We start from the raw sequence: 57,671 nt of genomic DNA on the forward strand, positions 1-57,671 counted from the left end.
TGGCCGAGGCGCTGGGTGTTCCCATGAACGCCGTGCGGGTCGAGACCCGGCGGATGGGCGGCGGCTTTGGCGGCAAGGAAAGTCAGGGTAATGCGCTGGCCGTGGCCTGCGCCATCGCGGCGCGGGCGACCGGGCGGGCCTGCAAGATGCGCTATGACCGCGACGACGACATGATCATCACCGGCAAGCGGCATGCCTTCCGCATCAGCTACAAGGCCGGGTTCGACGCGGAGGGGCGCATTCAGGGTGTCTCGTTCAAGCATTACGCCATCTGCGGCTGGGCGCAGGACCTGTCGCTGCCAGTGGCCGACCGGGCGATGCTGCATGCCGACAACGCCTATCTGTTGCCCAACGCGCGGATCGAGAGCCATCGGCTGAAGACCAACACCCAATCGGCGACGGCGTTTCGCGGCTTTGGCGGGCCGCAGGGCATGGTGGGGATCGAGCGGGTGATGGATCACGCAGCGCATGTGCTGGGGCTGGACCCGGTCGAGCTGCGGCGGCGGAATTACTATGCGGCTCCGGCTGAGGGGGGCTCTGCCCCCCGGCCTGCGGCCTCCCCCCGGAGTATTTCCGAAAAGATGAAGGGGAATACCACGCCCTATGGGCAGGTGGTCGAGGATTTCGAGCTGCACGGGATGACCGAAGCCCTGCTGGCGTCGAGCGACTATGCCGCGCGCAAGGCGGCGGTCGCGGCGTGGAATGCCGAGAACCGCGTTGTCAAGAAGGGCATCGCCTTTTCGCCGGTGAAATTCGGGATTTCCTTTACGCTGACCCATCTGAACCAGGCCGGGGCGCTGGTGCATGTGTATCAGGATGGCTCGGTGCATCTGAACCATGGCGGCACCGAGATGGGCCAGGGGCTGTTTCAGAAAGTGGCGCAGGTGGCGGCCGCGCGGTTCGGCATTCCGCTGGAGATGGTCAAGATCACGGCGACCGATACCGCGAAGGTGCCGAATACTTCGGCCACGGCGGCCTCGTCCGGCAGCGATCTGAACGGGATGGCCGTCAGGGCCGCCTGCGACACGATCCGCGACCGGATGGCCGCCTATCTGGGCCAGCGGCATCAGGCCGACCCATCGGCGGTCGTCTTTGCTGACGGCCGGGTTACCGTGGGCGAGGAAAGCTACAGCTTTGCCGAGGCGGCGGCGCTGGCCTATCAAGGGCGCGTCAGCCTGTCGGCGACCGGGTTCTACAAGACGCCCAAGATCGAGTGGGACCGGATCAAGGGTCAGGGGCGTCCGTTCTATTACTTCGCCTATGGCGCGGCGGTGACCGAGGTGGCGGTGGATACCCTGACCGGGGAAAACCGGATTCTGCGGGCGGATATCCTGCATGATGCCGGCGCCTCGCTGAACCCTGCGCTGGATATCGGGCAGGTCGAGGGCGGCTATGTGCAGGGCGCGGGCTGGCTGACGACCGAGGAGCTGGTCTGGGACGACAAGGGCCGGCTGCGCACCCATGCGCCCTCGACCTACAAGATTCCCGCCTTTTCGGACCGCCCCGGCATCTTCAATGTCGCACTATGGGACGGCCGGAACCGCGAGGACACGATTTACCGCTCGAAGGCGGTGGGTGAGCCGCCCTTCATGCTGGGGATCTCGGCCTGGCTGGCGCTGTCGAATGCCGTTGCGGCCTGTGGCGATGGAGACCCGGGTCTGAACGCTCCGGCCACCGCCGAAGAAGTCTGGCGTGCCATTCGACGCCTGCGTGGAGGCACCTGATGGGATTTGACCGGGAGACATTGAGGGAGGCAGTCGAAAAACACGGCAAGGTGACCCGCGTGGTCATCGCGGCGATACGCGGGTCGTCCCCGCGCGAGGTCGGCGCCGCGATGCTGGTCTGGGACGGCGGGCAGTCGGGCACGATCGGCGGCGGCACGCTCGAGTTTCAGGCGGCCGAGGCGGCCCGGACCCAGCAAGACCGGTCCCGCCTGTCCCGACATGCGCTGGGGCCGGACCTTGGGCAATGCTGCGGCGGCGCCGTCAAGCTGCTGAGCGAGGTCTATGACGCGGAAGCTGTCGCGCAGCTGGACCGCGAGGTGATCGCCCGCCCCGTCACGGATGCTCCGATGCCGCTTTCGGTGAAACGGCTGCTGGCACAGGCCCGCAACCAGGGCCAGCGCCCCGAGCCCCAACTGATCGACGGCTGGATGATCGAACCGGTGCACAGCCCCCTCAGCCAGCTGTGGATCTGGGGGGCCGGACATGTCGGGCGGGCGCTGGTCGGTGTGATGGCCCCCCTGCCCGATCTGGCGATCACCTGGGTGGACACCGCGCCCGACCGTTTTCCCGAGATGGTTCCGCCGGGTGTTACCGCAGTGCCGGCAGCCAATCCGGCGGATCTGGTGCACCACGCTCCGCCAGATGCCGAGCACCTGGTGCTGACATATTCACACAATCTGGACTTTGAACTGTGCAACCGGCTGCTTTGGCATGATTTCCGCTTTGCGGGGCTGATCGGCTCGGCTACGAAATGGGCGCGATTCCGTTCGCGCCTTGCCGCGCTGGGGCATTCACCGGCGCAGATCAGCCGGATCACCTGCCCCATCGGGGACCCGGCCCTGGGCAAGCACCCGCAGATGATCGCAATCGGTGTGGCGGCACATATCCTGCGCCCCGCCCGGCAGAATGACTTGAAGAAGGACCAGAGCGCGTGACCACTCCACTTCTGAGCCTGCAGGGACTGACTAAGGCCTATCCCGGCGTCGTGGCCAATGACCATGTGTCCTTCGACATAGCGGAAGGCGAAGTCCATGCCCTGCTGGGCGAGAACGGCGCCGGCAAGTCCACTCTGGTCAAGATGATCTATGGGCTGGTCAAGCCCGACAGCGGCACGATGCTGATGCGCGGCCAGCCCTACGCCCCAAGCGAACCGCGCGCGGCGCGCGCCGACGGCGTCGCGATGGTGTTCCAGCATTTCTCACTGTTCGACGCGCTGAACGTGGCCGAGAACATCGCCTTGGGCATGGAAAACCCGCCTCCCATGGGCGACCTGGCTGCGCGTATTCGCGAAGTTTCGGAAAATTACGGCCTGCCGCTCGACCCGTACCGGACCGTGGGCGACCTGTCCGCGGGCGAACGCCAGCGGGTCGAGATCATCCGCTGCCTGTTGCAGGACCCCAAGCTGCTGATCATGGACGAACCCACCTCGGTTCTGACACCGCAAGAGGTGGAAATCCTGTTCGAGACGCTGAAAAAGCTGCGCTCGGAGGGTACCTCGATCCTGTACATCTCGCACAAGCTCGAAGAAATCCGCACGCTGTGCGACCACGCCACCATCCTGCGGCTGGGCAAGAATGTGGGCGAATGCGTACCGTCCGAGACCTCGGCCCGCGACATGGCCGAACTGATGGTTGGCTCGGCCTTGCAGACACCGGAACGCGCGGGGCGCGCGTTCGGCCCGGTGGCGCTGGATGTGACCGGCCTGTCGGTGCCGTCTCCGTCCGAGTTCGGCACGGCGCTAAAAAACGTGCACCTGACCGTGCGCAAGGGCGAGGTTCTGGGCATCGGCGGCGTCGCCGGCAACGGGCAGGACGAGTTGCTGGGTGCGCTGTCGGGCGAAATCCTGACCACGGCCGACGCCATCAAATTCAACGGCCAGCCCATCGGCCGGCTGGGGCCCACTGCACGGCGCGAGCTTGGCGTACTGACCGCGCCCGAGGAACGTCTGGGCCATGCGGCGGCACCGGACATGAGTCTGACCGAGAACGCCCTGTTGACCGGGTCGGTGCGGGAAAACCTTGAAACCCGGGGCTTTCTGAAATGGAGCGAAGCCCGGGATTTCGCCGAGCGGATCATCAAAACCTTCGACGTCCGCACGCCCGGCCCTGAGAACGCCGCGCGGTCGCTGTCGGGCGGCAACCTGCAGAAATTCGTGATCGGCCGCGAGGTGCTGCAAAACCCCGAGGTTCTGGTGGTGAACCAGCCGACCTGGGGGGTCGATGCCGCCGCAGCCGCCGCGATCCGTCAGGCTATTCTGGACCTTGCGGCCCAGGGCACGGCTGTGGTTTGCATCAGCCAGGACCTGGACGAGTTGATGGAGATCTCGGACAGTTTCGCCGCGCTGAACGAGGGGCGACTGAGCGCGCCGCGGCCCACGGCCAACCTGAGCGTCGAAGAGATCGGCCTGATGATGGGCGGCGCGCATGGCATGGAGGTGGCGCATGTATAGGCCTCGGCGCGGCTTTCGACCGGCGCACATCAACAAGAACGCAACAGGCAGGGGGATCACGGGATGATCGTGCTGGAGAAACGCCCACAGCCGTCCAAGGCGTGGTCCTACGCCACGCCGCTGGTGGCGGTGGTGGCCACGATGGTGTTCGGCGGGCTGCTGTTCGCCATCTTGGGCAAAAACCCCGTCGAGGCGATCGGCACGATCTTCTGGGAGCCCCTGTTCGGCGAGTTCTCATTCTATTACCGGCCGCAATTGTTGGTGAAAGGCGCGCCGCTGGTCCTGATCGCCATCGGGCTGTCGCTGGGCTTTCGCGCCGGGATCTGGAACATCGGCGCCGAGGGTCAGTACATCATGGGGGCGATTTTCGGCGCGGGCATCGGGCTGGCCTTCTATCCGCTTGATGCTTGGTATGTATTTCCGCTGATGGTCCTCGCCGGGGCCTTTGGCGGCTGGATCTGGGCAATGATCCCGGCCTTTCTGAAAGTGCGCTTCGGCACCAACGAGATTCTTGTCTCGCTGATGCTCGTCTATGTGGCCGAGCAATTCCTGGCCTCGGTCTCGCTGGGGCTGCTTAAAAACCCCGAGGGCTTTGGCTTTCCCGGCTCGCGCAACCTGCAATCCTATGACGCCGCGCACAACGCGGAACTGATCGCAGGATCGGGCATGCACTGGGGTGTGGTCGCGGCCTTCGTTGCGGTAATCTTTGCCTATGTCCTGCTGAACCGGCACATGCTGGGCTTTCACATCCGCCTGACGGGCGAGGCCCCCCGCGCAGCAAGATTCGCAGGCGTGAACCCGCCCCGGCTGATCCTGTTCTGCCTGGGGCTTTCGGGCGCCCTGGCGGGCTTGGCGGGCATGTTCGAAGTGTCCGGCCCGTCGGGCGTGGTGAGCATCGACTTCAACGTGGGCTACGGGTTTACCGCCATCATCGTGGCCTTCCTCGGCCGTCTGCACCCGGTGGGCATCCTTCTGGCCGGCGGCCTGATGGCGCTGACCTATATCGGCGGCGAGATCGCGCAGTCTCAGCTGGGGCTGCCCGCCGCCGCGATTCAGGTGTTTCAGGGGATGCTGCTGTTCTTCCTGCTGGCCTTTGACCTATTGACCAACTACCGCATCCGTGCGGCCCGCAGCGAGGTGGCGTGACCCATGAACCTTGGTGAAATCAACCCCATTCTGCTCATCGCCTCGCTGATGGTGGCGGCCACCCCGCTGTTGCTGGCCGCAATCGGAGAGCTGGTCGTCGAGAAAGCCGGCGTACTGAACCTTGGCGTCGAAGGCATGATGATCGTGGGCGCGATCAGCGGCTTTGCGATCTCGGTCGAGACCGGCTCGCCCTGGCTGGGTTTCGTGGCGGCGGCCATCGGCGGCGCGCTGCTGTCGCTGCTGTTCGTGCTGCTGACCCAGTTCGCACTGGCCAACCAGGTGGCCAGCGGCCTGGCCCTGACGCTGTTCGGCCTGGGCCTCAGCGCGTTGTTGGGGCAAAGCTATGTGGGCATCAAGCCGCCCAGCATGGGCGACATCCACATCCCCGTCCTGAGCGACCTGCCGGTGATCGGCCCCATCCTGTTCCAGCATGATCCGATCCTGTATGTGGGCATCGCGCTGACCGCAGGGGTGTGGGCGATGTTGAAATACACCCGAGCGGGTCTGATCCTGCGCGCGGTGGGGGAAAACCACGATGCCGCCCATGCGCTGGGCTACAAGGTGGTGCGGATCCGCATTCTGGCCATCCTCTTCGGCGGCGCCTGCGCCGGGCTGGGTGGGGCCTATATCAGCCTGATCCGGGTACCACAATGGACCGAAGGCATGACCGCCGGCGTCGGCTGGATCGCGCTGGCACTGGTGGTGTTCGCCAGCTGGAAACCGTGGCGCACCTTGCTGGGTGCCTATCTGTTCGGCGGCATCACCGTTCTGCAGCTGAATTTGCAGGCAGCGGGCGTTGCCATCCCTGTCGAGTATCTGGCAATGTCGCCCTACATCATAACGATCCTTGTGCTCGTGATCCTTTCGGCCGACAAGAGCAGGGCACCTGCCTCACTTGGCCGGACCTTCCACGCCTCGCACTAGGGGCCAACTGTACCAAATTGGGGAGTAACTAAATGAAATTCACTTCACTTCTGGCAAGCGCCGCCATGGCACTTGGCCTTGCCACGGGCGCCGTGGCCGAGGACAAGACAAAGGTCGGGTTCGTCTATGTCGGCCCGGTGGGCGATGGCGGCTGGACCTACGAGCACGACAAGGGCCGTCAGGCTGTCGAGAAGCACTTTGGCGACAAGGTCGAAACCGTGTACGTGGAATCGGTGCCCGAAGGCCCGGATGCCGAGCGCGTCATGACCCAGATGGCGCTGGAAGGGGCCGACCTGATCTTTACCACCTCGTTCGGCTACATGGACCCGACCATCAACGTGGCCAAGAAATTCCCGAACGTGAAATTTGAGCACGCCACCGGCTACAAGACCGCCGACAACGTGTCGGTCTACTCGGCGCGTTTCTATGAGGGTCGCGCTGTCCAAGGTCATATCGCCGGCAAGATGACCAAGTCGAACATCATCGGCTATATCGGCTCGTACCCGATCCCCGAAGTGATCCGCGGCATCAACTCGGCCTTCATTCACGCCAAGAAGGTGAACCCGGATGTCGAGTTCAAAATCGTCTGGGCCTACACCTGGTTCGATCCGGCGAAAGAGGCTGATGCCGCCAAGGTTCTGATCGAACAGGGCGCCGATGTGATCCTGCAGCACACGGACTCGACCGCACCGCAGGCTGCCGCACAAGAAGCCGGCAACGTGATCACTTTCGGCCAGGCCTCGGACATGAGCGAATATGCTCCGATGCCGCGCGTCAGCTCGATCATCGACAACTGGGCGCCTTACTACATCGCGCGCACCCAGGCTGTGATGGATGGCACCTGGGAGTCGGTGAACACCTGGGACGGTATCAAGGAAGGTATGGTCGAGATCGGCGAGATCTCCGATGCCGTTCCGGCCGACGTCAAGGCTGAAGCTCTGGCTCTGAAGGACGCGATCGCATCGGGTGAATACCATCCTTTCACCGGCCCGCTGAACAAGCAGGACGGCAGCGCCTGGCTGGCCGAAGGCGAAGTGGCCGATGACGGCACGCTGGCCGGCATGAACTTCTATGTCGAAGGCCTGGAAGGCGAAATTCCGCAGTAAGCCGGATCTGAAAAGCACCGGAAAGCCCGCCCCATCTGGCGGGCTTTTTTGTTACAGTTGATCCCGAAAACTGCGCCAGGCCAGAAGAACCCGCGACGACGCCGTCAGGAAACACAGCCCCCCGAACACCCAAGCCATGGGCGCGAATGCCTGCGGCAGCAGGCAAAGCAGAACCAGGAAAGCGATCGTCTCTGCCCCTTCCAGCAGGCCGCCGGTGAAATACAGCGCCTTCTTCCCCCGCGCCTCGGACCGCAGTCCGTGACGGTCGGCCAGCAGGGCAAAGCCCAGAAAGCTGGTGCCGTTAACGTAGAAGGACAGCAGCAGAAAGGCCCCGGCAAAGCCGTTGGCCGCAGGGTCGGCGACGACGAATGCGAACGGGACCGCGCCGTAGAACAGGAAATCGCAGGTGATATCAAGGTAACCGCCGAAATCGGTCCCACCGCGCGCGCGGGCCACCGCGCCATCCAGCCCATCCGCCAAGCGCGACAACAGCAGCGGCAGCAAGGCCCACGCCGTTTCCCCAACGGCGATCAGGCCGCAGGCCACCAGCCCCAGCCCCAACCCGATCAGCGTGATCTGGTTGGCGGTAAAGCCCAGCCGGGCAAGAACACGCCCCTGCGCGTTCAGCACCGGATCAATAATGGGTCGGATCTGTGCATCGAACATGCGCGGCTCCTAGCCTGCGATCCCGATTTTGGCCAGACACAATGGCGCGAGCGCGCAGTCGCTGCACGCGGCTAGTGCCCGCTGAGCACCAATGTGTTAACCGGCATCAGGATCAGCCGCAGGCGCAGGCCCGCCGCATGCAAGGCACCGATCGCGTCGACCACGTGGTAAAACGCCTTCTGCCAGAACCCTAGGCTTTCATCCTCGAGCTTGTGGTGATTGTCGGTATAGACATTGGCCAGGCAGTTGCTGCCCGGCGGGATCGTGTCGGCCATGCCGCCATACAGCGGCTCGAGATAGACGAGGATCGAACCCGGATTGGTATTGACCTGCACGTCACGCAACTCGTCCGTGGGCCGGATCTGCCCCGATGGGATCACGTCCTGCACCTGAACCACCACGACAGGGATCACCGTGAACGGCTTGGTCATGCAGCCCAGTTCTCCGATCTTGCCGGGCTCGATCACCTGTGCGCTCATCTGGTTGAACGCGGCCTGGAACCTGTCGCGCCCCGAGTTTGAGGGCACCAGAATGCCCGCCGACGCAGAAGCGGGCTTACATAGTCGCCGACCTGCATCCCGAACTGCTCGACCCGGCCGGTCACGCCGGCACTGACGACCGCCTTGTCCAACTCACCCAACGCCGCGTCCAACTGCGGATTGGCGCTGGACAGTTGGGCGGGGTTCAATTCCTCGATCTGCTGAACGACAGCGGCCTTCTTCGACTCGGCCGCACGCACTTGGGCCTGGCGCTCGGCCACCATGTTTTCTAGCCGGTCGATCTCGGCCAGCCGCACGGCGCTGGAGCCCTCGTCGCGCCGGGTCGTGTTGCGCTCGAGGTCCTCAAGGCCCTGATCCAGCGCGGCCTTGGCCGCCGCAATGCCAGCCTCGGCTTCGGCCAAGTCGCTCTCGGCCACTTTCAACGAGGCCTGGATCTGGGCGATCTGCGCATGGGCCGCCTCGACCTGGGCCTTCTGGCTGAAATCCTCGATCCGGAAGATCGGCTGCCCCGCGGTGACGATCTGGTTGTTGGTCACATAGACCTTGGACACCCGCCCGCCCAGCTTTGGCAGGATCGTCACCGTGCGGAAATACGACACCGCGGTCTTGCTGACCGGATGAAAGTCGAACAACATGGTGATCACGAGCGCGAGGATCGCGCAGGTGGTCAGGTCCCAGCGCAGCTCGTACCACATGGTGAACAGGGTGATTTCATGCCCGATCCGCTTGCCCTGCACGAACCTGCGGAACAGGAAATCCCGCAGCACGGTGTCCAGCGCGCACATCAGTGTTTCAAGCATCGGCCGCAGCTCCGTCAGTGCGCGTCCCCTGGGCGGTCACGGGTGCCGCGGGCGCCTCTGGGTCGGGTGGCTGGCCGCGGCCCGGTGCCAATGACCGGATGGCATCGGCAATCGAACGCAGCGGAGCAGCGAAGTTCGGAAACTGGAAACCCGCCATCAGGATCGCTGCAATCAAGAAGATGCCGTCGTGGATGAACAGTGCCAGCAGCGCCAGAATCCTGACCAATTTAAACTGAGGATGGTTGTTTTCATGCGCCATCTTTTCCGGCACCGAATGCAGGGTCAGGTACCCGACCCCGATCAGAACGACCACGCCGACGGTGAAAAACACAATGAAGGTGAACAGAAAGTCGCTTCCAACCGCCTCTGTCACATACGAGGGGATATGCCCCGTGGCCATCGGGTGAATATCTGCGCCGGTAAAATCCGCCTCCGGAAAATCCTGCAGAAAGGGACTTGATGGGTTGATGCGCAAATTCAACCCCGCTTAAACAAGGGGGACGGATTGTTCCGGCGTTTCGTCCAAACGATCACCAATCGGACGCAGACATGACCCAGTACCTTACCACCCTGAACGGCGCACCCTTGCGCGGATTTGCCTTCGGCACGATGCAATTCGGCGGCCGCGCCGATGCGGACCAGAGCCGAGCGATGTATGATGCCTGCCGGGCCGCAGGGATCGCGCATTTCGACACGGCATATGTCTACACCGATGGCGCCTCGGAAACCTTGCTGGGCCAGATGATCGCGCCCGAGCGCGACGATCTGCTGATTGCGACCAAGGTCGGGTACACCGGTGGCGCGGGGGCGGCGAATATCGAAAGCCAGTTTGACATTTCTCGCGCCCGACTGGGGCAGGACGTGATCGACCTGCTGTACCTGCACCGGTTCGACCCCGGAACCGATCTGGCCGAGACGATGGAGTGTTTCGCCCGCCTGAAACAGGCCGGCAAGATCCGCTATGTGGGCCTGTCCAACTTTGCCGCCTGGCAGGTGATGAAAGCCGCACAGATCGCCGCGCAGTTCGATCTGACGATCGACGCGCTGCAGCCGATGTACAACCTCGTCAAGCGTCAGGCCGAGGTCGAGATCCTGCCCATGTGTTCCGATCAGGGAATCGCTGTGTTTTCCTATTCTCCTCTGGGCGGCGGTCTGCTGACCGGCAAGTATGCGCGCGGCGGCGGCGGGCGGCTGGCCGAAGATGAACGCTATGCCAGCCGCTACGGGGCCGACTGGATGGCCGAAACCGCGACCCGGTTGGCCGATCTGGCGGCCGAAACCGGGGTCGATCCGGCGACGTTGGCGGTGGCCTGGGTCTCCGCCAGCCCCTATGCGCCGACCCCCATCATTTCGGCGCGCAGCCGCGAACAACTGGACCCGTCGCTGGCCGCGCTGACCTTCGAAATGTCCCCCGATCTTTATGCCCGCATCACCGCGCTCAGCGTATCGCCGCCACCCGCCACCGACAGGCTCGAGGAGGCCACATGATCGACTTTCTGGTCATCGGCGGCGGCGTCGCGGGGCTGAGTGCAGGCGCCCGCCTGTCGGAACACGGCTCGGTCACCGTTCTCGAGGCCGAAGACGCGTTAGGCTACCACGCCTCGGGGCGCTCGGCCGCGCTATTCGAGGAGGGGTATGGCCCCGCTTCGGTGGTTGCATTGAACAGGGCCAGTGCCGGGTTCTTTTCCGACAGCGGATACCTGACGCCGCGCAGTCTGATGCTGTTGGCCAAGCAGAATCAGGCCGAACAGTTCGCCCTGGACGTGGCCGAATTGAACATGACGGAAATCCCGATTTCAGAGGCACTGGCGCATGTCCCTATTCTGAACCCTGAAACGGTGACCCGCGCCGCGCTTAGCGAGGCCGCCCATGACATCGACACCGACCTCGTCCTGCAGGATTTCGCCCGCACGATCCGCGCCAATTGCGGGACGGTCCTGACCGGGCAGGCGGTGACAGGTATCCGCAAGGCCGGACACTGGATCGTGACGGCAGAGCAGGAATTCGAAGCCCGGACCATCGTCAACGCGGCAGGCGCATGGGTGGATGAGGTGGCAACGATGGCAGGGATCGACCCGATCGGGATCACGCCGCGGCGTCGCTCGATGGCGCGCCTGCCCGCGCCCGGCGGCCATGACCTGCGCCACTGGCCAATGATGCTGGGCACGGGCGAGACCTGGTATGCCAAGCCCGACGCCGGCAAGCTGCTGGTGTCCCCGGCCGACGCCGACCCCGTTGCCCCACAGGACGCCTGGGCCGATGACATGGTGCTGGCCGAAGGGTTGGCGCGTTACGAGGAAATGGTCATCTGCCCGGTTGTGCGGGTGGAAACCAATTGGGCCGGTCTGCGCAGCTTTGCGCCCGACGGCACGCTGGTTCTGGGTCCGGATCCGGCGGATGCCAGCTTTGTCTGGTCGGCCGCGCAGGGTGGCTATGGGTTTCAGACCGCACCTGCGGCAGCGCGGCTGGTCGCCGACCTGGCGCTGGGCCTGCCGCCCGAGCTGCCGCCCGAGATCGTCACGGCGCTGTCCCCAGCGCGACTGCGATCATGACCCGGCGCCCCCTTCCCCCGTGCGCAAGCGTCGCCACTCCGGGCGATGGCGCCCGGCTGGTCGCCCCGGCTGCCAGCAGGAACGTCGCACACCTGTGCGCTCTGCTATCCGAGGTCGCCCCCGACCGAGGCCGCGCGCTGGAGCTGGCCAGCGGCACCGGTCAGCATGTCGCTGCGTTTGCCGAGCGGCTGCCCGGGCTCGAATGGCAGCCGACCGAGATCGACGCCGCGCGGCGCGCCAGCATCGACGACTATGCAAGCGACCTGCCGAACGTGGCCCCGGCCATCGCGCTGGAGGCGACCGAGCGTGGCTGGGCGGACCGGCACGGTGGGCAGGATCTGATCGTGCTGATCAACCTGCTGCACCTCATCAGCCAGCCCGAGGCAGAGACCATCATCGCCGAGACCGCCTGCGCCCTTGCCCCGGGCGGGCGTTTCGTCCTCTATGGCCCGTTCATGCGGGCCGGGGAACTGACCAGCGAAGGCGATGCCAGATTCCACGCCACCCTGACCGCGCAGGATCCCGAAATCGGCTACAAGGACGATTTCGACACGATCGACCTGATGCAGGACGCAGGGCTGGAACTGGTGCAGGTCTTGGAGATGCCTGCAAACAATCTGGCCCTAGTCGCCGAAAAACCGGCGACCTGATCGAGATCAAGGAGACAGCTCCAAAACCCTATACACATGCCAACAACGATATGTTTCAAAAGGGTAGCTACACATGAGCTGGAAAGAAAAACTCTCTGCCACACGATCGGGGCTGAGAAACCTGAACGGCGCGGTCCCCGACACGGCCCGCGCCTTCGGCGCGTTGAGCAAGTCCGTCAAGGAAGGCGGAACGCTTGACTACAAGACCAAGGAATTCGTCGCCCTCGGCATCTCGGTCGCGGTGCGGTGCGAGCCCTGTATCTCTCTGCATGTCGAAGCCCTGATCAAGGCGGGCGCAACCCGCGAAGAGGTCGCGGATGTTTTGGCGATGAGCATCCAGATGGGCGGCGGGCCGTCAATGATGTATGCGGCCAAGGCGCTGGAATGTTTCGATGAACTGACCTCGGACTGAGCCAGGTGCCCCACCGGGAAAGCCTGCCAAGGCAGGCTTGCCTCCGGCGGAGGTATTTTTGAACAGAAGAAGGGTTTTGTTTACCATTCTCTGAAAGTCTGGAGATGCGGTACAGGCGGAGGCGCCGATGACCGCAACAGGAGAAGGCCCCCTGCCACAGGCGGGGGGCTGGATCATTTCTCGATCCGGCTGCTTCTTCTGTTTGAAAATACCTCCGCCGGAGGCATGGGCCGCCGCAGGCGGCGCATTCAGGGCGCGCCGCCTGACAGGGGGAGCAATCAGCCGTCCTTGCGGATGGTTTCGTTCTTCGGGTCGTAGGGGCTGTCGCAGGTCACGACCGCATCCCACAGCTTGTCGAACATCTTGACCTTCAGCTTGGTGCCCTCCACGGCCAGCTCGGGCTTGACGTAGCCCATGCCGATCGATTTCTCGAAGGCCACCGAATAACCACCCGAGGTCAGACGGCCCACACGCTCGCCTTCGGGCGTATAGAGCGCCTCGCGGCCCCACGGGTCGGCATCCTCGGGCCCGTCGATAAGCAGGGTGCAGCATTTCACCCGCACGCCGGTCTCGATCAGCTTGTCCTTGCCGTGGAATTCTTTGTTCAGATCGACGAAACGCGGCAGGTCGGCCTCGAGCGGGGTAGCGTCGCGGCCCAGTTCGGTGCCGAAGGCGCGATAGGATTTCTCCTGCCGCAGCCAGTTCTGGGCGCGGGCGCCGACCAGCTTCATGCCGTGCTTCTCTCCGGCTTTCTCCAGCAGGTTGAACAGGTAGTTCTGCATCTCGATCGGGTGGTGCAGTTCCCAGCCCAGCTCGCCGGTATAGGCCACGCGGATCGCGTTGACCGGGCACATGCCCAGTTCGATCCGGCGGGCCGACAGCCACGGGAAGCGCTTGTTCGACAGGGCGGTTTCGGGCTCGGCGTCCTTGATGACCTCTTTCAGCACGTCGCGCGACTTGGGCCCGGCGATGGCAAAGACGCCCCACTGGGTGGTCACGTCCTGGATCTCGATATAGCCGAACTCGGCCATCTTGTCCTCGGCCGCCTTGCGCAGGAAGTCGGCGTCATACTCGGTCCAGGCACCGGCCGAGACGAGGTAATACTCGTGCTCTTTCAGGCGCACGATGGTGTACTCTGTGCGGGTGGTGCCGTGATCGGTCAGGGCATAGGTCAGGTTGATGCGCCCGACCTTGGGCAGCTTGTTACAGGTGAACCAGTCGAGGAACTGCGTGGCGCCCGGTCCTTTGACGATGTGCTTGGTAAAGGCGGTGGCGTCGATCAGGCCGACGCCGTTGCGGATCGCCTTGGCCTCTTCCACGGCATATTGCCACCAGCCGCCGCGGCGGAAGCTGCGGGCGTCGTGGTCGAAATTCTCGGGCGCATCCAGCGGGCCAAAGTAGTTCGGACGCTCCCAGCCGTTGACCCAGCCGAACTGCGCGCCGCGCGCCTTCTGGCGGTCATAGGCCGGGGCGGTGCGCAGCGGGCGGCAGGCCTCGCGCTCTTCGTCCGGGTGGTGCAGGATGTAGACGTGCTCGTAGCATTCCTCGTTCTTGCGCGCGGCGAACTCGGTGGTCATCCAGTTGCTGGAGTAGCGTTTCGGGTCCAGCGAGGCCATGTCGATCTCGGCCTCGCCCTCGACCATCAACTGCGCCAGGTAATAACCGGTGCCGCCGGCGGCAGTGATACCGAACGAGAAGCCCTCGGCCAGCCACATGTTGCGCAGACCCGGCGCGGGGCCGACCAGCGGGTTGCCATCGGGGGTATAGCAGATCGGGCCGTTGAAATCGTCCTTGAGGCCAACCGTTTCCGTGGACGGAATCCGGTGGATCATGCTCATGTATTCCTCTTCGATCCGCTCGAGATCCAGCGGGAAGAGGTCGGCGCGGAAGCTGTCGGGCACGCCATATTCGAAACGGGCCGGCGCGTTGCGCTCGTAGGGGCCCAGGATCCAGCCGCCGCGTTCCTCGCGCACATACCACTTGGCGTCGGCGTCGCGCAGAACCGGATGCTCGGGGTTGCCGGCCTCGCGGAACTTGACCAGCTCGGCGTCGGGTTCGGTGACGATGAACTGATGCTCGACCGGGATCGCGGGGATCTTGATCCCCAGCATCCGCGCCGTGCGCTGCGCGTGGTTGCCCGAGGCGGTCACCACATGCTCGGCCGAGACGACGATCTGCTCGTCTGACGGCACCAGGTTGCCGCCCTTCTCGACCATCTTGGTCAGGGTCACGTCCCAGTGGTCGCCTTTCCATTCAAAGGCATCGGCCTGCCACTTGCGCTCGATCATAACGCCGCGCTGACGGGCGCCCTTGGCCATCGCCATGGTCACGTCGGCCGGGTTGATGTAGCCGTCGGTCGGATGATAGATCGCGCCGACCAGATCATCGGTCCGCACCAGCGGCCACCGCTCCTTGATCTGGGCCGGGCTCAGCCATTCGTAGGGCACACCGCAGGTTTCGGCGGTCGAGGCATACAGCATGTATTCGTCCATACGCTCCTGCGTCTGGGCCATGCGCAGGTTGCCCACCACCGAGAAGCCCGCATTCAGGCCCGTTTCCGCCTCGAGCGTCTTATAGAAATCCACCGAGTATTTGTGGATGTGGGTCGTCGCGTAGGACATGTTGAAGAGCGGCAGCAGACCCGCCGCGTGCCAGGTGGACCCCGCAGTCAGTTCGTCCCGTTCGATCAGCATGACATCGTCCCAGCCCGCCTTGGCCAGGTGATAGGCAATCGATGTGCCGATGGCGCCGCCGCCAACGATCAATGCTTTGACTTGGGTTTTCATGTGCCCGCTCTCCGGATTGAGTCTGTTTGGCAAGGTTTATGCCCAAGCGCATGGCAAACCGCCAAGTCCATCCGACGCAAAACGGTACAAAACCGACCTGCGCGCCCTCAGCGCCGGAGAATGCTCGGCAAAACGGGTGGTTCGGGGACCCAACGGCGGATGAAGCGCCGCGCCTCTTTCACCTGTTCCCGACTGCCTTTGCCAAGACCCACCATCCGGTTCAGATCAGACGATCTTGCCCGGGTTCATGATGTTGTGCGGATCCAGCGCGGCCTTGATCGCCCGCATGTAATCGACGGCCGGCCCGAGTTCCCGCGTCAGGTAAGGCTTCTTGCCCTGCCCGATCCCGTGTTCGCCCGTGCAGGTTCCCTCCATCGAGATGGCCAGATCGTTCAGCCAGCCGACGAAGTCCTCGGCCTTGGCGACCTCGTCCGGGTTGTCCATGTCGATCAGCAGCAGCGTATGGAAATTGCCGTCGCCGACGTGACCGACGACAGGCGCCAACAGGCCAAGCTCTGCCGCCTTGTCCTGAGCCGCGGTCACGCATTCCGCCAGGCGCGAAATCGGCACGCAGACATCGGTCGAGATCCCGCGCGCGCCCGGCCGCAGCTGCAACGAGGCCCAGTACATGTCGTGCCGCGCCTGCCATAGCTTGTTGCGCTCTTCCACGGTCGCGGTTGCCGCGAACCCGGTCCCACCGAATTCGTCGGCGATGTCGCCGAAAGTCTCGGCCTGTTCGGCGGCGCCCGCGTCTGAGCCGTGGAACTCGAGCAGCAGCAGCGGCGTCTCGGGCAGATCGAGGCCGGAATAGGCATTGGCGGCCCTGACGGACAGTTGGTCCAGAAGTTCGATCCGCGCCACCGGCACACCGTATTGGATGGTGGCCATCACCGCCTGGCAGGCCGCATCGACGGACGGAAAGGAACACCGTGCCGAGCTGATCGCCTCGGGGATGCCATGCAGGCGCAAGGTCAACTGGGTGATCACCCCCAGCGTGCCTTCGGCGCCGATCAGCAGCCGGGTCAGATCATACCCGGCCGAGGTTTTTTTTGCGCGGTGGCCGGTGCGGATGATCCGGCCGTCGGGCATGACGGCTTCCAGGCTCAGGACATTGTCCTTCATCGTCCCGTAGCGCACCGCGTTGGTGCCGGATGCCCGCGTTGCGGCCATGCCACCCAGCGAGGCATTCGCGCCGGGGTCGATTGGAAAGAACAGCCCCTTGTCACGCAGGTGGGTGTTCAACTGCTCGCGCGTGACACCGGGCTGGACGATGCAGTCCAGATCGCCCTCGTTCACGGCCAGAATCCGGTTCATCTGGCCCAGATCAATGCAGACTCCGCCCGCCGGCGCGTTCACATGCCCTTCCAGCGACGTGCCTGTTCCGAACGGAATGACCGGCACCTTGTGCGCGGCGCAAGTTGCAACGATTTCGGCCACTTCTTCGGTGGAGGCGGCAAAGATCACCGCATCCGGGCTCTGGTTCTCGATCCAGGTCGTGGTGTGCCCGTGCTGTTCGCGCACCGAGGCGCCGGTTTGCAAACGGTCGCCGAAACGCTGCTTGAGAATGCCGATTGCGGTCTCGATCCCCGCCGCGTTTCTCTCCAATGTGGCTGCACGGCCCATGGCATCCCCCTTTTCTGATCCACTCTGCGCAAAGCGTTTCAATGACTAGATTGCCCGCGCGCGGCAGGCAATCCCCGGCCCCTGCGACGTGATCACTCGCCCAGCGCGATGCCCTCGCGCCGGGGGTCCGCGCCACCGCGCAACCCATCGCGGATCTCGATTGCGTGCAGACCCGATGTCAGATCGCGCGCGTTCACCTCGAACCCCAGCCCGGCCAGCGCATCGGCAAGCCCCTCGGCCTCGGTCCCGGCCTCCACGTCATAGGTGCCGAAGCGGTTGACCAGATGCGGCAGGGCGACCGCCTGCTGCGCGTCCATGCCCCAGTCGGCCCAGGCAATGATGGACTTGGCGACATAGCCGATGATTCGGCTGCCGCCGGGCGATCCGATCGCCAGAACCGGCGCACCGTCCTGCAGGACGATGGTCGGGCTCATCGACGACCGGGGGCGCTTGCCCGGCTCCAGCCGGTTGGCGATTGGTACGCCGTCCTTGTGGGTGCGGAACGAAAAATCGGTCAGTTCGTTGTTCAGCAGGAACCCGTTGGTCATCAGGCGCGAGCCGAACCCGTTCTCGATGGTCGTCGTCATCGACAGGACGTTGCCAGCCGCATCGACGATGGAAATATGCGAGGTCGAGGGCAGTTCGATCGAAACATCGTCGGCCCAGTTCAGGGCGTGATCGAATTCGGGCATTCCCGGAGCCACCTCGGTCAGGGCCGCGGGGCCGTTCAGCAATGCGGCGCGCCCCGACAGATAGTCCGGATCGACCAACCCCTGCGTGGGCATGGGAACAAAGTCGCTGTCGGCCATGTACCGGCCTCGATCCGCGAAGGCCAGGCGCGAGGCGTCGCCGATCAGCCGCCAGGCCTCGGCGCTGTCAGGACCCAGCGCCGCCAGATCGAACCCGTTCAAAAGGCCCAGGATCTGCCCCACCGTCAGCGCACCCGAGGACGGCGGCCCCATCCCGCAGACCTCATAGGCGCGATATTCGGCGCAGACCGGTTCGCGTTCGAGCACCTGATACAGCGCCAGATCCACCCCCGACAGGACGCCCGGGTTGCCCGGTGCGTTTCGGACGGTGCTGACGATATCCGCCGCGATCTCGCCGCCATAGAAACCGGCGGACCCCTCGCGTGCCAGAATGCGCAGGGTCCGGGCATAGTCGGGGTTGGTCAGCCGCTGGCCTTGCTGAATGGGCGTTCCGCCCGGCAGGAAATACTCGGCCGTGGCCGGGAACCGCGACAGACGCTCGGCATCGGCGGCCACCAGACTGGCCAGCCGGGGCGAGACCACGAAGCCTTCCTCGGCCAGGCGGATGCCATCCTCGAACAGGCCGGGCCACGGCGTGCGCCCCCAGCGCCGGTGCGCGTCCTCCAGAACGGCCGGTGTGCCGGGCGTTCCAACCGACAACCCGCCTACAACCGCATCGAAGAACTTCAGCGGTTCGCCGTTTTCGTCCTGAAACAGGGTCGGCGTGGCAGCACGCGGCGCGGTTTCCCGCCCGTCGAGCGTGGTCAAAGACTGCGTGGCCGCATCATACCAGACCAGGAATGCGCCGCCGCCCAGCCCCGAGGATTGCGGCTCGACCAACCCCAAGACCACCTGTACTGCAACCATGGCATCGGCCGCCGATCCTCCGTTGCGCAGCACCCTGGCGCCCGCCTCGACCGCCAGCGGATTGGCTGCGGCCACCATCCAGTTCTGCGCCGAAACCGGCCGACCGGCCGCCTTGGCCTCGAGCGCGGCCAGGGCTTGTTCGGTCAGCGCCAGAACCTGACCTTCCGAGGCGGCCTCGGGGGCCACGGCATCGGCGGCTTCCTGTGAGATCGAAGGGCCGGCCAAAGCCAGCGCCGCAAGCGTCAATCCAGAAAACAAAACACGCATCCTGAAGTCCTCCCGAAAAAAATTTTGCTGTGGGCCGCGCCTAGCGGGCCCCAAAAAAATCCCGGCCGCGCGATGACTGGCCGGGAGCAAACTCACAACATCGCAGGCACGACCTGATCGGGCGGGCGATGCCCATCTTCGAAGGTCTTGATGTTGATGATGACCTTTTCACCCATTTCGATCCGCCCTTCCAGCGTGGCCGACCCCATATGCGGCAGCAACACGACGTTCGGCAGCTGACGCAGGCGGGGGTTCACGTCGGTTCCGTGTTCATAGACATCCAGACCGGCGCCCGCGATCTCGCCCGCGCGGATCATCCGGGTCAGCGCATTTTCATCCAGCACCTCGCCACGCGACGTGTTCACGATCACCGCGCTGGGTTTCATCAGCTTCAACCGCCGCGCATTCATCAGGTGAAAGGTGGACGGGGTCGAAGGGCAGTTGATCGAGATCACGTCCATCCGCGCCACCATCTGGTCCAGGCTTTCCCAATAGGTGGCCTGCAACTCCTGTTCGATCTCTGGGCGGAGGCGACGACGGTTGTGGTAATGGATCTGCATGCCGAATGCCGCGGCACGGCGCGCGACGGCCTGCCCGATACGGCCCATGCCCAGGATCCCCAGACGCCGCCCACCGATGCGGCCGCCCAGCAAGGCGGTCGGCGCCCAGCCGGCCCAGTCGCCTTTCTGCATGATCGAAAGCCCCTCGGGGATGCGGCGTGTCACCGCCAGAATCAGCGCCATGGTCATGTCGGCCGTATCATCGGTCAGCACCCCGGGGGTGTTGGACACCAAAATGCCGCGCTGCCTGGCGGTGGCGACGTCGATGTGGTCGACCCCGGCGCCGTAATTCGCAATCAGGCGCAGCCGCTCGCCGGCCTGGCCCAAAAGCCCCGCATCGATCGAGTCGGTGATCGTTGGAACCAGCACGTCGGCCTCTTTCACGGCGGCCGCTAGTTCGTCGCGCGTCATGGGCGTGTCATCGTCCCGCAGCCTGACATCGAACAGCTCGCTCAGCCGTGTTTCCACCACTTTGGGCAACCGTCGCGTTACAACAACACTCAGACGTTCTCTCGGCACCTCAGCCCTCCTACTGCTTTGCAATCCGACGCGCGCCATGGCATCGTGGCGCAGGATCAGTTGGGGCACAAGAACCCCTGGGGCATCATCCCCACCTTTTTGAATCACGATCGACAGGCGTAAGAGCAGGCAGTGAGCGCTTTTTTCCGGCTGAAACGCCCGCTTCTGGGCATTGTGACGGCGCTGTTCAGTGGTCTCGGCGTTTCTTCCGCCCATGCGGAGCAGGTCCGCGGCCAGGTCACCAACCTACCGATTCCACGCTATGTCTCGATGAAGGCCGCCGAGGCCAACGTGCGCCGCGGCCCGTCGCTGACCCACCGGATCGACTGGGTGTTCAAACGGCGCGGCATGCCGCTGCAGGTGGTGGCCGAATACGGCAACTGGCGTAAAGTTCAAGACCGCGACGGCGCCGGAGGCTGGGTGCATTATGCCCTGCTGTCAGGCGTTCGCACCGTCCTGGTCGAAGCCGACATGCTGCCGGTGCGCGCCAGCCCCGATCCGGGCGCACTGATCAATGCGCAATTCGAATCCGGCGTGGTGGCCCGCCTAGGCAGTTGCAACATTGACTGGTGTCGCATTTCGGCCGGCGGCTATGGCGGCTGGGCGCCCAAAAGCAACCTATGGGGCGTGGACCCGAACGAAATCCGCGAATAACCGGGATCAGGACGTGCGCCGGACAAAACCCAATAAGGTTTTAACAAGCGCTTCGGGTACATCCTCCTGCAGAGGATGCCCGGCTTTGGGCTGACGTAGATGCGGCTGTCCTGCGGCACTCGGACAGAGTTCCTGAAACACGCGGTCCGCGCCGGCCATATCCGGTCTTCGGCGCCAAAGTCCGTCAGGACCGGCGTCAGTAAGTTTCGGATGACGGCCATGGCCTTGCGATTCGACTCGGATTCCCGGTCGTCCGGCCGGTCTGGCACCGGCACGGGAAACTTATGCGCTCCCGCCTTGTGGCCATCATCCGGGAACGGCGCGTCATAGTCGGAGACCTCGACCTCGGACAGCGTGGACACCGCTCCGCCATGGACATTTCGCCCGGCGCGAAACTCAGGCGTTTCCTGGCTGAACCGGCGCTACGCGGCGAACGCCGCGCTACAGAGGCTGGTCGCCTGTGAGCAGCGCCGCGTTCGCGACCATGATCCGCGCGAACCGATCCGGTATTTCGGCCCACAGTCGCTGCCCGATCAGCCCGCCCCAGTCCTGACGAAACGGGGTGGTGTCACGCAGATCGAGGCGACGCAACACCTGCCTCAACCGAAACACGTGGCGCGCATAGGTAAAATCGGTCCGCTCGACAGGTTTGTCCGATTTTCCAAAGCCTGCACGATCGGGCGCGATGACCCGGAGTCCGGCTGCGGCGACGGGCCGGATCATGTGACGATACAGGTACGACCAGGATGGTTCTCCGTGCATCATTGGTACCGGATACGCAGCCTTCGGCCCTTCGTCCAGATAGTGGACCCGCAATTCGCTGCCTTCGGTGTCATCCACCATGAGGTAGTTGGGTACAAAGCCGCAATCCGGCAGATCACTGAACCTGTGGTCCGGCGTGCTCAGCACCTTCATTTGGATCCTTCCCTTTGCCGTTCCCAGGCTGGCATGCCGACGGCAGGGCGACAGCATGAATGTCACGAAACGCAGTCCGTCTTTGGCGCAAATCTTCAACACCCCCGCCGCGATTTCACCGCCATTGATCCAACCCTGCGCGTACTTGAAACCCACATGAAACACTGTCCCATTCGGACATTGATGGCGTTCAGGATCGAGCCCGAGCTTTCCAAACCGCCAAGCCGAAAACAGGGTTAGTGCAGCACTGCTGCACACCTGATGAGACGGGTGCAAAAAAATTTTTGTTCGCCCGAATTTTTTCTTCGAAAGCCCTTGAACCCCGCCAACAACAATCGTAAGTAGCCGCTCACCGTTGGGGTGTAGCCAAGTGGTAAGGCAGCGGTTTTTGGTACCGTGTATCGTAGGTTCGAATCCTACCACCCCAGCCAGCTCATCAGAACATGGAAAGACAGCAGGCGCTTGGGTCACCGATACCCGAGAAATGCCCCCATTTATGCCCCAGTGGTTACGTGTGTTGAGGGTGGGCCCTCAGAGGTCGTTGAAGGCCCACGCCACAGGTTATAGCAGGTCGTAATCGACCCCGTTCGCCCAGAAGCCCCAATCGTCGCGTTTGTTGTCCGCCGCAGACCCCTCAATCAGGTGCTGAGGACGGACGCAGCGCGCGTTATGGCAGCGGCGGCGAACCACCGTTGCCTTATCGATCACTGCCCGGTTACAAAAGAAAACCCACGACGAGAACGCCGAGGGCAGACAGGTATTTCATGGGTCAAACTCCTGCAGTTGCTTCTTTATTTAGATGCAGGGGTTCTCTCAGTTTCGACGGGAGCGGAATTCAGGTTTTCCGCGCAAATGGCGTGCAGCTTGGTGTTCATGCCGCCCTTGGTCCGGCCAATCAGGCGTCCACACCCCCCCTTTTTGACGCCCATGCTGGTCGCTGCGCGGTGTGCCTTCAAGTGGGTCGGGTCTATCATCACAGTCTTCTGTTCGCCGTGGTCTTCGGCGCGGCGGAAATCAATGCATTCTGACCCTAAGGGTTGGAGTTCGCGCTTTTCAGACCGATTTGTTCCAATACTTAACGCAACTTATACAGTGATGCGATGATTGTTTCATAAACTTATTTTCCTATGGGGGGGGGGGGGAGATGCGACATTTCTTTCTGGCAATAGTTATCTTGTGGGCGCTGCCTGTTAACGCGGCAACCTTCACATACCACTATCAAGGTGCATTGTTGGACCAAATAGTGGACAACAATGATGGCACTGCAACTATCCAAAATGGCTTTAGTGCGACACTTATTCTTGACGAGTATTTGCTCGGTCAGTCTCTGTTCGACGCCAATATTTCTTTTTTTCTTCCGGGTTCGTCAGGCTTTACCCCACAGGGACCGGTACAAGGCGTGCTGGGTTTTTTTACTAATTATGCGGATCTCACGAACACCGTCGCGGGAACTGAATTCAGAATGCAAACGAATGCATTTGGCAACCTGACGGGTACAGCGTTTTGGTTGGACGGTCCCCCAGATGGATTTTTTGGCTCCACTACTCCATCATATGGAAATGCTTATGATTGGTATCACGATTCCGTAAATACCATCGGAAGCTCTCGGCCCGGCACATGGTCATTGGTTTCGATTCAAGGGGACTTGTTCGTTGCACCAGTTCCACTGCCTACTTCATCTTGGCTGCTGATCACTGCACTTCTTGGGCTAGTATTAATTTCACGCGACAGGTCAAAGAAGTTAGGCTAGATAGATAGCTTCCGCCGTATTCTTGGCTTCAGTTTGCTGTTATAGCGCTTTCTAACGGTTAGTGCAGGGGCATTCCTGTTTTGGCTCAGATCAGCCATTCGATGCATCAGCCCCCCACCCGCCAGCACCAGAGACCAGTCTTCAGCCCCCGGAACGCCTCGTCAGCTGTCCAGTCCTTCGGACGCCGTCAGCGCCAGTGGACGGTCGATCTAGCGGTAAAATGCCCCCACGACCGCACCAGTTCCCGCGTCTAGTTGGAAAAGCTCTTAGGTTTCATCGGTCGGCAAGGAGTCCTATCACCCCAGCCAAACACTTCTCTAAAAATGGCCGTCTGCAACCTGCACTCAATTAAGTGCCTGAGCTTCAGCCTGTTAGTTTGGCCAATTTCAAAACGAGACCCCAAGCAGAGCACACATCCGGTCGATTTATCGCCGCAGTCTCTGTTCGCCATTCCGGCGGTACGAGTTTGGTAGTTTTTGCGAGGTTTTGACTTACAGCTTCGCGAAGGTTTCGCGCTGTTCCGACCATATCGCGGGAACGCCGGACTTGATCAGGTAATCAGAGGTCAGACCATCTGGCTGCTCACACGCAGCAATCGCCTCCAAGACAACTGGTGCGAGCAGTGCCAGATCAACCACGTCTTGGATCCGCCGCTTTGAAGTCCCTTCCGCATCCGCAATCTCTGCAAAGGATTTGCCGTCGAGGATCATCGCCATCCATCGCTGTGCATTTCCGATGTTCGCACGAGCATTCTATCAATCTCAGTCGGCGCATCTCCAAGATGCAGTTTCAGCTCAACGCCCCTTCTGCGCATCCGGAATGGGCCTTGGATGATGAGCTGATCCGGGTCGATCTTTTCCGGATCGTACTAAACCAGCTTCGAGATGTCTTCGACGTGCATACGAACGACGATATCGCCTGGCGCGATATCTGCCGGCTCGACTAACGCCAGACAGTCTTGTGTCTTTTGCACCGCATGTAGTTTGGCAGATGTGGCGCCAACCTCTGATGCAGATAGATCCCGGATAAGACGCGTCGCAACATCGTGTCTCTCCAATCTCGCTCTGATAAGATCGGCGATCAGCCTTTCAACCTCTTCCGCGGGGAGGTGCCTGTGCGGCAGATTCAATGGCGTCAATGGTATCGTCGAATTGACGCAACTGCTGCTGAGCGAGCGAAAGACTTCGTGCCCAAGCGGAGACAGACGGTTTTTCCTCTCGCTTTCAAAAAGCGGCTGGCCAAGGTGTTCTTCCAAGTGCTTCAGGGTCTTCGAAAAGGCGGATTGCTTTCGCCCCAGTCGAATGGCCGCGTCGGCAAGGTTACCGGCCTGAGCCACCGCTCCAATGCAACGGAGCATTTCGATCTTGATCACAGCTTCAAACTTCCTGAAGATTAAGTTTGACTGATATGGCGTGCAAGGTCCATGTTTGCCCATCAATCATCTGGGCCGGGGCATGTCATACGCAAAGAAAAATTTCATTGCAGGGAAGTGGGTTGCGGGTGAGAGCGAAGTCGAAAACCGCAACCCATCCGATCTAAGCGATCTGGTCGGCTTATTCGCGCAAGCGAGTCCCGATCAGATGGACGCTGCTCTCGATCAGGCCCGGAACGCACAAAGGGAGTGGGCCGCTGTCGGGATTGAGCGCAGACAAGCTGTTCTGATGGACATTGGCAACGAACTCATGGCCCGGTCTGATGAACTCGGCACGCTTTTAAGTCGTGAAGAAGGCAAGCCACTGGCGGAGGGCAAAGGCGAGGTGTACCGCGCCGGTCAGTTCTTCACTTACTATGCCGCCGAGTGCCTGCGCCAGATCGGCGAGAACGCAGATAGCGTTCGAGCGGGAGTTGAAATCGACGTGCGTCGAGAACCGGTCGGCGTTGTCGCCGTTATCTCACCCTGGAACTTCCCGACCGCGACCGCTTCCTGGAAGATCGCGCCGGCGCTTTGCTATGGAAACGCGGTTATCTGGAAACCCGCCAATGCCACGCCGGCTTCAGCGGTCGCTCTAAGCGAAATCATCGCAAAACAGGACATACCTAAAGGTCTTTTTTCACTGTTGATGGGATCGGGACGTGCAGTAGGGCAACGACTCGTCGAAAGCCCGATAGTGAATGCGATTTCGTTTACCGGGTCCGTTCCGGTCGGCAGGGGGATTGCCGCAGCGGCTATTCAAAACCTCACCAAGGTCCAGATGGAGATGGGCTCGAAAAACGCGCTCGCCGTCATGGACGACGGAGACCTTGATCTCGCTGTATCGGTCGCGTTGGGCGGCGCGTTCGGCGGGACGGGTCAGAAGTGCACGGCATCCTCCCGGCTGATTGTGCATTCTTCTGTTCACGACGCTTTCGTCGAAAAGCTCGTGGCCGGCGCAAAGGCCATGAAGGTTGGCCACGCACTCGAGGACGGCACCCGGATGGGCCCAGTCGTTAGCGCCCAGCAACTAGGGGAGAACCTTGCTTATGTCGAGCTCGGGAAATCCGAGGGGGCTGAACTCGCCTGCGGAGGAGAACGGCTCGATATGCCCCACGACGGTTACTATATGTCACCTGGTGTTTTTCTGAATACAAACAATGCTATGCGCATCAATCGGGAAGAGATGTTTGCGCCGCTGACCGCGGTGATCCGGGTCGACAGCTATGAAGAGGCATTGGCGACAGTTAACGACACGAATTTTGGGCTGACATCCGGGATTGTCACTCGCGATCTCGCCCGTGCTACCCATTTCCGGCGAAATGCCCGGACCGGCGTCGTTACGGTCAATCTTCCGACGGCGGGAACTGACTATCATGTGCCATTCGGGGGACGCGGCGACAGTTCCTATGGTCCAAGGGAACAGGGACGGGCTGCGGCAGAGTTCTACACGACGGTCAAAACCGCGTACATCAGCGCAGGTAGTCCGAGGTGATGCGGATCGACGGTCTTCAATACGCCAACTGGTCCGAGAAGATCTTCCGGCAGATGCGGGAAGGCGGCGTCGATGCGGTGCACGTCACCATCGCCTATCACGAGACCTTCCGCGAAACCGTTCTGAACTTCGAGACCTGGAACCGTTGGTTCGAAACCCATCCCGACCTGATCATGAAGGGGCGGTGGGCCGGCGACATAGACACCGCGCGCGAGACCGGGCGGACGGCGATCTTCTTCGGGTTTCAAAACCCCAGCCCGATCGAGGACGACATCGGGCTGGTCGAGATCGTTCACACGCTGGGCGCGCGCTTCATGCAGCTGACCTACAACAACCAGTCCTTGCTGGCGACCGGATGCTACGAGGCCGAGGATACCGGCATCACCCGCATGGGACGGCAGGTGATCCGCGAGATGAACCGCGTCGGCCTGGTCGTGGACATGAGCCATTCGGCCGACCGCTCCACGATCGAGGCCGCCGAGATATCGGACCGCCCGATCGCCATCACCCACGCCAACCCCCATGCGTGGTCGCCCGCACTCAGAAACAAAAAAGACGATGTCATCAGTGCGGTGACGCAGAACGGGGGCATGCTGGGCTTTTCGCTCTATCCCCATCACCTGCGCGACAAATCCGGCTGCACGCTGCGAAGTTTCTGCGAGATGATCGCGCGCACGGCTGACAGGTTCGGCACCGATCACCTCGGGATCGGTTCCGACCTTTGCCAGGATCAGCCCGACAGCGTGGTCGAGTGGATGCGGACGGGGCGCTGGACGAAGCAGATCGACTACGGCGAAGGGTCCGCGTCCAATCCGGGTTTCCCGGAAATGCCCGACTGGTTTCGGGACAACCGCGATTTCGGGACTATCGAGGCCGGGCTGCGCGAGGTCGGCATGAGCGACGCCGAGGTCGCAGGGATCATGGGGTGGAACTGGTACCGCTTCTTCGCCGAGAGTTTCGGCCCCGGCCCGGCGTCGTGACCCGTACGGCGCCCCATATCGCGCGGCGGGACCCGGCCCGGGTCATGACGCTCAGGCGGCTGGGGTCTCTTCATCAATGCCGTCTGAGCTTCATGCGCATCCTCACCCGCCGGCTGGACGGCGAGGGCTGGACGTTCACCCGCCCCGTTTTCGATATCGACCCAAAAGGCGTCGGGCGGGCGGTGTATACCGCGACGGGCCCGACGCGCAGCTATTCGCTGGTGTCCTTCGCCCATGACCTTCCGGACGAGTTGCGGTCCGACCGGGTCATTGCCGAGGCCTGGGACGCCACCTTCGCCTTGTTCGACGGCGTTCCCACACCGCAGGATATCGACCGGCTCGCGCGGAATGTTCCCCTGCAAGAGGCCGGCCGCGTGTCCGAGAGGGAGCTGTCGCTGTCGCGCGCCAACCGCTCCGTCCGGCTCTGGCGGCATGTCGTCGACGCCCTGGCGGCCGGACGGCAGCCCGACGCGGGGATGATCGACGATGTCGGCTACCTGATGCGGACGACGGCCGTGTACGGATCTGGCAAATTCGGCGCGGCCGACCGCGAGGCGATCGCCGACCGCCCCGAGATGCAGGTGCCGTTCCAGGCCGAGATGTTGTCGGTCTATCTGACCAGAATCTTCGTGCGGGACCTCGTCCAGCATATGGCACGGGCAAAAGGCGGGGACCGGGCAGCCGATCTTGATCCAGCAATCGCCCGGCGGCTCGGAATCGGGAATTCAACTGGACTGGGAATGGCGCCCTTCATCGTCAATCACCCAATCCTGTTCAACAACTGGATCATGGCCCGCGAAGAGGCGATCTCGCGCGTACGGTCAATTTACACAGCTACATCCGAAGAAATTGCCGTCTTTCTGGACAGGCTAGCGCGAACAGAGATCTCTGTAGCGCAGTGGAGGTCTGAGCATCCGTTTCAGATTGCGAAACTTTCTGATCTGCGGAGCGACCTCGGCCGCCTGCGCGATTTCGTGGACGGCAGCAACCTCGACGGTCCCGAGCCGTGGAACCGTCTTGTCCTCTGGTCCGAGAGCGCGTTGAGCGAGGAGGGGCAGGAGCTTGTCGCCTCTCTCATTCTGGAACCGTACGGCCAGTTGGTTGATGGCCTGGCGCATTGCATGGCGGACAGCAACGCGGCCGCGTTCCGCATCGATGGCGCAATGCCGATTGGCGAGGTCCGGCGGCTTTTGGAGACTTCATTCGGCTGGGCGCTGAAACTGGATTGGCAGAACTCGCAGAATTGCGCCCGAGCCTGGTATGTGTCCGAGGAAAAACTGGAACCGCGCCTGGGCGAGCGCTTTGAAGAACCAGTATCGGATTACGAACAGCCCCTGGCCCCGGCCCGAGATGCCGCCAAGGCCTTCGCCGCGCTGCAAGACTGGTGTGATGATGCGCCGATTGCCGAGTTCCTGCTGAACCACCCCGAGCATCGCCACACCGTCCGCCGCGCCCAGATCAGCCGCATCGCGCCCTATGGCGAGATCCACGACAACACGATCGCAGCAGATGTCATGCCGATCGACATGCTGCGGGCGAAGCTTTCGTTTTTCGGAGCAACGCATTTCGACCCGCGTTCGGACCGCTGGGTGCGCATTTGCATGTACGCGGGCGCGCCGTATCCCGAGGAGCTGACGCCGACCAATGCTGATGACTGGGTCTTTCCGGAGTTCTCGGTATGAACCTGTCATTGAATGAGATCGAGGCTACCGCAAAGAGGGCGGCACGCGGCGCGGGCTATCCCTGGGGGCTGGCGGAGGAAGCCGGGAAGGCAACTCGCTGGCTTTGCTCGCGCGATCTTGACGGTTGCAGAGCACTCACTGAACTACTTGAGCGGATCGACGGGCAAAACATCGCTGGGTGGTTGCCTCAAACCGGCAGCGAGCCCTGGACCGCGAGGGGCGGCATTTTGTGCCCTCTGGCGACAGGTGCGGCAATTTCAGATCGCGCCCACGAACTTGGCGGCAAAGACATCCGGCTTGGGGCTGTGGCTGTACCGGTGTTTTTGGCACCCTTTGCCGCTCTTCTGGCCCGTGAGTTCGAAAAGCCCGTAGAGGTTGTCCTTGGCGATTTGGTCTTGTGTACAGACGGCGAGCTTTTGTCGTCGAGCGGTGCGCCTCCGAGTTCGTCTGTTGGGGCCAGTATCTGTATCGGAGGAACGATTGATCAGCCATACAGCTACCGTCTGCGCGCAGATCCCGACGCGAATGATTGGGCGGCACTGTTGGCCTTTGCCCATCGTACTTATGCGCCGGCCACCGAGGAGTCGCGCCTCAAGGGCGCGGGTGCCGGACTGTCCGACAATGATTAAGCCGAGGTTTCACTAATGCCGACAACTACACTCAGCCTCGCTGAAATCGAGAACCTCAGCTTTCGCGCGCTTGTGGCGGCTGGTACATCGGAGGCTAATGCACGGCCACTTGCCGTTGCCACAAGCGCGACCGAGGCCGACGGGATCGCGAGTCACGGCCTGGCCTACATCCCGATTTACTGCGAGCACGTAGGTTGCGGTAAAGTCGACGGTCAGGCGCAGCCAAAGCTCGAGGTATCCAGTCCATCAGTGGTCCGCGTCGATGCAATGACTGGGTTCGCCCATTCTGCGATCGATCTTGGCTTCGAGCGCCTGGTGCCACTGGCGCGCGAACAAGGTATCGCGGCGCTGGCCATTCGAAACAGTTACAATTGTGGCGTTCTGGGCTATCACACGGCGCAATTGGCGCGATCCGGGCTAGTCGGACTCGGATTCACCAATGCGCCAGCATCGATAGCTCCATCCGGTGGGTCCAAACCCGTGGTCGGCACGAATCCCCTTTCGATCGCCGTTCCGGGCCTCGACCGCGAACCGGCAATCCTGATCGATCAGAGTGCCAGCACAATCGCCAAGAGCGAAGTTATGAAGCACGCCCGCGAAGGTAAGCCGATCCCGGTAGGTTGGGCGCTGGACCCCGATGGCAACCCGACAACTGATCCAGAGGTCGGGCTGAAGGGATCGATGGCCCCATCAGGAGGTTACAAAGGGATCGGCGCGGCTCTACTCGTCGAGACGATGGCGGTTTTGATGACAGGCGCTACGCTCGGGATAGACGCCTCGCCGTTTTCCGGAACCGTCGGCGGTCCGCCAAAGACTGGTCAATTCTTCATTGCTATTGATCCCGAGAAAACGGCCGGCGACAGATATGCAGCGCTTCTTTCTCGCTTAACCGACGCATTTGAGGCGCAGGACGGTGCACGACTGCCTGGAGAAGGACGCCGTAAGCATCGAGTGAAGGCGCGTTTGCAAGGGGTCGAAGTGGATAACGCGACCATCGAAAGGATCAGGAATATTATCGGCGACTAGACGGAAAATTGGTCGCTTATGCATTAATAGCCAAACTGGACCACTCAGGTGGGGCTGATCAACGCGACAATGTTCAGCAAGGTCGATTTTCCGCTGCCTGAAGCGCCAAGTAGCACAACGATTTCTCGTTCCGGAATGTCCAGATTTACTCCGCGCAATGCGTGCACGGCCGCAGGCCCTTCGCCGTAGACTCTCTTTAGGTTTCTTATTGTAAATGCACTCTTTTCCACGTCTGTAATGTAGCAAATTGCAGGTTTAAGGTACATTTGAAAGCGTTTCCGTTTGACACGGAAGGGAGTGCCTTTTCGATTTTCCAAAAATGGAGACTCTGCTGTGTAATGGATACCATTCTTGGTATTCCACGACACCGTAGCGGTTCGTGGCTGCATAGCTATGGCCCGCAGCGCCAATGTGCTGACTTTCAGAAAAAATGTAGCGAAGCGCAGGAAATTAAACCCCAACAGCCCTCGGCGGATAGTGTTTGGCGTTACTCAGGATGCCATCTACACGCGCCGGTAGCCTTGAATTAAGTCAATCATAACTTCTTCCGTTGAAGGCTACGCCTAAGCCGTTGATTGCTGAATACAAGCGACCGGCAGTTTTGTCCGCAACTCGGACCTCAGGGCAAAAAACACGCTGCAGTCGGTTCGAACGGCAGCTTTTCTTTCTGCAGCGCAGCTGGCGACTCAGCCGGAGTGGTTTCTGCGTCTGCCAGCGTGCGAGCAGAGGCACTTCCGGATACCGCTCTTAGGAGACATCTGACGGTTTCGGTCAGGTTCGGACCGAGGCCCAGTTGGCCGAATGACTGCGTGGCGGACTTATCAGTCATGAAACTCAGTCATGAAACAGCGCCCCTTCAGACGCGTTCACGCAAAATCTAGTTGTCTCGATACGTAGCCGAAACTATTTCAGAATCATGGCAAAGGTCGCGTACAGATTTGCAACGAAGCGTCTAACGGCGCTGATCATGTGCATGTCGCTCATGATCACAGGACTGGCTGCGGCCGTTGCGATGGACCACGCGGGGCATGACATTCATGGACACGTCGCCTGGATATCGTCAGACATCGGATCGATAGACCACGCATCGCACCATATGACATCCGGGAACCCCAACGCAGAATGCTGTGAACCCGAGAGCAAGGCCGCGTCAAACTGCCATGTATCGGCTTGCTGCCTTTCTGAATTTCAACATTCCGACATTCTACTGGCCACTGATCACAGCCGAAGCGCCTGCGCTCAGCGGATGACAAATCTGGTCGGACCTTCGATCGACACCCCTCTGCCTGAACGCCCTCCCCGACTTTCCTGACAGGTTCTTGCGGACCCGAGCCTTTTAGCGGTTCGGGTTCATCTTGATTTCTTGGCCGATCCACAGCGGATCGGCTGTCAGGAGGTTGCAATGCGTGGACGCTACACGGCTCTCGCGATTATTGCCTTGGCGGGCGGCACCGCAGGTGGCATCACACTAGAGAGGTTCTACCTTAATCCGGAGAATACCGGGGGATCGGACGGTCCGGAGATCCTCTATTGGGTCGCTCCGATGGACCCGAATTTCCGGCAACCCGGCCCGGGCAAGTCGCCCATGGGAATGGATCTGATCCCGGTTTATGCCGGGCAGGAACCTTCCGACGACCCTTCGGAGGTCTCGCTCAGCGCGGCCGAGATCAACGCCATCGGGGTACGGACCGCGCTAGCTCGGATGACGGATGTGGCGCCAAGGATCGAAACCGTCGGATTTGTCAGCTACGACGAGCATCTGACCAGCCATGTCCACACGCGCGTCGATGGATGGATCGAGGTTCTGAACGTCAGGGCGGTTGGCGACGTCGTACGAAAAGGCGACGTGCTGTTCGAGCTCTTTTCTCCGGAATTCGGCGTCGCGAGCTTCGATTTCCTGCGCTCGCTTGAGCGAGGCACCGGCCTGTCCCTTGAGGCTGCGCGTAACAAATTGCGCAGCCATGGGGCTACCGACAGACAGATTGCAGAGATCGAGGCATCCGGCGAAATTGCGCGCCGCATCACCGTAGAAGCTCCAAGAGATGGCATCGTGGTGGCCCTTGAGGCTGCGGATGGCATGTTCCTGCAACCCGGCACCCAGGCGGTCTCGATCACCGATCTGAGCCAAGTCTGGCTGATCGTGGATGTGTTCGAGCGTGACATCTCGCGCCTGTCCGAAGACATGACTGCTGTCGCCCGCTTCGAGCATCTTCCCGGCAGGATCTTCGAGGGCCGGATCGACTACATCTATCCCGAGCTCGACCCGCGCACGCGCACTCTTCCCGTCCGCCTGCGGTTCGACAATGCGGAAGGCCTGCTTCGGCCCGGCATGTTCGGCAACGTGAGCCTCCTTCCCAATACAAGCCGTCAGGCACTTACAGTTCCGTCCGAGGCTGTGATCCGCACCGGATCGGCGGAGCGGGTCATCCTGAAGACGGGCGAGGGAACATTCCGGCCGCGGCTCGTCACGACGGGCCTTCGCGACAGTTTCGGAGAAGGTGGCCGCACGGAAATCCTACAAGGCTTGCCTCCGGGTGAGGAGGTCGTCGCCTCGGCGCAATTTCTGATCGACAGCGAAAGCGCCCTGAGTGCGGGCTTCATGCGGATGGCGCCGACCGATGAAGAGCCGGCTCGTGGGACAGGCACGCTTGTCGCGCTGGACCGTGACCGGCGGGTCGCGACGCTTCGCCATGGTGCCCTGGAAAGCCTCGACTGGCCGGCAATGACGTCCGAGTTCCCGGTGCGCGCGGACGTGTCGCTGGACCGGCTGCGGGAGGGAGAGGAGGTGTCGTTCCGCGCCGCACGCGGCGCCGACGGTCTGCTTGGCCTGATCGAACTGGGTCCCGATGATGGTGTCGCTGCGACGGGAACAGGTATGGCGCTGGCCGTGACGCCCGAAGGCAAGCTAACGCTCGATCATGGCCCTATTCCAGACCTGGGCTGGCCTGCCATGCAGATGGATCTTGATCTGGCCGGCATCGATCCCGCGAGCGTGCCACTCGATACGCCAATCGAGTTCGATCTCGCCAAGGATGAGAACGGCATGTTCTCCATTATCGCGGTGCGCGCCGAGGGCGAAGATGCACCGGCGGTGGAGGAAATTGACGAGACGCCGACCGCGGCGGCTCCTCCAATCGTCGTTTCAGGAACGATTGACGCCATCAACCCGGCAACGGGACAGGCAACGATCACCCACGAACCGATCACTGAAATCGGCATGCCAGGCATGACGATGGCATTCGCAGTGGCCCCGGAACTGGACCTCTCTGGAACCGAAACAGATCAGGAGATGACCCTCACCTTCGCAAGGCCGGATGGAATGACCATGGTGCTGGCGGCCGCCGAGCCTGTCGTCCCGAGTGCGCCGCCAATCACCGTCACCGGTACCATCGACGCCGTCGATGCCGAGGCCGGGCGGGCGACCATAACCCACGGGCCGATCATGGAGATCGGGATGCCAGGGATGACAATGGAGTTTTCCGTCGATACCGATCTCGACCCGACCTCTTTGCCGACCGGGATGGAAGTGTCGCTTACCTTTGCGCGCCCAGACGGCATGACGATGGTTTTGGCGGGGGCTGAGCCCGTGCAACCGCCGATGGAGGTCTCGGGCACCATCAACGCAGTCGACCCGGACGCTCGGATGGCCAACATCACCCATGGACCCATGGTCGAGATCGGCATGCCGGGCATGACCATGGATTTCGCCATCGCTGATGACATTGATCCGACTGCCTTGCCCACAGGTGAAGAACTCATCCTGCTTTTGCATCGCAACCCCGACTTCTCGATGACCCTCGTGGGCACTGCCGCCGCTCGGAGTGTCTCTCAATGATTCCGGCTATCATCCGCGCCTCGATTGCGAACCGCTTCATCATCGTGGCGCTCGCGCTCATGATGGCGGCGGCCGGAGTCTGGGCCATCCGCGAGACACCGGTGGACGCGATCCCCGACCTGTCCGACGTGCAGGTGATCGTGCGCACGCCTTATCCGGGTCAGGCGCCGCAGGTGGTCGAGAACCAGATCACTTATCCACTGGCCACGGCGATGCTGGCTGTGCCAGGCGCGCAGGACGTGCGCGGCTTTTCGTTCTTTGGGGACAGCTTCGTCTATGTTGTCTTCGAGGACGGCACTGATCTTTACTGGGCGCGCTCGCGGGTGCTGGAATATCTCGGCCAAATTACCGGAAGTCTTCCCGAGGGCGTCTCCCCGCAGCTCGGCCCGGATGCGACGGGCGTAGGGTGGATATACCAATATGCCCTGATCGACCGCACCGGGAACCATGACCTGTCGCAGCTCCGCACGCTTCAGGACTGGTTCCTGAAATACGAGCTGCAGGCAGTCGAAGGCGTCTCTGAAGTCGCCACCATCGGCGGGATGGTCAAGCAGTACCAGGTTGTCGTCGATCCAAACAAGCTCAGAGCCTATGACATCACGCTCGCGCAGCTGCGCGGAGCGATCCAGGCCGCAAACAGGGAGACCGGGGGCAGCGTGATCGAGATGGGCGAAGCGGAGTTCATGATCCGCTCGTCGGGCTACATTGACGAGCTTTCGGACCTCGCCAGCGCGCCCTTGATGGTCAATAAGCGAGGTGCCGCGCTGACGCTCGGCGACGTGGCCGAGATCCGGCTCGGGCCGGAGATGCGACGCGGCGTCGGCGAGTTCGATGGCGAAGGCGACGCTGTGGGCGGCGTTGTGATCCTGCGCTGGGGCGGCAACGCACTGGCCACGATCAAGGCGGTGGAGGCTCGGATAGAAGAACTGCGCCCAAACCTGCCCGAGGGCGTCGAGATCGTCACGACTTACGACCGCTCCGGGGTGATCGAACGGGCCATCGAGAACCTGCAGAAGAAGCTGACCGAGGAATTCATCGTGGTGGTGCTGGTCTGCGCCGCGTTCCTTCTGCACCTGCGCTCGTCGCTGGTGATCCTACTGTCGCTTCCTCTGGGCATTTTCGCGGCCTTCATCCTGATGAAGGCCCAGGGCGTGAACGCCAACATCATGTCGCTGGGTGGCATCGCCATCGCCATCGGCGCAATGGTCGACGCCGCCATCGTGATGATCGAGGCGATGCACCGTCGGCTCGAAAAGGAGAAGCTGACGGCTGAGAACCGTTGGCGGATCGTGCAGGAATGCGCATCCGAAGTTGGACCTGCGCTTTTCTATTCGCTTGCCATCATTACGGTGAGCTTCCTTCCGGTCTTCGTTCTAGAAAATCAGGAAGGACGGCTGTTCAAGCCGCTGGCCTATACCAAGACCTATGCAATGGCGGCAGCGGCGATTTTGTCGATCACGCTGGTGCCGGTGCTGATGGGATACTTCATTCGCGGTCGGATCCTGCCCGAACGCAAGAACCCCCTCAATCGCCTCGTTGTCTGGACATATCGCCCGTTCCTGGACGCGGCCATCGCCTGGCCCTGGGCCACGACGCTGCTGGCCGCCGCGGTCGTCGCCTCGATGTGGTATCCGCTCCAGCGCCTCGGTTCGGAGTTCATGCCGGAACTGAACGAGGGTGACTTTCTCTACATGCCGTCGCTCTACCCCGGTGTCTCGATCGGCAAGGCGCGCGAGGTCCTGCAGCAAACTGATCGGCTGATCGCAACCATCCCCGAGGTGGAGACGGTGCACGGCAAACTCGGACGCGCGGACACGGCAACCGATCCGGCGCCGCTGACGATGATCGAAACCACGATCCAGCTGAAGCCCGAGGAGGAATGGCGCCCCGGAATGACGATGGAGAGGATCCGCGACGAACTTGACCGTGTGGTTCAGGTGCCGGGCGTCACGAATGTGTGGATCCAGCCGATCAAGAACCGGATCGACATGCTGGCGACGGGGATCAAGACGCCGGTCGGCGTGAAAATCTCAGGCGCCGATCTAGACGTCATCGAGCAAATCGGTGTCGCCGTTGAAGAAGCGGTAAAAGGGATAGATGGCACCGCCTCGGCCTATGCCGAACGACCCATCGGTGGGCGCTTCATCGAGATTGACGTGAGACGAGAGGCGGCCGCCCGTTACATGATGAGCGTCCGGGACGTGCAGGAGGTTGTTCAGACGGCAATCGGTGGCATGCAGGTGTCGGAGTCCGTCGAAGGGCTAGAACGGTTCCCGATCAATCTGCGCTACCCACAGTCCTGGCGGGACAGCCCCGAGCGGCTCGAAACCTTGCCGGTGGTCACACCCTCGGGTGCCCATGTGCCGCTCGCGGCACTTGCCGACATCCGCATCGTGGACGGTCCGGGGATGATCCGGTCCGAGAACGCCCGGCGCACCGGCTTCGTCTTCATCGACATCGCAGGGCGCGATCTCGGCAGCTATGTTGCTGAGGCCCGTGCGCGAGTAGCCGAAGAGGTCACCTTGCCCCCGGGCTATTCGCTCACCTGGTCTGGCCAGTACGAATACATCGAACGGATGCAAGAGCGGCTCACTATCGTGGCCCCTGCGACGCTTCTGATCATCACGCTGATGCTCTTCATGGCCTTCAACCGGATCATCGAGGTGAGCATCATCCTCGCGGCCCTGCCGTTGGCGTTGGCCGGGGGCGTCTGGTTCCTGTGGTATCTCGCTTTCGACATCTCTGTGGCAGTGCTCGTCGGCTTCATTGCGCTCGCGGGGGTCGCGGTCGAGACCGCCATCGTGATGCTTCTCTACCTCAATCTTTCTTGGGAGAAGCGCCGCAAGCTCGCACAGGCGGAGAACCGAAAGCTGACTCGGGACGACATCGAGGAGGCCGTCTTCGAAGGTGCGGTTCTGCGGGTCCGGCCCAAGGTTATGACGGTGGCCACGATTTTCGCGGCGCTCATCCCGATCATGTACGGCACCGGCACCGGCTCCGAGATCATGCAGCGGATTGCGGCCCCGATGATCGGCGGCATGGTCACCGCGACCCTGCTGACCCTTTTCGTCATCCCTTCGATCTTCGTGATTTGGAAGATGCTGGCACTGCCCCGTGTCAACCGCGAGATCGGCCCCCTCGTTCTGCGGCCTGAACATTCAGCGCCTGCCGAATAATCGAAACTGCAACCTGAACTCCTGGAGTTTACAATGAAGAAACTGACTGCAACGCTCGGCCTCCTGGCCTTCACGACCCTGCCGGCCCTCGCTCAGATGAACCACGGCAATATGGACCATTCCAACATGCCAATGTCGTCCGAACAGATGGAAGGCGCCGTACACGCAAAGGCCGTCGTTAACTCGATCGGCGACGGCATGGCCAATGTCAGCCACGGCCCAATCCCGGAGATCGGCTGGCCAGCGATGACGATGGATTTGCCGCTTCTCGATAACGCCCAAATGATGGGTGAGATTGCCGCGGGCGACGAGGTTACGCTTATGCTCGTGAAGGGATCGGACGGCATGTACGCAATTGGCGCGATGATGCCGAACTGAACCTCGGAACACAGCGACCGGCCACTCCGCGCCGGTCGCCCACAATTCTATGACGGGGCTGGGATATGAACCGAAACCTCTACCGCTTACTGGGCGCGATCTCGATTTGCCTATCAGCAACTTCTCTTATGGCGCATTCCGAAAAGTAAGGCACAACGCCTATGGACGGTACACGGCTGACCGAAACGCCCGAGATGATCCACATGGTGTTCGACAACCAGAACACGATCGCACGGCAGCGTCAGGCTTGACCGCAGGCAACTTCGTTGCATCATGCCTTGCTTATTGCACGCAACCTGCCGAGGAAGAGGCCCAAGCATGAAGACTGCTCTAATACTTGTGGATATCCAGAATGATTATTTCGAAGGTGGAAAATGGCCCGTTGCCAATATGGCAGAGGCTGCTGTCAATGCAGCACGGCTCCTGAAGGCAGCCCGGACGAAAAAGGAGATGATTGTCCATGTGCACCATGAAATGCCGCAAGGTGGGCCGTTCTTCGTCGCAGGTACGGATGGCGCAAGGATCAATGATACAGTCTCACCGCAAGGTGATGAAACGACAGTTCTGAAACACAGACCCAACAGCTTTCACGATACCGGGTTGGAAGCTCTGCTTCGCGATGCGGGGGTAACCAGCGTCACGATTTGCGGAGCGATGTCACAGATGTGTATCGACGCGACGGCACGCGCAGCACGCGACCTCGGGTTCGATGTGACCGTCATAGAAGATGCTTGCGGCGCGAAGGAAACCTCTTTTGGGAACGTTACAGTGCCGGCCGAATTTGTTCACGCCACTATTATGGGGGCGCTGAACGGCAGCTACGCGACTGTAACCAATACAGATTCCTACCTTGCCTGAGCCCCGAACGGGTGGCATGCGACATCCCACATAGCGAAGCGCTGACCTAGCACCATGCGTTATCACCCCGGGCAACACGGCTAGCGACTTCAGTATCTTGCTCCGTGCTTTTGCATAACCAAAACGGTTCATCGGCAAGGTAAGATATGCAGCCCCTCCGAAAGCTCCTTTTTGTGAACCAGAAAGCGCTCACCAACGAGAAGTTCACGACTTCAAGGCTTATAGAAATCCGATGTCCTTTGACGGCTGGCGAGCCACCAGCCCGATTGTACGGGCCATTCCGTAAAGTCGGTGTCGTGGCCCAGATCTCTGGCGGCATGAAGCGCCCATTGCGGATCGACCAGCGCCTCGCGCGCGATGGCGATAAGATCCGCAGCCCCGTCAGCAAGGATGTTTTCGGCCTGCAAAGGGTGCGTTATCAGGCCCACGGCCATCGTTGCCATGCCGACTTCGTTCCGGACGCGATCAGCATAGGGAACCTGGAAACCCGGTTGCCGCTTTTGCGAGCCGCTTGCCGTTGCGGCCCCGGCGATGCCGCTTGAGGAACAATCCATCACGTCGACGCCAATGTCCTTGAGCGCACGCGCCAGCACAACAGTGTCCTCGAGGCTCCACCCATTGGGCGACCCGTCGACCGCCGAGGTGCGAAAGAACAAGGGCAGGTCTTCCGGCCAGGCGCCGCGCACCGCTTCGGCGATTTCGAGGGCAAGCCGCATGCGCCCGGTCAAATCCCCGCCATAGGCGTCCTTGCGCCTGTTCGAGAGCGGCGACAGAAAGCTGTGCAGCAAGTAACCGTGGGCGCCGTGAATTTCAACTATCCTGTAGCCGGCCTCTCGCGCGCGGTGCGTCGCGGACACGTAATCGTCGATCAGGGCCTTGATCTCGGACACCGGCAGCTCATGCGGAACGGGCCAGCCATCGGCAACAGGTAGCGCGCTTGGCCCGACCGGCGTCCAGGGCATGTCGCCGCGGGCGATATCCGCGTCGTTCAGAGGGCCATTGCCGAACCACGGCCGCTGCATCCCTGCCTTGCGCCCCGCATGCCCAAGCTGGAGCGCCGGAATGGCACCGTTCCGCAGCGCGAATTGTGCAATCCTTGCGTGACCCGGAATCTGGCTGTCGGCCCAAAGCCCGGGGCACCCGTGCGTGATGCGCCCGGCCTTTTGCACGGCGGTCGCCTCGGTAAAGACGATGCCGGCGCCGCCAATCGCGAAGCGGCCGAGTTGCACAAGATGCCAGTCATCCATGTGCCCTTCATGCGCCGAGTACTGGCACATCGGCGAGATGACGACACGGTTGCGGGTTTCGACGCCCCGAATCCTCAGGGGCTGGAACAGTCTTGGGGTCTCGGTCATCGGCATGCTTCCTTGCAAGATCATTCCATCTTGCATGCATGTTCACGCAGTTCAATCAGACGGCAGCGCGTGGAACGGTCGACCGGCGCTTTCCCCGGCCAGCGCTTGTCGCCGGAATAGGGAACATCGGGGCGCACGATCAGCGCCCTGGGTTGCCGCCCACCGGCCCCGGAAACCGTCGTCCCGATGGACCAGAGGCCGACTATGCACTAACAGTCAAACTGGACCACTCAGGTGGGGCTGATCAACGCGACATAGGTCAGCTCAGCGGACTTAGCTGGCATTCACCTCGAAGCAAAAAGTTAGACGAACGCCTTATCATTGGAAAACTGCGGGAGCTGGAAATAAGAAAGCGCTAGATTTTCGATTTGGTCTCGGTATTTTTTGTAAGCGTCAGTCGCGAACGTAACACACTTACCATTGCATCCCATTGCATCATAAGAAAATGAATTTTGCCGCAAGATAACGAAACGCAAGCGAGTACTAACAAGATTGCAAGACGTCTTGCAGCCATACTGGCTGCCGACGTGGCCGGATATAGTCGTCTTACCAGCGTCGATGAAGAAGGCACTGCTAAAATGCTCTTAGAGCATAGATCAGTGACTGATGCGCTTATTGAGAACTTTGGTGGTCGGATTGCCAACACCGCTGGCGATAGCATTATTGCTGAATTTGCGAGCTCTGTCGAAGCGGTGCGATGTGCCGTTGAAATTCAGGAAGCAATTCGGACACGCAACCTCTCCGTTCCGTCGTCTTCACAAGTTCAGTTTCGCATCGGGATAAATGTCGGAGACGTGATCCTTCAAGATGGTGACCTTTTAGGTGACAGCGTAAATGTGGCCGCTCGACTAGAAAGCCTCGCTGAACCCGGTGGGATCTGCTTGTCTGGCGAGGTACACGACCAGATACAAGGCAAGCTGTCCCTTGGGTTCCGTGCTATGGGAACCAAGCGACTAAGAAACATTGATCGTCCGGTGCGCGCTTACAACGTTGAGGGCATCCAAGATGTCAGTGCGCGCAAAGAAAACAAGCTGCGCATTCTGGCCGCGGGAGGTGCCTTTTTCGCTGCCGCCTGCTTGGGTCTTGTGTATGTTCTTACTGCTCGTGACAGCACTACAACGCTTTCTGGTGGATCGCCGCCGTGGACGTCTGAAAGCAACCTGGATGCACCTCCACTGCCTCAGATGTCTGACGTTGTTGCATCAGGAGAATGGAATGAACATTCCTATTATGCAATTTTGACATGGGGCAGTTCCTGGCAGTCAGCTGTTGCAGATGCTAAAAAAAGGGGTGGCTATTTAGCCTCCATTACATCCGAAGCGGAGAACAGTTTTGTTTTCGAACTCATTAAGAACGATGAGCGCTTGTGGGATATGCATCAGGATGGGCAAGCTTTCGGACCTTGGATCGGCACATATCAGGAAGAAGGGGCCATTGAGCCAGACGGTGGGTGGGCGCTGATCAGCGGCGAACCGGTTACGTTTTCGAACTGGTCAGAAGGCCAGCCAAACAATCATGGTGGGAACTCGGACGTCGTTCGGTTCCACAATTACGTTCACCAGCCTTCACCGTATTGGGACGATGCAAATGGCGCCGGCTCAGCACGAGGGTATATTTTGGAAATTGAGCGCGTGGATAGTACTAAATGAAAAAAAGCGGGCCTTTGACGTTGTAAGTATCAATATATTCCAATTCTTTGAATACGGGGAACCTGAAGAAGCATAATGCAATTTTTCTTTAGACATTGGATCTTATCCGTTTTTGTCGCGTCGTCGATTATTTCGACGTCGGCAAGCGCGCAAAACGTGACGTTCCCAACGGACTTCTTCGCTGAACGCCTGCAAGGCTCTGCATGCTCGAAGTTTTTTTCTTCATCTCGCCTGAACAGTGACCTTAAGATGATTTCAGCACTAAGTTCGGCGAGCATGACGAGCACCAATTCTCTGAACGTCAACCACGATGCCTTCTCCAAAAGGTGGACAAAGCTCTTAGAAGTTTCATATGGCGCGGCGGCAAAAGGTGACGCCACGGCCGGCAAAAAAATCTTGGGCACTCTGGTCAATCTTGCGCAAGCGAACGCCCTGCTTAATGCCCCATCATATAATAGCGCAAAAAAAGTGGAGTGCTGGAAAGGTGGCCGAAGCGACCGACCATGTCCACTGCATGTTGTGCAACACACCGGGTATACTGGCGTTGCAATGTTGTATTCGGCCATTGTGCTTGAGGAGTACGCAACACCAGACCAGAAACGAATTCTGGATACGTACTTTGACAAGATCTACAAGAAATTCATTTCCCCACTGGCGTCAAACGGCGCGCAAAGTGACGGATTGTATGAATTTGGAGACTATGGTTTGGGCGTGCTTGCCTACGCTAGGTGGAAACGTGATGCACGGCTCGCCAAAAGCGAAATACGCAAGCGCCGCTCCTCTTTCATCAAAAAGATAGATGCCCAAGGCATGCTGAAAGAAAACTCATTTCGCGGCTACCGCGGCTATTGGTATCACACTCTGGGAGCAGAAAGCGCCTATGGTTACGCGCTAGTTGCTAGAAGTTTCGGCACCGACTTTTTCAAGGACGCCAAACTTGGTCCAAGGTTTCAGAACCTTGCCAATCAAACGGTGAATGGTGGGCGGAGTTACTCTGATTTTCGGGAGCGCGCCCTGCAAAAATCCCCGAAAAATGCAATCAAGGACCCAAACGCAGAAATCCTCCACATGCATCAATTCGCTGTTGGCTTACCGATCATCTTAAAGCGGGAATATGGCTACGATGTAACAACAGCGTCAGCTTACAGATCAAAGGGCCGTCTCGAAACAATCAGCAAAATAACAGGTTTCAACGCTGATTGTTACTACTCCAGTTTTCGCTGAGTTCGGCAGCTTATCTGTTGCTGCGTGGCAAACTGATAAATTCTAACGTTCTGCTTTGGGCTCGGTGCGGACGCTCGCAGTATTCTCGTGAGCGTCTGCTGCGCGGACAAAGCGCTCACTGGCTCACTCTAGGTTTCACGGCGGGACGTCCAAAGATGAAGTGGCGATCCAGCGGCGATATCTCCAACCGAAACAAGCCCGGCGTTCTCCGCCATAGTCGCCAGTTCTTTGTCGCTCCAGGCTCGACCTCCTGAAATTGTCGTCCGCAGGTCATTGAGAGCAGCCAACTTGCGATCCTCTGGCACGCGATATGCGGCCGCAAACAGCCATCCCCCCGGCTTGAGTGCCTGTTGAAGGTTCTTGAAGGTCTGGTCAATGATGGCCTCGGGAAGGAAAATGACCGGTACGAAGATAACGTCAAATGCAGCATTTTCCTTCAGGTTGGCGACGTTCTCGTTTCTGAAGGTGACGCGATCGGTTAGCCCTGTTTGTTCCAGGTTATTAGCGGCAAGGTCCAGAGCAGGCCCGAGGATGTCTATGCCGATTGCGGTAAGCGATGGCCATTGCTGGGCCATGGAAAGAGAAATCCATCCGACGCCGCTCCCAACATCAAGAAACCGTGGAGCGTTTGACAGGGTGGCCTCGAATTCCGGCTCTTTTGCTGCGTACTCGGTCAGCAATTTCGTCACGAGCCGGGATGAACGTCCCTGAGTTTCGAGAATGCCGGGGTCGTCGAACGACCAACCAAAGCTGCCGTCGTCGGGTAGTTCTAGTAGATGCAGCATTTGGCGCATGGCTGCCCTGACAAACCCATACAGCGCGTCCAGTTCTTCGTCCGTCAAGCCGTCCAGCAAGTTGGGCTCGAACGCGTCGACGACAGCGTCAAGTTTCGAGGTAAGAGTATCATTTGGTCGGAGGTGGCCTGAGGCCGCCCCAATTCTTGCGCCCAGCGCAGCGAGTGCGTCTGCCGCCCTGATGTGTTTTTGGATTGCTGCCATTGCTTCAGGAAAGGCCATAGTCTCGCTCCCTTCTCCTCATCGGTATACTATTCACTCGAAGCAAGTCGGCCTAAAGCACTTGGGCACTTTGGCCTCGTGTTCACTCCGAAGTGGGTTGCTCGACCACTGCCAAAGCGGTGCTGGTCCGCTCGTACAGCTCTTCACCTATCCGGGTGTGGCGTTCGAGCTCTGCGATCTCATCTGGGTCGGTCTCGTGGACCATCGCCTCACGCAGATCGTCGATATTGGCACGGAGGTCAGAGAGTTTTCTACGCCAGTCGTCCAATTCCTTTTTCTCTCCTTTGGTCATTGGTCCGACAATGCGCACCTTACCAGTTCGGAAGTCGATCTTGATGTGATCCGGATGCGGAATGGGCTTATCCATGGTTTTTATCCCGGCTTCTGCGCGCCTGCGCAGTTCCTTCTCCCATTCGATCTTTTAGGTCAGCGCCTTGTCTAGATATTCAGCGTGAAGCATGTTGCGGGAGCTTTCCACCTCTGCCAGCAACTGTGAGAAGAGCCGCTGCGCGCGGTGCTGGCCCTTGACGGCGTTCACAGCCAGAGACCGCATGACCGCCTGCACCATGGGGATTGTCACGCTGCGGTGCCCTTCCCGGATCGTGATGTCGCGGTATGCCTCATCGAGAATGATATCTTTCATACGTTCCTAATGCATGCCCGAACGTTTGCTCTTTGATCCCCGAGGCCGCCCCTTCGGATTACCAGACTTGCCTGTTTTGAAGCGGGCGTCTTTCGGCGTTTTACCATATCCCACGTCATAGCCGGGTCGGGCCACGAGCCCGCGCTTGTCCTTGTCGCTGCCCATTCCGCCGCCTCCATCGCCTTGTTTGTCACCGCTGGCGTCCAGCCGCAGAGAACCTGCGCCGCCTCGTCCCTGGCACAGGCCCCCCAGCGGGCAATGATGCGATCACAATAGATCTCGTCAAACTCGCAGAGATAGGCGCGCCGGCCGGTTTTCTCAGCCGCGATCAACGTCGAGCCGGGTCCGCCAAAGACATCGAGCACAATGTCACCGCGTCCGGACACATCGCAGACGGCATCGGCAATCATCTGCACGGGCCTTACGATCGGATGTAGCGCCAGTTCTTCCATGCGCCCTGCCCGCATGGTGTTGACGTCGCGATACTGCCAGACATTGGTCCGGTAGCGCCCGTGCTGCCCCAATTCAAAAGTGTTGATATGCGGCGCGTCCCCTCTCTTGAAGGCAACGATCAAGTCGTGCCGTGAGCGGTAGAAGGTGCCCATACCCCCGTTGTCCTTGACCCAGACAATCAGGTTCTTGAGATCGTCGTAGACCCTCTGCCCCGCTGCAAGTATCTCGCCCATATGACGCCAGTCCATGCAAATGAAGTGGATCGAGCCGTCGGCACTGTGATCAACAAGGTTGCGGAACGCGCGCCGCAAAAAGCGCGTGAACTCTGATGCCGACATCTCATCTGCTGCCGTGGTTTCGGGGGCATTTTGCGGAGCGATGCATCTAACTGCACGCCTGTCGAACCAGGTCAGAGGCCGGGCCGGTGTCTTAAAGTGGGTCAGGTTTTTCTACCGCACGCGCCCATTCCGCCCTTGGCGTAAAACCTCCAGCGATGATCCATTGCCTGAGACAAGACGAAACTCAACCCGATCGTCAGGAGCAGAGAGAGAAGCCAAAAACACGCCAGACACCGCCCAAGGATTAGCCAGTAGCTCAAGTCGATTAGCAGCATTGCAAAACTGTTGTAGTCTTGGCTTGATGCTAAATGGCCGAATTAGATTATGCAGTTGACGTTGTTCTCGAAAATAGCAGGGCTGTCTCTTGTTACATGCGTGTCTGCAATTGTTTCGGGCTTGACGTTGCTGGCGCGCGGCACAGGCATTCTCGAGCCTGTTGAACTCGCCCATTATGATTTTGCCACTTCACAAGCTGCATCGTCCGATCTCACGCCCGACGTCGCAATAGTTGCCGTCCGCGACAATGAACTCGCTGAATGGGGATGGCCGATCAGTGATGAGCAACTGGCCCGGCTAATACATGCCGCTTTGGGGGCGGGGGCGAAAGTGGTAGGTGTGGACATCCTTCGCGAGCGCCCGGTCGAACCTGGTGCCGCTACGCTGGAGGCGGTACTGAAAAATCCGCGCGTCACGACGATCGGCAAGCTGGGAAATGCAGGCGACTTCGTTATCGCGCCGCCAGAAGTCTCTTTGAAAAGGGGATCATTCGGGTTCGCCGATGTGCCAGTCGACCGTGACGGCGTGGCGCGTCGCTCGCTGCTTCTGGTGAACGATGGCCAAACGTTGAGATACTCTTTTTCACTCCAACTCGCATTCTCCGCTTTGGGCATCGCCGAACTGACCCCGTGGCCCGACGACCCCCAGGTTTTGAAGCTGGGCAACATACCCGTGCCGCCTTTGAGCTCGGATTTCGGCAGCTATGCCAGGCTGGACGCAAGTGGCTATCAAATCATGGCTCATTTTGCCCAGCGCCTGCCTGTGGCACCGATGCTGTCCGCTAGGGAATTGCTGGAAGGCGAAACCGATTTGAGAGGGAAAGTGGTTCTGATCGGACTAATCAGCGATTCGATCAAGGATCATTTCGTTACACCGCTGAACCGGAATTCTGGAACTCAATATGTCTACGGGCTTCAGGTTCACGCGGCATTGGTCCAGCAATTGGTTGACCACGTGCAAAACGGACTGCGCCCGATAACGGACCTACCACATTGGATCCAGGGCTTCATGGTTGTTGCTGCCAGTGTATTGGCTTCGGGGATCGTTGTCCTGTTCCGGAACCCGGTCTTGGCAATCCTGCTTGGCGGAGCCGGGGCCATTGGACTGTTGGGAGGAATGACATTCTCGCTGAACTGGCACCTCTGGTTGCCCGCTGTGCCGGTTACCGCCGCGTGGATCACAGCCTTTGTGCTGACGTTCATCTTTGTGGCTTCACGTGCGCGGCAACAACGTCGCGTCATGTCTCAGCTCTTTGAAAGCCAGTTGTCGCCGGAACTGGCGCAGGAAATCTGGAACCAGCGGGCATCCATACTCTCCAAGGGCGAAACGATCCCGCGGCGATTGCAGGTGAGTTTGCTGTTCGCCGATGTGGTCGGCGCTACGACGGTGGGCGGTAAAGCTGAACCTGATGCCTACCTTGCTTGGATTGGTACGCTGCTTGACGCTCTCAGCGAAGATGCCGCTTGCCACGGTGGATTTGTCGAGAAGTTCACCGGTGATGGCATCTTGGTTGCCTTCGGTGCGCCCCTGGCCCGCGAGAGCGGCAAAGAACTGACCGATGATGCCCGCGCAGCCTGCGCTTGCGCCCTCAAAATGCGCGAGACGGTTGCACGACTCAACTCGGCAGACGGTGTTCGCTGGCCATATGCCATGAGGATTGGGCTTCACAGCGGGCTGGTTTTTGGCGGGACGATCGGGCGAAAGGGCTCGATGCGCTACAATCTGGTCGGGGATGCGGTTAATGTTGCGGCTCGTATCGAAGCCTATGCCAAGACGCTGGAAGGTCGACAAATTCAGCCTGTTACGATATGCTGCAGCGAAGAATTTATGCTCCTTTTGGATGGATTTGCTGAGTGCTCGCCCGCAGGCACTCTTCTGCATGACGACAAAACGACAACCCATCGGATTTATACGATCGCGGGACTAATTCGGTAACCGACATCGGGTGTTTCGATGAAACTCGACTTCTTGGTTATTCCTGCTTTGGCTGTTGCGACGTTTTTTGTCGGCGCAGCCTCGGTCACAGCGGAATCAAAGAAGGCTAACGAGTCCAAAGAGCAAACTACGGTTGTTTTCGTTCCTCCGGCCTCGGGCGTGCCAGCCGACCGCGTTGGCGCGGGCACCCGGGATCTCGAGGTTTCTGGCAAGCGGGTTCGTGTGATTGCTCCCGACGGAGGTGGATTATCTTCTGAAAGCCGCCCTCTTGTCGTCTGGGAGTTGACGGAACCATTTGATGGTATCATGCAAGCCGAGGTCACCTTGCTGGAGGAAGGGGTGCGGGTTGCCGGGACAGCCCAAAACGCACGTTTCCGCCCCGGACTCTACGGGCTCGACATGGCAAGGGGCGACAGAGATCTGGAGCCGGGGCGAATCCATGCGATCACGATCTATCTGGCCGATGGCAAAACGCGCGAAGTCGTAGAGCGAGCAACCAGCCTGATCGAGCGTAGCGGACCGCGCCTTGGGAACGCAGCAGAGGCGGCATCAGCAGGCATCTGGTTCGATGCGCTTGGATACCTGACCGATATCGACTTTTCGGGTCGTGTCCGCGTGCAGGATGTCAGCGGTTTCACGCAGCTTCTGCAATCGGCAGGACTTTGAAACGGGAAAGCAAAGATGAGACTCGAGTTTCTGTCGAAGGCTTCAGCCAGGAAGAGACAATTTATTCGTCTGGCCGCATGGTTTTTGCTACTCGCTTCCATCCTTCCATCGGTGGCTGCGGCGGAAAAACGCGTCGCACTTGTGATCGGCAATTCCGACTATGAGTTCGTCAGCAACCTCGGAAACCCGGCCAATGACGCCGAGGACATCGCGAAGGCACTAGAAAGAATCGGATTTGCAGTAACATCCGGCCTCAATCTGGATTATCGCGAGATGCGTCTTGCGATTCGGGATTTTGCCGAAACAGCTCAAGACGCGGATATGGTGTTTGTCTACTTCGCTGGTCATGGCGTGGAAATCGACAAGACCAACTACTTGATCCCTGTAAACGCCGAACTCCGAAGCGACCGGGACGTAGAGTTCGAGGCGATCAGGCTGGATGCGGTCATCAATGCGGTGGCCGATACGTCGGCTCTCAAGGTCGTCCTGGTGGATGCGTGCAGAAATAACCCGTTCCTGACAGACATGCTCCGAACCTCGGCGACCCGCTCGGTCGGGCAGGGCCTTGGGCGGATTGATCCCGGTGGCGTACTGGTGGGCTACTCGGCACGGGGTGGAACCTTGGCGCTGGATGGCGAGGGGCGAAACAGCCCTTATGCCGAGGCGCTTCTTGCCCATATCGAGGAGCCAGGGCTTGAGATTGGAAAGATGTTTCGCAAGATCCGCGATTCCGTTTATCGGTCAACCGACGGGTATCAAGAGCCGTTTACCTACGGTTCGCTTCCGGGCGAGGACATTTTTCTGGTGCCAGAGGTTCAGGTCGCAGCAATGACTCCAGTTCCGGAAGCGCCCTCCATTGGACAAGAAATCGCAGCGGGTTTCGCTGATGCGGATCAAGATGGCTCTATAGGTGCCTGGCAAACTTTTCTGGAACGGTTTGGTGTTCATGAGGCACACCCCCTGGTTCGTTTGGCTGTGCGCAAGCACGAAGAACTCACCCGTACTGCCGCCGCACCACCCAAGAGTGACGTTGAAAAATCGGCCTCTAACATTCAGAATGAACTGACCGCCTATGCTGCTGCCGAAAAAATTGCCTCTCCACGCGGCTGGGCACTCTATTTTGAGCGCTTCCCGGCCGGAAGGCTATCCAAAAGCGCGATTGTGCGCGAAGAGCAGGCCCTCTTTGACGATCTTCAAGCCCGAGCCTACGGACGGTATCGCACGATCCGAGACGGTGAAGTCATGAATGCGGAAATGCGAAGGCTCGGCTTGGAAATGCTCGATCTGCCCAAGAAGCTGGTGTCCGAGATGCAGTGGGCACTGAAATCCAGGGGGAACGATATCGGGCAAATTGACGGTCAGATCGGTCCACGGACCATCGGGGCGATCGAGAAGGTTCAACTTGCGCTGGGCTTGCCGAAGACAGGACTGCCAACACGTGCGACCTTGGCCGCCCTTGGCCAAATTGACCGCGACACCCCCGCATCCGGCCTTTTTTCCACTTCGGGGGCGATAGCTCGACCTGTTGATCCCGCAGCAATAGGGATTCTGGAAAACGATGCTAGGCTTGCCAGAGTCGTCCGCACTTTCAAGCGAAAGCCCCTAATCTACGGTTTTTTCCAAGGGAGTCTGTACGTGGCCGTAGATCTCGGTACCACGATCGGAGAACCTGACCTGGACGCGTATCTCAGAGAAGTCGGTGGCAAACTCGTCGAAATCGAAACGAAGGAGGAAGAAGAGTTCGTAGTTGATATGGTTCGTTTCGATCAAAAACTTTGGACTGCTCAAGCGTCGAGCATAAAAAACAATTACGGGCCTGCGATCGGGTTGACCAAGACTTCGTTGGGATGGCGCTGGCGCTCAGGTTCGGATTTGACATTGGAAAATTGGGCGCCTGGGCAACCTTCGCTCAAGGACGCCGAAGCGATGTATGGGATGCTGGTTCCCGTCGATAGATTATCAAGAAACGCACACCGAGTTGGCCGAGTAGGATGGATGCCAAGCCGTTTTATCTCCCGCCAACTCATCATCGAGATAAAGTGAAACTGAGCATCCGAGCATTGGCTGACTGCGAAAGTGTTGGCCTTCGGTTTGGTGGGCAACTTGCCAGTCCTTGGCTAATTTCAGATACCCCCTCCCCTTAGGCTCGGGACCCATTGATTTCCGCCGTGCAACATGATTCATCGCACCCAAAGCAAGCGGTGAACATGTCAGATCGATTCCGGCTGAGCGACGAGCAGATGGCCCGTCTGGAACCCGTCATGGGAAGGCGCAAAGCGCAGTGACCTCAAAGCAGAGAGCGCGCGGGGAGCATAACCTTACGTTTGTCCCCGAGAACCGAGAACTCTCCTGCATCTAAATAAAGGAGCAACTGCAGGAGGTTTATCGATGAAATACCTGTCTGGCCACCTGCGTTTTTTTTCGTGAATGAGGCGGTCTTGGCTGGTCTGCTCTGGTCCAACCTTTCGCCCCCGATTGCGGCGTTATTCCTGTCGACGGGGCCTCGCGCGATCCCGAAATTATTGCCAGACGTCGCTGGGCGTTTGCACCCAATACGCAAAGCTTGATGTCGCGCTGAAATCAGCCAGCCCGAAGGCCGGCTGATCCGTCCGACCTCCCCTCGATAGGCGCCTGCAATGCACCCGAGGTCCTTTCGATTGCGATCTACGCCGCCTGCGCCGCCAGCCTGCGTTGTTCTTCGCGTGAAAAGAACAACAGGTAGAATACCGGCGCAGCAACCATGGTCAGGACCGTCGCAAAGGCTAGGCCGCCCATGATCGTGACCGCCATCGACACAAAGAAGGCGTCGGTCAGCAGCGGCGCCATGCCCAGGATCGTGGTGATCGCCGCCAGCATGACCGGACGCAGTCGCGAAACCGAGGCCTCGATGATCGCTTCGCGCAGAGGCTTGCCGGTGGCACGGACCAGGTCGATTTCCTCGACCAACACGATGCCGTTCTTGATCAGCATACCCGACAGGCTGAGCAGACCCAGAAGCGCGGTGAAGGTAAAGGGCAGCCCCGTACCCAACAGCCCGATCACCACACCGTTCACGGACATCGGCACCAGCAGCCAGATGATGATCGGCTGCCGGATCGCGTTGAACAGCAGCACCGAGATCAGAACCATGATCAGCAGGCTCAGCGGCAGTTGCCTGCCCAGGCTCGCCTGTGCCTTGCCCGAATCCTCGAACTCGCCGCCCCATTCCATCTTGTAGCCCAGCGGCAGGTCCATCGATTCGATGGCGTCGCGCACCTCGGCATGCACTTCCGCGGCAGTCAGATCGGCGGGGATATCGGCGCCCACTGTGATGGTCAGCACCCGGTCGCGCCGGTGCACCAGAGTGTTGAGCGCCTTGTACTGGAACCCGTCCACCATCTGCTCGATAGGTACGAATTTCTGGGACTGGTCCGAATACACCACCTGATCGACGATCGAATAGTCTCCGTCCGCCGGACGGCGCAGGATGATGGGGATAAGACGGTCGCGCTCCCGGAACACGCCGCCGGTGATGCCATCGGTCGAGAATTGCAGCGTCGCGGCAATGTCCTCGCGGGCAACGCCGGCGGTCTGGGCGCGTTCGGTCGCATAGATCGGCTGCAGCACCAATTCCTGCTCGCGCCAGTCGTGATGTACGTCCAGCGCGTTGGGAGATGCCTCTGACATGCGCCGCACCGCCTCGTCGGCCAGTCGCCGCAGCACGACCGGATCGCTGCCCGAGAACCGCGCCTCGATCGGGGTGCCGCCGCCGGGGCCGAAGACCAGGCGCTTGGTGCGGAACTCGCCCTCGGGGAACCGGGCCGAACCGAAGGCCTTAAGCTCGGCCTGAAGCGCGGGGATGTCCTCGAGCGTTTCGGTGCGGATGATCATGTGCCCATAGCTGGGGTTCGGCTTTTCGGCCGAATAGGTCAGCATGAAGCGCGTCGCGCCCTGCCCCACGAATGTCGCAACAGAGACCACGTCGTCACGCTGGGCCAGCCAGTCCTCGAACACGGCCATGTCGGCGGCCGTTCGGTCGATCGGGGTGCCCTGCGGCAGCTTGTAATGCACGAAGAACAGCGGCGTGTTCGAGTTGGGGAAAAACTGCTGCTTCATCAGCCCGAAACCCGCATAACAGGCCACTGTGATGCCCACCAGCCCGGCCACCACCAGCCAGCGGAACCGCAGCGCCCAGGCCAGCGTCGCGCCATAAAGGCGGAACAGAAGGCCACTGTATGCGTCGATCCCTCCCTCTTTACCCTGATTGAAGAAATAGTGCCCCAACAACGGCGTGACCGTGATCGCCAGAACCCAACTGAGCAGCAGCGAAATGCCGATCACCGCAAACAGCGAGAACAGGAATTCGCCCGTCGCATCCGGGCTGAGCCCGATTCCCGCAAAGGCCGTGATGCCGATGACCGTGGCCCCTAGCAGCGGGATCTGGGTCTTGGAGGCGGCCTCGTCTGCGGCATCGCGCGAGTTCTTGCCCTGCAGCATCGCGATCTGCATCCCTTCGGCCACCACGATGGCGTTGTCGACCAGCATCCCCATCGCGATGATCAGCGCGCCCAGCGAGATGCGCTCCATCTCGATGGAAAACACCGCCATGAACAGCAGTGTGCCCACCACCGTCAAAAGCAAGGTCGATCCTACGACGACGGCCGCGCGCCAGCCCATGAAGATGCCCAGCACCACCACCACGATGGCCACCGACATGGCCAGGTTGACCAGGAAATCGTTCGAGGCCTGCTCGACCACCACATGCTGCTGGTAGATGGGCAGAATCTCCACCCCGGCGGGGATTTCGACGTCCAGTTCGGCCAGCTTGGCGTCGACGCGTTTGCCGACCTCGACGATGTTCTCGGTCGACAGGCCGGCGATGCCTAGGGTGAATGCCTCGACCCCATTGAAGCGGATCAGCATGTCGGGATCGGTCTGGCGGGCGCGATAGACATTGGCCATGTCGAACAGGTTGATCACCTGCCCTTGCGAGCCGACCGACAGCCCGGCGATTTCCGACACGCTGTCGGACCCGTCCGCCGTCAGGATCGTGGTGCGGTGATCCTCGGCCCGCAGGGTACCCGATTCCTGAACCGAGTTGGCGTTGGCGATAGCCTCGTTGATCGCGGTCAGCGGAACGTTCTGGTTGACCGAAATGGCAAGGTCAGGCTCGATGAAGATCGCCTCGTCCGGCAGGCCCTGCACCTCGACATCGGCCACGCCTTCGACCGTCAGCAATTCGCGGCGCAGAAAGGTGGACAGTTCGTGTTTTTCCGCGTCGGTGAACCCTTCGGCGGTGACGGCATAGAACAAGCCGAACACGTCGCCGAACCCGTCATTGACGAACGGCGCGCTGACCCCCGAGGGCAGACCGCGCGACGCATCGCGCACCTTGGCCCGCAGGCGGGTCCAGATGTCGGGCAGTTCAGACCCGTCATAGGTGGATTTGATCTCGACCTCGATCAGCGACTGGCCCGGGCGGTTGACCGAGGTGATGACATCGACCTCGCCCATCTGCTGGATGGCGGATTCCAGCGGCTCCGAGACCTCTTCTGCGACCTGCTCGGCGGTTGCGCCGGGATAGCTGGTGATGATGACGGCATTCTTGATGGTAAAGGCGGGGTCTTCCAGCCGGCCCAGCGCGGAAAAGCCCCAGATTCCGCCCAGCAAGGTGACTAGGATGATTAGCCAAGTCTGGATCGGCCTGTCGATCGAGGCGCGTGCGATATTCATCGTCGCCCCCTTCAGTTGGCAAAGCCGGCAAAGCGCCGGACGGTCTGCCCGTCGGTCAGAACTGCGCCGCCCGCGACGACGATCTCATCCCCATCCGAAAGGCCGGTCAGCACCCGCACGTCGCCCGATTGGGTGGGCTCGACCGTGACCGGAACCCATTTGACGGTTCCTTCGTCGGCGCCCACGGGCGAAAACACCATCACGCCAAGATTGCCCTCGGCGTCGGGCACGATGGCGGTGGGGGGCACGATGATGCCGGTGCGTTTGTCATCGACTTTGACGTTCACGGTGACCGATGATCCGGGCAGTATCCGCAGCCCTTCGGGCGGCGTCAGGCCGAACTGGATGCGGAAGGTCTGACCGACGCTGGATGTTTCGGCGTCGAATTCGCGGATTTCCAACGGGAACACTTGATCGCTGGCCGGGAATTTCGCGGTGATGGTGAATCCATCCTCGTGGCTGGTGCGCTGGAACAGGATTTCGGGCACGTCCACCTCGATGCGCAGTTCCGACATGTCATGGATGCGCACGATCGGGGTGCCGGCCGAAACGGTGGTGAAATTCTCGACCTCGCGCCGCGAAACCAGTGCATCGAATGGCGCAGTCAGGGTGGCATGTTCCAGGTTGTATTCGGCGTCGCGCACGGCGATGGCCGCCAGTTGCGCGGCGGTTTCGGCATCATCGACGGCGACCTCGCTGGCGGTGGTGCCGCGCAGACGCGACAGGCGCGCAAGCGTGCGGTCGGCCTGTTCCTTCTGAAGCTTGGCGCGATCCAGCGCCAGCTCGAACGGTTCCTGATCCAGCCGGGCGATCAGGCCGCCCTTGGGAACCTCGAAGCCTTCGTTGACGGGCAGTTCCAAGATCTGGCCGCCCACCTGAAACGCCAGGTCCACGGTCTGGCGCGCAGCCACACGGCCGAAGAATTGCCGCGAGAAACCGGGGGCAGTTTCCTGCACCACCATCAGTTTCACGGGTTTCACCGCTTCCTGCGCGGCGATCGGCGTGGCCACAAAGGCCAGGGCAAGACCCAGAGAAGTCAGCAGCTTCATTTCGTCAGTCCCTCGGGTATTCCCGTTTTCAAGATGTTGGCCCGGATCTTGCAGGCAAGTCGGGCAAATTCGGCGGTTTCGGCGTCGTTCAGGCCCGAGGCGTTGCGAAACAGCTCTCCGGCGGTGGCAACCAGCATGTTACGGGTCTCGGTGCCCTTGTCGGTCAGCACCAGGAGCCAGGCCCGGCGATCGCTGGGGTCGGACTGACGGGTCAGATAGCCTGCGCGCTCCAACGCGTCCGCCGTGGCGGTGATCGTCGACGGCACGGTCAGCATGTCAGCCGCCAGCACGCCCATGCGCTTGGGCTGGTCCAGCTTGACCAGCATGTGGCATTCCTGCTGACTGAGGTCGGTTTCGATGCTGGCAAAGCTTTCTTCCAGCTTCCAGTACAACGCATAGACGCCCATCATCGCCTGGATCTCGGGCGTCAGGCTGGACAGCCGCTGGCCGATTTCGTTCGTCATCTTCCTCTCCGCGCGGATCGGGTGGTCATATACTTCAAAATTCGAACTATTCAACACCTGAAGTTGAACCTTGGCTTCCACGCTTGATTCCCTTGGGTCAACCTCTCTTGATCTGGGGGCGTTGTGACTGCATTTTGGGCGAATCCGAAACGTTCAGGACCCGACATGTATACGCCCGCAATCACCGGTACCGGGGTTTTCACGCCCGAAAACGTCATCACCAACGCCGAGCTGGTCAAAGCCTTCAACGCCTATGCGGACAAGATGAACGCCGCCAATGCCGAGGCCATCGCCGCCGGCGAGATGGAGCCGATGCAGCATTCCTCGGAAGAGTTCATCGTCAAGGCATCCGGCATCGAGAACCGGTACGTCATGGACAAGACCGGCGTGCTGGACCCCGAGGTAATGCACCCCCTGCTGCGCCAGCGCAGCGACGACGAGCCGGGTATCATGACCGAGATGGCACTGGACGCCTGCCACAAGGCGCTAGCCCAAGCGGGGCGGACGGCGGCGGATGTCGATCTGGTGATCTGTGCCGCGTCGAACCATGAACGGGCCTATCCCGCCATCGCCATCGAAATCCAAAAAGAGCTGGGCATCACCGGGTTCGGGTTCGACATGAACGTGGCCTGTTCCTCGGCCACGTTCGGCATCCAGGCGGCAGCCGACATGATCCGGTCTGGGTCCGTGCGGGCGGCGCTGGTGGTCAACCCCGAGATCTGCTCGGGGCACCTGGAATGGCGCGACCGGGATTGCCACTTCATCTTCGGCGACGTGGCCACGGCGACTCTGATCGAACGGATCGAGGATGCCAAAGGCCCGCATTTCGAGATCCTGTCGACCCGCTGCGCGACCGAGTTTTCCAACAACATCCGCAACAACAACGGCTTTCTGCGGCGCACCCGGCCCGACGGGTTGAAGGACCGCCGCGACATGCAGTTCATGCAGAACGGACGCAAGGTGTTCAAGGAAGTGCTGCCGATGGTCAGCAAGCACATCAGCGACCACATGGCCGCCGAAGGCATCCAAAGCAGCGATCTGAGGCGCCTGTGGCTGCATCAGGCCAACAAGACGATGAACGACTTCATCGGCAAGAAGGTCCTGGGCCGCGAACCTGAGCCGGGCGAACAGCCCAACATCCTGCAGGACTATGCCAACACCTCTTCGGCCGGATCGATTATTGCGTTCTCCAAATACTCCGACGACCTGCAGGACGGTGACATCGGCCTGATCTGTTCATTTGGGGCGGGGTATTCGGTGGGGTCCGTCCTGGTCAAACGCCACGCTTAAAGGGGCCTGACCCGGCGAGTTCGGCCCAAGCGGGCCGCTTCGTCACGTCAGGGACGAAGGCCGCAGGGCGCAACCTGCCCAGACGGACGTTAGCTGACGCTTTCTTCTTCCAGATGCAGCTTCATTTCGATCAGCACCTGCTGCAGCATCGAGGTTTCCTTCAGCAGGCGCTTGGCCTCGTTCACGGTAATGATCCCATCCTCGATCGCCGACTGGTATTCAGTCATCAGCATAGCGAAACGCTGGCTGAGCGCGATCACGTCCGAGTTGACACCGCCCGTGCGGCTGCGCTGTGAATTTCGCTCGTCATAGGACAGGGTGATGTTCTTCAGATCGGCCAGCGCCGAGGTCACATGCGGATAGGTCGCGACCGCCTCGAGCCGGGCCACCGCATCGACGGGCATGAACCTGTCGGCGTGCTCGGGATTGTCCGAATAATACCGGCCCAGAGTTGCCTTCGACTTTCCGGTGATCTCGCATGCCGCCTCGATGCCGACATCCTTGACCAGGGC

At 60.8% G+C, this 57,671-nt stretch carries 47 protein-coding genes, 1 tRNA gene and 2 pseudogenes (2 of these 50 only partly in view); 29 read left to right on the plus strand and 21 right to left on the minus strand.

Translation table 11 applies throughout. The annotated features are described in order from the left end of the window. From xdhB to AC2FMM_RS09640, 6 genes are all read left to right on the plus strand, one after another. Positions 1-1,724, plus strand: partial view of a xanthine dehydrogenase molybdopterin binding subunit gene (xdhB, locus tag AC2FMM_RS09615; RefSeq protein WP_496796432.1) — the 3' portion only. The gene continues 619 nt to the left of window position 1, outside the view; the window shows 1,724 of its 2,343 coding nt (coding positions 620-2,343); its start codon lies off the left edge, out of view; its stop codon occupies positions 1,722-1,724. Further along, positions 1,724-2,659, plus strand: a complete 936-nt coding sequence (gene xdhC, locus AC2FMM_RS09620) for a xanthine dehydrogenase accessory protein XdhC (RefSeq protein WP_496796433.1) — start codon at positions 1,724-1,726, stop codon at positions 2,657-2,659. Before xdhB ends, xdhC begins: the two co-directional genes overlap by 1 nt. Continuing rightward, positions 2,656-4,173, plus strand: coding sequence for an ABC transporter ATP-binding protein (locus AC2FMM_RS09625; RefSeq protein ID WP_496678499.1), 1,518 nt, complete (start codon positions 2,656-2,658; stop codon positions 4,171-4,173). The genes xdhC and AC2FMM_RS09625 overlap by 4 nt, the downstream gene beginning before the upstream one ends. Positions 4,174-4,236: 63 nt before the next feature. Next, the gene (locus AC2FMM_RS09630; protein ID WP_496796434.1) at positions 4,237-5,319 is read left to right on the plus strand and encodes an ABC transporter permease; all 1,083 of its coding nucleotides are present in this window, start codon (positions 4,237-4,239) and stop codon (positions 5,317-5,319) included. Positions 5,320-5,322: 3 nt separating this feature from the next. Then, on the plus strand, positions 5,323-6,243 hold the full coding sequence (locus tag AC2FMM_RS09635) for an ABC transporter permease (protein WP_496687307.1): 921 nt from the start codon (positions 5,323-5,325) through the stop codon (positions 6,241-6,243). Positions 6,244-6,275: 32 nt separating this feature from the next. Beyond that, a complete protein-coding gene (locus AC2FMM_RS09640) occupies positions 6,276-7,349 on the plus strand; it encodes a BMP family ABC transporter substrate-binding protein (protein ID WP_496678504.1) in 1,074 nt (357 codons plus the stop codon). Positions 7,350-7,400: 51 nt separating this feature from the next. Here AC2FMM_RS09640 and AC2FMM_RS09645 read toward each other — a convergent pair whose 3' ends face one another. The 3 genes and pseudogenes from AC2FMM_RS09645 to AC2FMM_RS09655 all read right to left on the minus strand — a co-directional run bounded on the left by AC2FMM_RS09645 (position 7,401) and on the right by AC2FMM_RS09655 (position 9,715). Further along, entirely contained in the window at positions 7,401-8,015 is a 615-nt protein-coding gene (locus AC2FMM_RS09645; protein ID WP_496678506.1) for a CDP-alcohol phosphatidyltransferase family protein, read from the minus strand. Between the two features lie 71 nt (positions 8,016-8,086). After that, positions 8,087-9,315 (minus strand): annotated as a pseudogene (locus AC2FMM_RS09650) (HlyD family secretion protein). After that, positions 9,308-9,715 (minus strand): hypothetical protein, encoded by a 408-nt coding sequence (locus AC2FMM_RS09655; protein ID WP_496796469.1) that lies wholly within the window; start codon positions 9,713-9,715, stop codon positions 9,308-9,310. The pseudogene AC2FMM_RS09650 and the gene AC2FMM_RS09655 overlap by 8 nt, the downstream one beginning before the upstream one ends. Before the next feature lie 149 nt (positions 9,716-9,864). Between AC2FMM_RS09655 and AC2FMM_RS09660 the strand changes: the two genes are divergently transcribed. From AC2FMM_RS09660 to AC2FMM_RS09675, 4 genes are all read left to right on the plus strand, one after another. Continuing rightward, the gene (locus AC2FMM_RS09660; protein ID WP_496743010.1) at positions 9,865-10,803 is read left to right on the plus strand and encodes an aldo/keto reductase; all 939 of its coding nucleotides are present in this window, start codon (positions 9,865-9,867) and stop codon (positions 10,801-10,803) included. Beyond that, positions 10,800-11,867, plus strand: a complete 1,068-nt coding sequence (locus AC2FMM_RS09665) for an NAD(P)/FAD-dependent oxidoreductase (protein WP_496796435.1) — start codon at positions 10,800-10,802, stop codon at positions 11,865-11,867. The genes AC2FMM_RS09660 and AC2FMM_RS09665 overlap by 4 nt, the downstream gene beginning before the upstream one ends. Beyond that, positions 11,864-12,517 (plus strand): DUF938 domain-containing protein, encoded by a 654-nt coding sequence (locus tag AC2FMM_RS09670; RefSeq protein WP_496796436.1) that lies wholly within the window; start codon positions 11,864-11,866, stop codon positions 12,515-12,517. Before AC2FMM_RS09665 ends, AC2FMM_RS09670 begins: the two co-directional genes overlap by 4 nt. A 73-nt stretch (positions 12,518-12,590) precedes the next feature. Beyond that, positions 12,591-12,929 carry a carboxymuconolactone decarboxylase family protein gene (locus AC2FMM_RS09675; protein ID WP_496687299.1) on the plus strand — a complete coding sequence of 113 codons (339 nt, stop codon included), beginning with the start codon at positions 12,591-12,593 and terminating at the stop codon, positions 12,927-12,929. Between the two features lie 278 nt (positions 12,930-13,207). Here the strand turns inward: AC2FMM_RS09675 and AC2FMM_RS09680 are convergent, their stop codons facing one another. The 4 genes from AC2FMM_RS09680 to AC2FMM_RS09695 all read right to left on the minus strand — a co-directional run bounded on the left by AC2FMM_RS09680 (position 13,208) and on the right by AC2FMM_RS09695 (position 20,300). Beyond that, positions 13,208-15,715 carry a GcvT family protein gene (locus AC2FMM_RS09680; protein ID WP_496796437.1) on the minus strand — a complete coding sequence of 836 codons (2,508 nt, stop codon included), beginning with the start codon at positions 15,713-15,715 and terminating at the stop codon, positions 13,208-13,210. Positions 15,716-15,940: 225 nt separating this feature from the next. After that, complete coding sequence (locus AC2FMM_RS09685) at positions 15,941-17,338, minus strand: FAD-binding oxidoreductase (RefSeq protein ID WP_496796438.1); 1,398 nt, start codon at positions 17,336-17,338, stop codon at positions 15,941-15,943. Between the two features lie 92 nt (positions 17,339-17,430). Then, positions 17,431-19,221, minus strand: coding sequence for a gamma-glutamyltransferase (gene ggt, locus AC2FMM_RS09690; RefSeq protein ID WP_496796439.1), 1,791 nt, complete (start codon positions 19,219-19,221; stop codon positions 17,431-17,433). Between the two features lie 92 nt (positions 19,222-19,313). Further along, positions 19,314-20,300 carry a 2-hydroxyacid dehydrogenase gene (locus tag AC2FMM_RS09695; RefSeq protein ID WP_496796440.1) on the minus strand — a complete coding sequence of 329 codons (987 nt, stop codon included), beginning with the start codon at positions 20,298-20,300 and terminating at the stop codon, positions 19,314-19,316. A 165-nt stretch (positions 20,301-20,465) separates the two neighbouring features. Between AC2FMM_RS09695 and AC2FMM_RS09700 the strand changes: the two genes are divergently transcribed. Beyond that, the gene (locus AC2FMM_RS09700) at positions 20,466-20,954 is read left to right on the plus strand and encodes an SH3 domain-containing protein (protein WP_496687414.1); all 489 of its coding nucleotides are present in this window, start codon (positions 20,466-20,468) and stop codon (positions 20,952-20,954) included. 441 nt (positions 20,955-21,395) lie between these two features. On the opposite strand, the gene AC2FMM_RS09705 is transcribed toward AC2FMM_RS09700, so the two are convergent. Next, positions 21,396-22,034 carry an alpha/beta fold hydrolase gene (locus tag AC2FMM_RS09705; protein WP_496796441.1) on the minus strand — a complete coding sequence of 213 codons (639 nt, stop codon included), beginning with the start codon at positions 22,032-22,034 and terminating at the stop codon, positions 21,396-21,398. A gap of 191 nt (positions 22,035-22,225) precedes the next feature. Here AC2FMM_RS09705 and AC2FMM_RS09710 point away from each other — a divergent pair. Next, positions 22,226-22,300 (plus strand) — tRNA-Gln (locus tag AC2FMM_RS09710). 420 nt (positions 22,301-22,720) lie between these two features. Here the strand turns inward: AC2FMM_RS09710 and AC2FMM_RS09715 are convergent. Beyond that, positions 22,721-22,858: pseudogene (locus tag AC2FMM_RS09715) on the minus strand (IS5/IS1182 family transposase); the annotation flags it as partial. Between the two features lie 155 nt (positions 22,859-23,013). Here AC2FMM_RS09715 and AC2FMM_RS09720 point away from each other — a divergent pair. Next, the gene (locus AC2FMM_RS09720) at positions 23,014-23,619 is read left to right on the plus strand and encodes a hypothetical protein (protein ID WP_496796442.1); all 606 of its coding nucleotides are present in this window, start codon (positions 23,014-23,016) and stop codon (positions 23,617-23,619) included. Positions 23,620-24,110: 491 nt separating this feature from the next. Here the strand turns inward: AC2FMM_RS09720 and AC2FMM_RS09725 are convergent, their stop codons facing one another. After that, complete coding sequence (locus AC2FMM_RS09725; RefSeq protein ID WP_496687290.1) at positions 24,111-24,335, minus strand: hypothetical protein; 225 nt, start codon at positions 24,333-24,335, stop codon at positions 24,111-24,113. 65 nt (positions 24,336-24,400) lie between these two features. Here AC2FMM_RS09725 and AC2FMM_RS09730 point away from each other — a divergent pair, with 65 nt between their 5' ends. After that, positions 24,401-24,565, plus strand: a complete 165-nt coding sequence (locus AC2FMM_RS09730; RefSeq protein WP_496796472.1) for a hypothetical protein — start codon at positions 24,401-24,403, stop codon at positions 24,563-24,565. Here the strand turns inward: AC2FMM_RS09730 and AC2FMM_RS09735 are convergent. After that, on the minus strand, positions 24,488-25,054 hold the full coding sequence (locus AC2FMM_RS09735; protein ID WP_496796443.1) for a helix-turn-helix domain-containing protein: 567 nt from the start codon (positions 25,052-25,054) through the stop codon (positions 24,488-24,490). The two genes, AC2FMM_RS09730 and AC2FMM_RS09735, sit on opposite strands and share 78 nt — an antisense overlap. Positions 25,055-25,073: 19 nt before the next feature. Between AC2FMM_RS09735 and AC2FMM_RS09740 the strand changes: the two genes are divergently transcribed. From AC2FMM_RS09740 to AC2FMM_RS09760, 5 genes are read left to right on the plus strand one after another with little or no spacing between them, the layout of a single operon-like run. Continuing rightward, complete coding sequence (locus tag AC2FMM_RS09740) at positions 25,074-26,525, plus strand: aldehyde dehydrogenase family protein (RefSeq protein ID WP_496796444.1); 1,452 nt, start codon at positions 25,074-25,076, stop codon at positions 26,523-26,525. Next, complete coding sequence (locus AC2FMM_RS09745) at positions 26,525-27,505, plus strand: membrane dipeptidase (RefSeq protein ID WP_496687286.1); 981 nt, start codon at positions 26,525-26,527, stop codon at positions 27,503-27,505. The genes AC2FMM_RS09740 and AC2FMM_RS09745 overlap by 1 nt, the downstream gene beginning before the upstream one ends. A 44-nt stretch (positions 27,506-27,549) precedes the next feature. Beyond that, complete coding sequence (locus AC2FMM_RS09750) at positions 27,550-29,187, plus strand: hypothetical protein (protein WP_496796470.1); 1,638 nt, start codon at positions 27,550-27,552, stop codon at positions 29,185-29,187. Continuing rightward, complete coding sequence (locus AC2FMM_RS09755; RefSeq protein WP_496687284.1) at positions 29,184-29,816, plus strand: DUF3726 domain-containing protein; 633 nt, start codon at positions 29,184-29,186, stop codon at positions 29,814-29,816. The genes AC2FMM_RS09750 and AC2FMM_RS09755 overlap by 4 nt, the downstream gene beginning before the upstream one ends. Before the next feature lie 15 nt (positions 29,817-29,831). Further along, positions 29,832-30,842, plus strand: coding sequence for an Ldh family oxidoreductase (locus AC2FMM_RS09760; RefSeq protein ID WP_496796445.1), 1,011 nt, complete (start codon positions 29,832-29,834; stop codon positions 30,840-30,842). A 44-nt stretch (positions 30,843-30,886) separates the two neighbouring features. Here AC2FMM_RS09760 and AC2FMM_RS09765 read toward each other — a convergent pair whose 3' ends face one another. Further along, on the minus strand, positions 30,887-31,303 hold the full coding sequence (locus tag AC2FMM_RS09765) for an ATP-binding cassette domain-containing protein (RefSeq protein WP_496796446.1): 417 nt from the start codon (positions 31,301-31,303) through the stop codon (positions 30,887-30,889). Between the two features lie 941 nt (positions 31,304-32,244). Between AC2FMM_RS09765 and AC2FMM_RS09770 the strand changes: the two genes are divergently transcribed. The 4 genes from AC2FMM_RS09770 (at position 32,245) to AC2FMM_RS09785 (ending at position 39,089) form a co-directional block, all read left to right on the plus strand. Beyond that, positions 32,245-34,677, plus strand: a complete 2,433-nt coding sequence (locus tag AC2FMM_RS09770; RefSeq protein ID WP_496796447.1) for an efflux RND transporter periplasmic adaptor subunit — start codon at positions 32,245-32,247, stop codon at positions 34,675-34,677. After that, positions 34,674-37,853, plus strand: coding sequence for an efflux RND transporter permease subunit (locus tag AC2FMM_RS09775; RefSeq protein ID WP_496796448.1), 3,180 nt, complete (start codon positions 34,674-34,676; stop codon positions 37,851-37,853). The genes AC2FMM_RS09770 and AC2FMM_RS09775 overlap by 4 nt, the downstream gene beginning before the upstream one ends. Before the next feature lie 33 nt (positions 37,854-37,886). Beyond that, entirely contained in the window at positions 37,887-38,231 is a 345-nt protein-coding gene (locus tag AC2FMM_RS09780) for a copper-binding protein (protein ID WP_496796449.1), read from the plus strand. Positions 38,232-38,549: 318 nt separating this feature from the next. After that, on the plus strand, positions 38,550-39,089 hold the full coding sequence (locus tag AC2FMM_RS09785; protein WP_496796450.1) for a cysteine hydrolase family protein: 540 nt from the start codon (positions 38,550-38,552) through the stop codon (positions 39,087-39,089). 212 nt (positions 39,090-39,301) lie between these two features. Here AC2FMM_RS09785 and AC2FMM_RS09790 read toward each other — a convergent pair whose 3' ends face one another. Next, a complete protein-coding gene (locus AC2FMM_RS09790) occupies positions 39,302-40,444 on the minus strand; it encodes an NADH:flavin oxidoreductase/NADH oxidase (protein WP_496796451.1) in 1,143 nt (380 codons plus the stop codon). Positions 40,445-40,896: 452 nt separating this feature from the next. On the opposite strand from AC2FMM_RS09790, the gene AC2FMM_RS09795 reads away from it, so the two are divergent. Next, positions 40,897-42,093, plus strand: coding sequence for an adenylate/guanylate cyclase domain-containing protein (locus tag AC2FMM_RS09795; protein WP_496796452.1), 1,197 nt, complete (start codon positions 40,897-40,899; stop codon positions 42,091-42,093). A gap of 75 nt (positions 42,094-42,168) precedes the next feature. Then, a complete protein-coding gene (locus AC2FMM_RS09800) occupies positions 42,169-43,317 on the plus strand; it encodes a hypothetical protein (RefSeq protein ID WP_496796453.1) in 1,149 nt (382 codons plus the stop codon). 128 nt (positions 43,318-43,445) lie between these two features. Here AC2FMM_RS09800 and AC2FMM_RS09805 read toward each other — a convergent pair whose 3' ends face one another. The 4 genes from AC2FMM_RS09805 to AC2FMM_RS09820 form a co-directional block, all read right to left on the minus strand. Beyond that, on the minus strand, positions 43,446-44,333 hold the full coding sequence (locus AC2FMM_RS09805) for an SAM-dependent methyltransferase (protein WP_496796454.1): 888 nt from the start codon (positions 44,331-44,333) through the stop codon (positions 43,446-43,448). 82 nt (positions 44,334-44,415) lie between these two features. Next, positions 44,416-44,700: a hypothetical protein gene (locus AC2FMM_RS09810; RefSeq protein ID WP_496796455.1), complete on the minus strand. Its 285-nt coding sequence runs from the start codon at positions 44,698-44,700 to the stop codon at positions 44,416-44,418. A 54-nt stretch (positions 44,701-44,754) separates the two neighbouring features. Continuing rightward, entirely contained in the window at positions 44,755-44,976 is a 222-nt protein-coding gene (locus tag AC2FMM_RS09815; protein WP_496678556.1) for a DUF5681 domain-containing protein, read from the minus strand. After that, on the minus strand, positions 44,973-45,872 hold the full coding sequence (locus AC2FMM_RS09820) for a DNA-methyltransferase (RefSeq protein ID WP_496796471.1): 900 nt from the start codon (positions 45,870-45,872) through the stop codon (positions 44,973-44,975). The genes AC2FMM_RS09815 and AC2FMM_RS09820 overlap by 4 nt, the downstream gene beginning before the upstream one ends. A 270-nt stretch (positions 45,873-46,142) precedes the next feature. Here AC2FMM_RS09820 and AC2FMM_RS09825 point away from each other — a divergent pair, with 270 nt between their 5' ends. From AC2FMM_RS09825 to AC2FMM_RS09835, 3 genes are read left to right on the plus strand one after another with little or no spacing between them, the layout of a single operon-like run. Next, complete coding sequence (locus tag AC2FMM_RS09825; protein WP_496796456.1) at positions 46,143-47,978, plus strand: CHASE2 domain-containing protein; 1,836 nt, start codon at positions 46,143-46,145, stop codon at positions 47,976-47,978. An 18-nt stretch (positions 47,979-47,996) separates the two neighbouring features. Then, positions 47,997-48,644, plus strand: coding sequence for a hypothetical protein (locus tag AC2FMM_RS09830; RefSeq protein WP_496687264.1), 648 nt, complete (start codon positions 47,997-47,999; stop codon positions 48,642-48,644). A gap of 15 nt (positions 48,645-48,659) precedes the next feature. Further along, positions 48,660-50,687 carry a caspase family protein gene (locus AC2FMM_RS09835; RefSeq protein ID WP_496796457.1) on the plus strand — a complete coding sequence of 676 codons (2,028 nt, stop codon included), beginning with the start codon at positions 48,660-48,662 and terminating at the stop codon, positions 50,685-50,687. A 621-nt stretch (positions 50,688-51,308) separates the two neighbouring features. Here the strand turns inward: AC2FMM_RS09835 and AC2FMM_RS09840 are convergent. From AC2FMM_RS09840 to AC2FMM_RS09850, 3 genes are read right to left on the minus strand one after another with little or no spacing between them, the layout of a single operon-like run. Further along, the gene (locus tag AC2FMM_RS09840; RefSeq protein ID WP_496796458.1) at positions 51,309-54,356 is read right to left on the minus strand and encodes an efflux RND transporter permease subunit; all 3,048 of its coding nucleotides are present in this window, start codon (positions 54,354-54,356) and stop codon (positions 51,309-51,311) included. Positions 54,357-54,367: 11 nt separating this feature from the next. Then, on the minus strand, positions 54,368-55,405 hold the full coding sequence (locus tag AC2FMM_RS09845; protein WP_496796459.1) for an efflux RND transporter periplasmic adaptor subunit: 1,038 nt from the start codon (positions 55,403-55,405) through the stop codon (positions 54,368-54,370). Continuing rightward, positions 55,402-55,869 (minus strand): MarR family winged helix-turn-helix transcriptional regulator, encoded by a 468-nt coding sequence (locus tag AC2FMM_RS09850; protein ID WP_496796460.1) that lies wholly within the window; start codon positions 55,867-55,869, stop codon positions 55,402-55,404. The genes AC2FMM_RS09845 and AC2FMM_RS09850 overlap by 4 nt, the downstream gene beginning before the upstream one ends. 165 nt (positions 55,870-56,034) lie before the next feature. Between AC2FMM_RS09850 and AC2FMM_RS09855 the strand changes: the two genes are divergently transcribed. After that, a complete protein-coding gene (locus AC2FMM_RS09855) occupies positions 56,035-57,159 on the plus strand; it encodes a beta-ketoacyl-ACP synthase III (protein ID WP_496678570.1) in 1,125 nt (374 codons plus the stop codon). An 89-nt stretch (positions 57,160-57,248) separates the two neighbouring features. On the opposite strand, the gene AC2FMM_RS09860 is transcribed toward AC2FMM_RS09855, so the two are convergent. After that, a protein-coding gene (locus AC2FMM_RS09860; protein WP_005981593.1) for a hypothetical protein crosses the window boundary here: on the minus strand, positions 57,249-57,671 show its 3' portion. 39 nt of this gene lie beyond the right edge of the window; the window shows 423 of its 462 coding nt (coding positions 40-462); its start codon lies beyond the right edge, outside the window; it ends in the stop codon at positions 57,249-57,251.

Source organism: Ruegeria sp. BHSC043, assembly GCF_059612985.1.

Excerpts from the sequence above, each read along its gene's own strand:
- xdhC (WP_496796433.1), top strand. The coding sequence starts at position 1,724 with ATGGGATTTGACCGGGAGACATTGAGGGAGGCAGTCGAAAAACACGGC.
- AC2FMM_RS09630 (WP_496796434.1), top strand. The coding sequence starts at position 4,237 with ATGATCGTGCTGGAGAAACGCCCACAGCCGTCCAAGGCGTGGTCCTAC.
- AC2FMM_RS09635 (WP_496687307.1), top strand. The coding sequence starts at position 5,323 with ATGAACCTTGGTGAAATCAACCCCATTCTGCTCATCGCCTCGCTGATG.
- AC2FMM_RS09640 (WP_496678504.1), top strand. The coding sequence starts at position 6,276 with ATGAAATTCACTTCACTTCTGGCAAGCGCCGCCATGGCACTTGGCCTT.
- AC2FMM_RS09645 (WP_496678506.1), bottom strand. The coding sequence starts at position 8,015 with ATGTTCGATGCACAGATCCGACCCATTATTGATCCGGTGCTGAACGCG.
- AC2FMM_RS09655 (WP_496796469.1), bottom strand. The coding sequence starts at position 9,715 with ATGGCCACGGGGCATATCCCCTCGTATGTGACAGAGGCGGTTGGAAGC.
- AC2FMM_RS09660 (WP_496743010.1), top strand. The coding sequence starts at position 9,865 with ATGACCCAGTACCTTACCACCCTGAACGGCGCACCCTTGCGCGGATTT.
- AC2FMM_RS09665 (WP_496796435.1), top strand. The coding sequence starts at position 10,800 with ATGATCGACTTTCTGGTCATCGGCGGCGGCGTCGCGGGGCTGAGTGCA.
- AC2FMM_RS09670 (WP_496796436.1), top strand. The coding sequence starts at position 11,864 with ATGACCCGGCGCCCCCTTCCCCCGTGCGCAAGCGTCGCCACTCCGGGC.
- AC2FMM_RS09675 (WP_496687299.1), top strand. The coding sequence starts at position 12,591 with ATGAGCTGGAAAGAAAAACTCTCTGCCACACGATCGGGGCTGAGAAAC.
- AC2FMM_RS09680 (WP_496796437.1), bottom strand. The coding sequence starts at position 15,715 with ATGAAAACCCAAGTCAAAGCATTGATCGTTGGCGGCGGCGCCATCGGC.
- AC2FMM_RS09685 (WP_496796438.1), bottom strand. The coding sequence starts at position 17,338 with ATGGGCCGTGCAGCCACATTGGAGAGAAACGCGGCGGGGATCGAGACC.
- ggt (WP_496796439.1), bottom strand. The coding sequence starts at position 19,221 with ATGCGTGTTTTGTTTTCTGGATTGACGCTTGCGGCGCTGGCTTTGGCC.
- AC2FMM_RS09720 (WP_496796442.1), top strand. The coding sequence starts at position 23,014 with ATGCGACATTTCTTTCTGGCAATAGTTATCTTGTGGGCGCTGCCTGTT.
- AC2FMM_RS09725 (WP_496687290.1), bottom strand. The coding sequence starts at position 24,335 with ATGGCGATGATCCTCGACGGCAAATCCTTTGCAGAGATTGCGGATGCG.
- AC2FMM_RS09730 (WP_496796472.1), top strand. The coding sequence starts at position 24,401 with ATGCAGTTTCAGCTCAACGCCCCTTCTGCGCATCCGGAATGGGCCTTG.
- AC2FMM_RS09735 (WP_496796443.1), bottom strand. The coding sequence starts at position 25,054 with ATGGGCAAACATGGACCTTGCACGCCATATCAGTCAAACTTAATCTTC.
- AC2FMM_RS09740 (WP_496796444.1), top strand. The coding sequence starts at position 25,074 with ATGTCATACGCAAAGAAAAATTTCATTGCAGGGAAGTGGGTTGCGGGT.
- AC2FMM_RS09745 (WP_496687286.1), top strand. The coding sequence starts at position 26,525 with ATGCGGATCGACGGTCTTCAATACGCCAACTGGTCCGAGAAGATCTTC.
- AC2FMM_RS09750 (WP_496796470.1), top strand. The coding sequence starts at position 27,550 with ATGACGCTCAGGCGGCTGGGGTCTCTTCATCAATGCCGTCTGAGCTTC.
- AC2FMM_RS09755 (WP_496687284.1), top strand. The coding sequence starts at position 29,184 with ATGAACCTGTCATTGAATGAGATCGAGGCTACCGCAAAGAGGGCGGCA.
- AC2FMM_RS09760 (WP_496796445.1), top strand. The coding sequence starts at position 29,832 with ATGCCGACAACTACACTCAGCCTCGCTGAAATCGAGAACCTCAGCTTT.
- AC2FMM_RS09770 (WP_496796447.1), top strand. The coding sequence starts at position 32,245 with ATGCGTGGACGCTACACGGCTCTCGCGATTATTGCCTTGGCGGGCGGC.
- AC2FMM_RS09775 (WP_496796448.1), top strand. The coding sequence starts at position 34,674 with ATGATTCCGGCTATCATCCGCGCCTCGATTGCGAACCGCTTCATCATC.
- AC2FMM_RS09780 (WP_496796449.1), top strand. The coding sequence starts at position 37,887 with ATGAAGAAACTGACTGCAACGCTCGGCCTCCTGGCCTTCACGACCCTG.
- AC2FMM_RS09785 (WP_496796450.1), top strand. The coding sequence starts at position 38,550 with ATGAAGACTGCTCTAATACTTGTGGATATCCAGAATGATTATTTCGAA.
- AC2FMM_RS09790 (WP_496796451.1), bottom strand. The coding sequence starts at position 40,444 with ATGACCGAGACCCCAAGACTGTTCCAGCCCCTGAGGATTCGGGGCGTC.
- AC2FMM_RS09800 (WP_496796453.1), top strand. The coding sequence starts at position 42,169 with ATGCAATTTTTCTTTAGACATTGGATCTTATCCGTTTTTGTCGCGTCG.
- AC2FMM_RS09805 (WP_496796454.1), bottom strand. The coding sequence starts at position 44,333 with ATGGCCTTTCCTGAAGCAATGGCAGCAATCCAAAAACACATCAGGGCG.
- AC2FMM_RS09810 (WP_496796455.1), bottom strand. The coding sequence starts at position 44,700 with ATGGATAAGCCCATTCCGCATCCGGATCACATCAAGATCGACTTCCGA.
- AC2FMM_RS09815 (WP_496678556.1), bottom strand. The coding sequence starts at position 44,976 with ATGAAAGATATCATTCTCGATGAGGCATACCGCGACATCACGATCCGG.
- AC2FMM_RS09830 (WP_496687264.1), top strand. The coding sequence starts at position 47,997 with ATGAAACTCGACTTCTTGGTTATTCCTGCTTTGGCTGTTGCGACGTTT.
- AC2FMM_RS09835 (WP_496796457.1), top strand. The coding sequence starts at position 48,660 with ATGAGACTCGAGTTTCTGTCGAAGGCTTCAGCCAGGAAGAGACAATTT.
- AC2FMM_RS09840 (WP_496796458.1), bottom strand. The coding sequence starts at position 54,356 with ATGAATATCGCACGCGCCTCGATCGACAGGCCGATCCAGACTTGGCTA.
- AC2FMM_RS09845 (WP_496796459.1), bottom strand. The coding sequence starts at position 55,405 with ATGAAGCTGCTGACTTCTCTGGGTCTTGCCCTGGCCTTTGTGGCCACG.
- AC2FMM_RS09850 (WP_496796460.1), bottom strand. The coding sequence starts at position 55,869 with ATGACGAACGAAATCGGCCAGCGGCTGTCCAGCCTGACGCCCGAGATC.
- AC2FMM_RS09855 (WP_496678570.1), top strand. The coding sequence starts at position 56,035 with ATGTATACGCCCGCAATCACCGGTACCGGGGTTTTCACGCCCGAAAAC.